Below are 57,671 nucleotides of genomic sequence, written 5' to 3' on the forward strand. Positions count from 1 at the left end.
GCATACTTAACAATTACATGGTCCTTCTCTAATTGCCCAATCGCCGTCTTTACGTCTTCTTCTTCCTCGCCAAGCAGCGTAGCTAAGAGTGCAGTAGATCTTCTCGCGTCCTCTTTAAGCAGTTCCAGCACTTTCCTCTTTAGTTCGTTCATTTCCTTCATGCCTTCCCTCCGGATAGTTCGCAAATGACGTTGCGCTATTCATGCGTCGCCCCGCGAAAAGAGTTTAATACTAATATGACATGAATTGAGCATCTCTGCAAACAAAATAACCCCATATGATGTGAGCATAGAAGACTGTGTTTACTCAGCTAATTGGATTTATATACAAAAAACACCCGTTTACACCGGAGCTTTCCGGAATAAACGGGCGTCAGCCTTAAGGTAATGAGGTAGGATGCTTCATCCCATAACCATCTTGGTTACATTAAATGAGACGGTTGATGTTGCCCATTCGAATGAAGATGAGCGTTCGCATTGTGAGCAAAGGATCCAGCTTGTCCGGTTTTTTGCTGAACAAATTGTCCGGCTTTTTGCTGCAATTGCTGTGCAGTTTGGAGCTGTTTGTCTACATCTTGGCGCAATGCTTTTGCAGGTGCAGGATACATATTCAGTTGGGACATCTGCGTATAAAGCTCGCCCTGAAGTCGAAGCGTGTTCATGGTCATGTCGTTAAACACCCGACGAACCGCTGGACATGCCGATTCCGTAGCAGCTGTCGCATACTCACGAACCGTCCGCTTCAAATCACACAAAATGGTGTTCATTAAATCCTCATCTGGCATAAATGCTGCTGGATTCTGTGCATTCATTTTATAACCTCCTTAAGATTAATAATGCAATTATTGTGGGCTTGTTGGTGCGTACTGTTGATGCTGCTGGAGTAACTGAGTGAGTGTATCCATGTGCTGCGTGTGATTTTGGATATGCTGCAAACAAACTTGTCGGACCTGCTCGTTCTGCGTTGTCGCGGCGGTAGCCGCACATTGCTTAAGAAGCAAGTCCTCATTAGAGATGGAGTCTGCGATATATTCCAATTCTTTTCCACTTAGTGCCTGCATTTGCATTGATTGCATGAGTTGTAGTCCCTCCTTGTAGTTGATCCAAACAGGCTTTAGTATACCGCCAAAGCACACCATTTATTTGCCCAACAGCACTAGAGAGTTATGACAGAAATAAGAACATGCTGCGAATGAGACGGTAAAATGCCGCCTATACTAAATAATGGAACAAATGAAGGAGCGATCATTTTCATGAGACTAAATAGCGGCACCCCACCTTGGAGAAGCACTTTACAAGACCCACCAACTTATCCTGCGCTAGAGGATACCATTCACTGTGATTGCTTGGTCGTAGGGGCTGGAATGGGTGGAGCAATGGCATCCTATCGCTTGTCTTTAAGCGGAGCTGAGGCTGTTCTGATCGAAAAAAGACGAGTCGGAAGCGGAAGCTCACATGCCAACACAGGTTTACTACAGATATCTAACGATAAATCGTTAACCTCATGTATGAACACTTTTGGAGAAAAGAACGGCTTGCTCTTTTATCAGTTATGCCAAGCAGGGGTTAGAAATATTTTGGATCTGCCAGCCAAGCTCGATATCGATCCCCAGATCATTCCTCGCAGCAGCCTTCTATATGCCAGTACACTAGAGGATGTACCTGCTCTGCGAGAAGAATATAAGAACCTCGTTGCTCACGGATTCGATTCTGATTTCTGGGAAGAGGATAAAATTGCTTCGGTGTATTCTTTTTCTAAACCTGCTGCACTTTATTCACGCAGTGATGCAGAAGCGAACCCTTTCCGGACAGTTCACAGCCTGATCGCCAAGGCAGCAATGAATGGTGTACACGTTTATGAGCAGACCGAGGCTAAACACTATGAGTTCACTGAAGATGGAGTAATTTGCCACACAGAGAACGGACTTATTATTGCGAAGAAGGTTATTTTTGCAATGGGTTATGAAACGCAGGAGTTTAAAAAAGACCGAGGCGCTGAGCTGATCAATACGTATGCAGTGATGACCAAACCTCTGAAGGAATTCCCCAAGTGGCATGAGCGGAGCCTCCTCTGGGAAACCGCCCGACCGTATTTGTATTTTCGGACAACACCGGAGGGACGTATTATTGCAGGAGGTAAAGATGAACCGTTGACGGATCCAGAGCGCCGTGATATCAGAGTGATTTCACAAAGTCAAAGGTTATTGGAAGAGCTGGAAGCTTTATTCCCTGAAATCAAAGGCATTGAGATAGAATACTCCTGGGGTGCTGTATTCGGATCTACGCGTGATGGGCTTCCTTATATCGGCCCTCATCCCAAGTACCCTCATTGCTACTTCATCGAGGGTTATGGGGGCAATGGGACGGTGTACAGCATGATTGCTGCGGAGTTATTAACCGATACGATTGCGGGTAAACATCGGCCGGAGCTTGATCTATTCTCATTGACACGATCAGCCAAACCTTCTCCTTCTTAGAAAATGGACGTGAATAAGCAATATTGGGGTTTTTAAAAAAAAGCTTAGTCCCCTTATGGTCAATAAGAGGACTAAGCTTTTTATGAGGATGCTTATGCTTTATCGGTACTCAGATTACGTACGAGCTGAATACGGTCTTCCTGCGCTAGACTGTGCTGTACATGGAAACAAGACGGGCACACATACACATTAAGGGAGAATGGAGATGTTAATACAGGTCCACCTAGTGTAGCCGGTGCAGATGGCTCGAAGCTGCTAACAAGCTGTTTACCAGCAAGGATAGTTAACTCATGGCATTGTGTACATTCCGGAGCTTCTTCCTGAATCGCTAAGATGCCCGATACACGCTCTTCATACTTATTCAAATCATAATCGTCACCGAATTGGTTGAGCGTGTTGTAAATAGGAACTACACTGTCTTTGTCGACGTCTCCCCAAAGATCATCATCATTAATAACCTCTTGTTTAGGTTCTTCTACAACTTCTTCTTCCTCTTCTTCAATGCCGTCTATCCCTACAGTAACTGTACGATATCCGTTAAGTTCATTGTTGCAGTGAGGACAATTTTCCTCGGGTCCGAATTCCTCGTCCCATACGATTTCGGTATGACACCAAGGGCACACAGTTGTTTCCATCTTAATAATCTCCTTCATACTTCACGTTTAAATTTAGTTCATCATTAAATAAATAATACCGGCTGCTATAAAAGCAATAGCTGACACAAACAGAACTCGGGTAAGAATCTTCATGATATCCTCCTAATACTCCACAAAGTGGAGCTGCTCATTTCAAAGCTTGTCCAGCTTCATCTGGAATCCTTTGTAGGGAGGTGCAATACTTTCTATTTTTTTAAAATATAGCTGCACCGATCACATAAGACAACGAAACCGAGATCAGCATCGCTATTAGCCCAACAGCACGGTTATCTGCAGCGATCTCCTCATCAATAGAGAACACTGGGGTTAGGAATTCAAATAAAAAATAGGCAAGCAGCAGCAGCAAAAAACCGACGACCGACCACTTCATCGTCTCATAAATCGAAACACCTGATTCAATGCTGAAACGCAGTACGTTGCAAATTCCGAAGATTTTGCCACCAGTAGCCATGGCTACTGCCAAGTTCCCCTTGCGAATTTCTTCCCAGCAATTATATTTCGTTACCATTTCAAAAATAGACAGAAATACAACAAGCCCAAGAATTGCTACTGCAAAGTAGCCAAGCAAGGCACCTAGCGGATGACCCAGCAAAAGATCAATATCTCCTTGCACACTTTTCCCTTCTTTCTGCCGGGCAATCCCGCTATTGCAGCTCAGCCACGGTTACGCCTGCGCCGCCTTCATTATAATTTCCAAGCCTATAGCTCTTAACATGTCTGTGCTTACGCAAATATTCTTGAATTCCTGTGCGGAGCACACCTGTGCCTTTACCATGAATAATAGAAATTTGGCCCAGATTTCCTAAGAAGGCTTCATCAATAAAACGATCCGTCTCCATAATCGCTTCTTCCAAATTCGTACCTCGCAAATCCAGTTCTCTACGAATGTTCTCATCACGGGAGCGTTTAACGGTTGTCGCCTGCCGAAGGGGCGTTGGTACAGAGGCTGCTTTCGAAGAGAGCAGTTCCAAATCATCCAGGCTTACCTTCATCTTCATGATCCCAAACTGTACTAAAGCCTCTTTAGAGCCGCTTAATTCCACTACAAAACCTTTTTGGTTTAAGCTATCTACTTTCACTTCGTCACCAGGACCAATCGTCCGCGGAGTCTTAGCAGGCTTACGAGTAGCGGCTTTCTTACGCGGTGAAGGTTCGGCTTCATCTAGACGTCTTCGTGCTTCAATCAGCTTATGCTCTTTGACTGAAGCGCCTTCTTCCATAGCTAAGCGTCGTAAATCACTGATAATTTCCTCAGCTTCTTTACGCGCTTTCTCCAAGATTGCGCTGGCATCTTTCTCCGCTTTCTCCAGTCGTTTATCTCGCTGACTTTCCAGCTTCTCCAGCTCTTGCTGCTGTCTGCCGCGTAATTCCTCTACTTCGCGGCGGATACTCTCTGCTCGCTCATGTTCCTGTTCCGCTCCAAGTCGATTCTCTTCGAGAGAGGCAATCATATGCTCTACACGTAGATCCTCTTCCTTCACTTCGCCGCGTGCATGCTCCAGAATCGCACCTGGCAGACCTAATCGCTCTGCAATTGCAAAGGCGTTGCTTCGTCCAGGAACACCAATCAGCAAACGATAGGTAGGGCTGAGACTCTGGACATCGAATTCCATGCTGGCATTGATGACCCCTTTACGCTCATAAGCGTAAGCTTTCAATTCGCTATAATGCGTGGTAGCGACCATACGGCATTCAGTCCGGTGAATATGTTCCAGAATGGCAATCGCCAGCGCGGACCCTTCTGCAGGATCCGTTCCTGCACCCACTTCATCAAGCAGAATAAGACTCTTGGGAGTCATTCTACGCAGAATGGAAATAATATTCGTCATATGACTGGAGAATGTACTCAGACTCTGCTCAATGCTTTGTTCATCCCCGATATCTGCATAAATGGCATCAAACACACACATTTGACTACCTTCTTCTGCAGGGATGAATAACCCAGACATCGACATGAGACTCAACAGTCCAATGGTCTTGAGTGTAACGGTTTTACCACCCGTATTCGGTCCGGTTACAATAATGGAGCTATATTGGTTGCCGAGCTCCACATCCAGAGGAACCACATGCTCCGCGGGAATAAGTGGATGGCGTCCTTTGCGCAGCTTCAAATACCCGCGATCGTTCATACGAGGCTGTGTAGCCTTCATATCTCGGGCAAGACGCGCCTTGGAGAAGATAAAGTCAAGCTCACCAAGAATATCGATATCATAAGTCATTTCTTCGGCTATATCAGCTACAAGCGCTGTCAACCTATGCAATATGATCTCGATCTCCCGTTCTTCACGCAGCCGTGTTTCACGCAGCTTATTATTCATCGCCACAATGGACTCAGGCTCGATAAATAAAGTGGCTCCTGATCCGGACTGATCATGTACAATCCCACCGAAATGCGCACGATACTCCGCTTTTACAGGAATAACAAACCGATCTCCACGAATGGTTACCAGCTGATCCTGCAGCATTTTAGCAACGGAAGAAGAACGAATCATGGAATCCAGCTTCTCACGAATTCGGGTCTCTCCTCCGCGCAATTCACGGCGAATCGTAGCTAATTCAGAGCTAGCTGTGTCAAGTACATCTGCGTTCTCGTCTATACATAAACGGATGGCATCTTCTACATGTTTTTGCTCCGATAAAACATCGCTGAGTGAAAATAGGAATTCAATCTTTTCCTCCTCATGCATAGCTGCCAGGAATCGTTTGACTCTTCGTGCGCCGCCAATGGTAGTTCCCACTGCCAACAGTTCAGTTGTTCCCAACATTCCACCTATAGAGGCACGTTTTAGTGCTGCTCGAATATCGCTTATCCCGCCGAATGAAGGAATACCCTTCAGACGATCTACATTAGCCGCTTCGTCCGTGGCTTGAAGTAGCTTCTTCACACCTTCAAAATCACCGGATGGTCTTAGTTGCTCTGCAGTCATTCGCCCCATTGAGGTTTGCGTATATTGCATTAATTTATTTAAAATCTTGCGATATTCAAGCGTATGCAAAATTTTGTCGTCCAATTACAGTCACAGCTCCCTTCATAGATGTTTCCATTATACAGAATTCAAGCCAATTTCGCTATTTGGTATCGGTTAAAGCATAAAAACAAGTATTAAGGTCACAATAAGAACTGCACATATCCTTAGCTTGGGCCAAAGGAGGTTAGTACAGTGAATTTCTTGAGTCATGTGGGTCGTTTTATTGTAGCAGCGCTTGTTCTGATGGTCGTTAGTTGGATTGTTCCACAGTTCTCGGTTGGTGGCTTCTGGAGCGCTCTAATCCTTGCACTGGTGATTGCGTTACTCGGCTGGGTTGTCGAAGGAATCTTCGGCAAAAAAGCAACGCCCTTCGGGCGCGGTATCGTCGGTTTCATCGTTAGTGCATTAGTCATCTGGGTCGCTCAATTCGTAGTGAGTGGAGTCAGCGTTTCCATTCTAGGAGCTATCCTGGCGGCGTTGGTCATCGGTATTGTCGATTTGTTTTTGCCGGTATCCACGCCGTTTGAGGCAGCAAAGTAACGAAAGCTATTTACAACACAGAACCCCTATTTCCGGTTTTTTTCCGGTAATAAGGGTTCTGTGTTGTTTTTATCCATATGACACAATCTCCGCTTCATGACTCTCAGCACAATTGACCACTCTGTTCTTACCTTGCTTTTTAGCGGTATAGAGCGCTTTGTCCGTTTTACGAAAAAGAAGCTCTTTCCCATCCCCAAGCTGATAATCACAAATTCCAATGCTGACAGTAATCGGCTTATTTCCAGCCTGTAAATGCTCGATTTGAGCAATATTGATCCGTAATTTCTCTACAGCCTCATAAGACTCTGAAAAACTTTTGTCTGTAAAAATCACAGCGAATTCTTCACCGCCATACCTAGCCGCAAAATCATTTAACTCAATCATACCGCCCACCTTGTCCGCAATTACCTTAAGAACAAGGTCCCCAACCCTATGTCCGTAGGTATCATTAACTTGCTTGAAGTTATCTATATCGAAGAGCGCCAGCTGTAGTTGAAGATTGTTGCTTTCACATTGCTCCAATAATGAATCCAAATATTCATGAAAGGTTTTATGATTATATAGTCCAGTGAGTGCATCTATCTTCAGCAGCTTATCCGAAATAGCCCTCTCCACCATTAGATCTTGGCCTTCCTTCGTTAATCTCTCCAGATTTACACGCGCTTCCCGCGCACGAATAATTACAGCAAGAGCCATCCCTACAAATATTATAAACACACACTCTACTATTAAGAATTCAAGCAGCGGTTTATGTAGGAATGGCCGTTCCAACCCGAAATATACTCCCGCATAAAACACAATACTAAATAGTCCCATTAGATACAGGAGCTTACGATCAAAATAAATTAGAGCGACCATAATCGGCATCATGAGCGTCATCTGAGCACCATCGACAAAAGGCTCTAATACAAAATACATAAGGTAGGACACTAAAAATCCACAACTAACCACCCCATATTTAGGGGATTGTTTACTATAACGAAGCCACAGCTCCGCAGTAATCATAAGGACCACAATTAGTAAATTACAAGCAATAAATAAGTGCCATAGATTCGTGTCCATGGTTGTTTTTATTTGAAGTCGGTCAATATTCGACAAAAACAGCAACTGTGAGATTAATAAAAGAATAACTACCATCCAATAACCTTTTAAGATTCTACGGTGCCAAACCTCCGTATTTAGCGTATCGTTAGTGCTTGAAATATGTATCCCCTACTTTTGCACGTTAATGTAATAGCTTTCATTATAATAAATTTTAGTTATATTTTCATCATTTATTTGCAATTTACGACAAAGTTTGAACAGTCTCCCTTGTTCACGGATTTTTCACATTTAATCAAAGCGCTTACTTAAATTTTAAGTTATGATGTCTACATAATTGTCACATTTTCACTATGCTTGGACTTCTTGGGAGGAGGTTTGGATCATTAAAAAATTTGCAATTCTACTTTCAATTGTGTTCGTTATAGCACTTACAGCCTGTGGAAACAGCAATGATAGTGCTGCTGGCAATGCTAACACATCGGAGCCGGAGATCGAGGCAGAAACAGAACTTACAATTACAGCTACGAATTACAGCTTTGATCAGGAAGAATATCATCTAAAAAAAGGTGTACCCGTCAAAATTATTTTTAAAAACGATAGCGGCAATCACGGCATCCTTATCCCTGAATTCGAACTCCAGCTTAATAGCAAAAAGTCCTCGAAAGTAATTGTTCCAGAGGAAGCTGGCACATTCGAAATGACCTGTTCGATTATGTGTGGATCCGGACATAGCGGCATGAACGCAAAAATCATTGTGGAATAGATGAATCATTAAAAAGCCGATCGTTAGGGAATTGCCCTGACGATCGGCTTTTTATTTAAGTGAGAAATATAAGACATGGTGTGAAACTTATTCTTTCGAATATATTAAACAAAGAGGGCTGACCTGAAATAGATCTCTCTACACATCAGGTACAGCCCTCTTTCTTGCATCCGACATTCAACTGTCCTGTTCGATCAGTTGAATCCATTCATTATATTCATTCTGAAGCTTGGCATATTCCTCTTGAAGATTACGATGCTCATCCGTCATCTTCTGTAGCTCATTCTGATGCATCTCAAACTGGACCTGTAGCAGACGAAGTTGTCCTTGGGCCAATTCATAATTCTCGCCGACTTCACCAAGCTGCTGAAGCACCTCACTGCGTTCACGTTCAATAGATTTCTGCTTAGCCTCAGCTTCACCGGCCTCCTGCTGCCAAATATCTATCTCTTCACGCAGCTTCGCTTCCAAATCACTCCACTGCTGCTGTCGCTCGAATAATTCCTCGTACTTTTGCTTCCATGAAGCGCCGTACGCCTCTGCTTCCCTCAGAACATCCTGCTGCTCTGCAACCGTAGCAGCGGCCTCAAGGCTAGCTTCAGACAATTCCTCTAAGCGTCGAGCTGTCTCTTCGCCTTCTTCTTGCAGCAGTTGATATCTTTCCTGTAGACGTTCTCCATCTTGCAGCACTTCATCATATTGAGAGATCAGTTCCTCATAGCGTTCACGAAGTGCAGACAGTTCCTTCTGAACCTGTCCACCTTGTTCACGGAGTGCTGCAGTTTCGTGTTCTGCATCTGTACGAAGCTGAGCTTCCCGATCTAACTGTTGTACTAATCCATCCGCTTGACCACGAAGGATCTCAATCTCCTTTTGAAGCGCCAAAGATTTCTCTTCGGTCTCCAGTAGGTTCATTTCAAGCTCACTAATATCTTCCATCCGTTTATCCGAGAGCTCCTGCCAATTTGCTGCCTCCGCCATAGATCCAGCGAGTTCTTCCTGAACACGGTGCAGATTGTCATTCGTTTCCTGTAGTGACTTCCGCAGCTCTGATGCTTCATTCTGAGACTGCTGATAACGCTGGCGCAATTCTTCCAGCTCTTCATTCAACAGCGTGCCTAGCTCAGTAGCAGTACGCAGCTCTTCACTGAGCTGTTCTTCACGTTTAACCACCGCTTCATATTGTCCGAGCAGCGTCTGACGAGCATCTCGTTCACTCTTAAGACTGGCTTCAGCCGAACGGAGTCTAGACTGAAGTTGTCCTGTTCCACCACGAAGCTCAGCCAGCTGTTTCTCGAGCTCTTGAATGTTTTGCTTATGTCTATGTTCCTGAGTACCTTGTGACTGACGAAGTTCCTTATTCTTAGCAAGCTCCCGTTGTAAAGCTTCCCGTTCTTCAGCCAATTCCTTGCTTAGCTTCGTTGTCGTGCTCTCAAGCTCCTTACCTAGTGTCAACTTCGTCTTCTCGAGTTCCTTACCTAATGTTGATTTGGTTTCCTCAAGCTGTTTCTCTAAGGTTGATCTGGTCTCGGTTAACTCAAGCTCCAGAGCAGACAAGGAGTCTGAATTCTCCTTAGTCAGCGTCTCACGGATGTTCTCCAGCTCTTGCAAATGCGCTGCCTTCTGCTCTTCCAACTGCTGTAGACGGATGGCTTCTGCATTCGCTAGTTCCTCTCGATGATTCTCACGCATAGCAGACTGTTCAGCCTCATAACTTGCCCGCAGTTCCTGCAACTCCAGCTCACGCGCAAGCAGCTCCTCTTCCAGCTTCTCTCGTGCGGCTTCAGCCGCTTGGGTTGCCTCTTGCAGCTGGTTAGCATGTACTTTACGCTCATTCTCCTGAATTTCCAGATGACGCTTGCGCTCTTCTTCAACCGCAGCAATCAGTCGTGTAGCTTCTTCTTTAGCCGCCGCTTCAAGGCGTTCATATTCTTCTTGTCGCTCCCGCTGAACCTCCAGCAGGCGAGATACTTCCAATCGCAGTTCACTGCGTTCACCTGTCATCATGTTGAGTTCATTTTTAAAATCCTGAACCTGAATAGCCTGCTCCGCCATATGTACTGCTGCAAGCACCGCTATGCGCGGCGTATCCAGTCTGTTGTGTGATTTAGAAATCGTGCGCATATGTTCGTCAACATAACGGGCCACTTGTTTCATATATTCAGTGCTGCTTCCGACGAGTTTATAGGAAGTTCCGTATATCTCCACGGCGACACGTGTCCGGTCCATAGCCACAGTTGTGCCCTCCTTTGTATGTGTGCGGATTCTAAGTTAGTCTTACTGTTTCTATTGTAGCTTTTTTCTTAAGCATTTGGCAAAATCCCTTGTAATCAATAGACTCTCGCTGATATCCTCCGCATTTCACTCTACCCAGAAAAAGCCGCAGCGAATCTCAGTTTCTAAATGGATTCGCTGCGGCTTTACACAATTCCTGCTATTTTCTTAATTCTGCACCAAAAGTTTGTTGAAGGACTGATAATAGCTTATCATGCACCTCTCCAACCTCTTCATCTGTCAATGTATGTTCACCGTGACGATACAGCAGTGAGATCGCAATACTCTTCTTTCCACTCTCTAACTTGCCGCCAGTGTACACGTCGAATACCTGTACGGATTGCAGCAAAGTTCCTCCGTTTGCACGGATGGAAGCTAGTAGATCGCCTGCTGGTACAGTTGAATCTACAACCACTGCAATATCCCGTTCCATACCTGGGAAACGTGGAAGCTCATTATATTGCAGACGGCTTTGCGTGTTATCATACAGCGGCTGCAATAGAATCTCAGCTACATAAGTATCCACTAGATCAAGCTCTCTTTGCAGTTCCGGATGAAGCTGGCCCATAGTTCCAATCTTCACACGACCCTCGTCTCCGACTAAATATACCGACGCGGAACGTCCAGGATGATACCCTTCTGGACTATCTCCCTCGTAGATAATTCTGTCTGTAAGACCCAAATAAGCAAATACAGATTCCAGCGCACCCTTCAAATCAAAGAAATCTACAGGCTGTGCAGAAACGTTCCATTGCTTCACGGTTAGGCTACCGCTAAGTAACAACCCCAGCACCGGCAGTTCACGCGGCTGACGAGTCAACTGTTCCTCATCTGTGAAGAAGACATTGCCGATTTCAAACAACGCTAGATCGCTTTGACGACGGTTGGTATTATAGCTAGCAATATCCAATAGTTGTGGCAGAAGGCTAGTACGCAGTACACTTCGTTCTTCACTCATTGGCATAGCCAATTTAACCGCTTGTGAGCCTTCTGATAACTCAGGGAACATTTTGCTTTGTTTCGGCTGGATGAAGGAGTAACCCATCACTTCCTGATAACCGCCATGCGACAACAGGCGACGCAGTTCACGGCGGAGTGATTGCTTATGCGTCAATGCGCCTGGCGTTGTAACACCTTCAATCAGAGTCGTTGGAATATTGTCATACCCGTACAGACGAGCAATTTCTTCGATAAGGTCAACATCATAGCTGATATCGCCACGTCTAGTTGGCACCTGAACTTCGATCAATCCTTGTGCGGTATCCCCGCATTTGAAATGTAGACGACCAAACAATGTCTTCACTTCTAGCAAGGACAGATCTGTTCCGAGATAACGGTTCAGCTTCTCCAAGGACAAAGTAAGTACCTTCTCTTCTCCTGCGACTGTTCCTGCTTGCACAATTCCTTCATGCACAGATCCGCCAGCATAACGCGCAATAAGTACTGCAGCGCGATTCAATGCAGGGATTACTGCATTTGGATCCACTTCTTTCTCGAAACGAAGCGATGCTTCCGAGCGAAGTCCCAGTTGACGCGAGGTTTTACGAACGGTTCCTCCGTCAAACTTAGCGGATTCCAGAACGAGATTTACCGTCTCAGCAGTAACTTCCGTATCCTGACCTCCCATTACTCCAGCCAGAGCTACTGCTTTAGCTCCATCAGCGATAACGAGCATATGTGGCTCAAGCTTCCGTTCTTGGCCATCAAGTGTAGTCAGGACTTCACCTTCATGAGCAAGACGAACGCCGAGTTCTCCACCTTCTATTTTATCTGCATCAAAAGCATGAAGCGGCTGTCCGTATTCGAGCATCACATAGTTAGTGATGTCTACGATGTTGTTAATTGGACGAATCCCTGCCGCCATCAGACGATTCTGAATCCACAGCGGGGATGCTGCTGATTTAACACCTGAGATATAACGAACTGCGTAATGACTGCAATGTTCTTCATTCTCAATCTTAACGGAAATAGATTGAGCAGCTGCTCCGCTGATCTCAATCATTTCACTCGCAGGATCAGGCAATTTAATGTCGCGTCCAAGAATCGCGCTCACTTCATAAGCAGCACCAATCATGCTTAGGCAGTCTGAACGGTTCGGAGTCAGATCGAATTCCAGAATTTCATCATCTAGACCCAGCAGCTTTGAAATATCTTGACCGATCTCTGTACCTTCAGGAAGTACAAGAATTCCTTCTTGCTGCTCTTTAGGAAGCAATTTATCATTGAGTCCCAATTCTTTAGCCGAGCAGATCATCCCTTGTGATAATACCCCGCGCAGCTTCGCTTTTTTGATATCCAGCCCTGGCAGCTTAGCGCCAACAAGAGCTACAGGAACGGTTTGTCCCGCAGCTACATTCTTTGCGCCACAGACGATTTGCAGATCTTCACCTTGACCTGCATCCACGATACATACGTTCAGCTTATCCGCATCAGGATGCTTTTCTTTCGATTTCACATAGCCGGTTACGATGCCGGAAATCCCTTTATTGCGGCGCTCTACTCCGTCAATTTCAATGCCGGCAGCGGTAATCTTCTCCGCTAGCTTTTCGGCGGTTACTCCTTCAATCGATGTATAATCAGCCAACCATCCGGTTGATACTTTCATGTCCGCTCACTTCCTTTATGTTTCAGATGTATTTATCTACTTGCCGTTCGATCTGCTTCCTGTGGGAGTAGTACAATTTAGGATTACTCGATGAAAGCTTCATACCCGTCCTATTTATAGCAGTCACTACGAAAAATATTGGACTTCCGATCGCTGTTATCCTCAGATTTCCTGATTAGAACCGCTTCTCGCGGTAGAAATCCGAGGATAAAGGCGAACGCTGGCGCTTCTACAGTTCCAAAATTCCTCTCCGTTCCTTCTATTAATAGTCTTTTATTAAGCAAGATCAGTAACCCAATTGCTACTTACTCCTAACCCACCAGCCAGCTCGCCCACCAAAAATCTAAACGCCCTTGAACTGCTTTACAAAACTCATATCGTTGTTATAGAAATGACGGATGTCATCGATGCCGTATTTAAGCATAGCAATCCGCTCAACACCCATACCAAATGCGAAGCCGCTATACTTAGCAGGATCATAGCCACCCATTTTCAGAACATTTGGATGCACCATGCCGGCGCCAAGGATTTCTAACCATCCGCTTTGCTTGCACAGTCTGCAGCCATCGCCGCCACATTTGAAGCAGCTTACATCCACTTCAACGCTTGGCTCGGTGAATGGGAAGAAGCTCGGACGAAGACGAATGTCTGTATTCGGGCCGAACATCTCTTGTACGAATTGCTGCAAGGTGCCTTTCAGATCACTCATCCGAATGTTGCTTCCGATAACCAAACCTTCAATTTGATGGAACTGGAAGGAATGCGTTGCATCGTCATCATCGCGGCGGAATACTTTACCCGGGCAAATGATTTTAACTGGAACTTCACCGTTCATAGCCTGCATAGTACGAATTTGTACCGGAGACGTTTGAGTACGCATAAGCAGGTCATCCGTTAAATAAAAGGAATCCTGCATATCGCGTGCCGGGTGATTTTTAGGCAGATTTAGGGCTTCAAAGTTATAATAATCGGTCTCCACTTCCGGACCTTCAGCCACACGGTAGCCCATACCAATGAAAATATCCTCAATTTCCTGAACCACTCTGCTAAGCGGGTGAACGCCCCCTTGCTGCATGCGGCGACCCGGCAGGGTTACGTCTACTTTTTCAGCCTGCAGACGTTGCTGAGTCTCTTGCTGTTGAAAAGCCTCTTGCTTCGCTCCAATAATCTCCTCAATGGCACTACGCACCTGATTCGCTACTTGCCCGATAACCGGACGCTCCTCAGCACTAAGTCCTCCCATACCACGTAGAACTTCTGTAAGCTCGCCTTTTTTACCGAGATATTTCACTCTTAGGTCATTCAAAACCTGTGGATCCATAACCTCCTGCAACTTAGCCAGCGCCTCAACCTTCAATGCTTCCAACTTCTCTTTCATGGCCGTGTACAGCCCCCTTCAATCATTGTCTAGTTCAACAAAAAAAGGCCTTTCCTCCCGGTAAGGGACGAAAAGACCGTGGTACCACCCTTGTTAGACAAGCTGATCTGTTCCCCTTAAGAGCTTCATCCCTCTTTTGGCTGGACAGATACCTATCTCACTTTATACAGAAATAACGGTCTGTGACCGGTTTCCCCTACGCTTCCTTACAAGGCAATCTTAAGGAATTCAAGGAACTGCTCCGGAGTGAACTTCGACAGCTCTGTATCCTAGAAACGCTCTCAATCACCGGCGTCTCCTCCCTGTAAGTCAGGCACTGTGTACTCTTCTCCATCACTGCATTTCACAATTCAATCTAATTGTCAGGTATCTCTTTTATGCAAGAGATATGTCTGTTTATTATATGCAAAATCTGTCGTTTTGACAAGTTCAAGCATAATTAGGGCAATTTTTATCTGGCTTTAAGCTGGCTTTAAGGTTCAGAGCCATTTTGGGGACTTTTTTTCAGCTAACGTTCAGCGGAGCTTGATAATTTCCATTATTAAGAAGGCATGGTTGTACTCAATCATAAATCACCTTCAAAATACAAGGACTTTCATACCGGGAGGGAATTACATGCATGCACGAAGAACAAAAGTAGCTGTGATCATACTTAGCGCAGCAGTTCTGAGTCAAGCTTCAGCGTATGGAGCATACGCGGCATCAACTACTACTTCATCCACCAAAACAGCAACTGCCACCACTGTATCCACTCTGGATAAACTCGGCTCGATAGCTTTAAAGAGTAACTTTAGTGTGAAGCTGACCGATGTTGGCTTTTTGACTCAGGATGGCGGCAATATTCTTACATACACCCTCAGCTATAACAATGGGAGCGGAAGCAGCATCAATCTTGTGGACTATTTCTCTAAAGTAACAACTGCCGGAGGAACCGTTATCCAAGGAAGCCCAGTAACCAGCAGTGCAACCATCAAATCTATCCCCTCCAAAAGCAGTCAATCCGTAACCTATTACGTAAACGTCGGTAAATCCACATCTTTAAATGGAGTGAAGATTTCAGTATTCGGTTGGGATTTCAGCAGTACCGATTATCAAAAAAAGCTGGGGACCTTCACCATGCCTGTTGCTTTTTCACAAGCGGTCGCTAGAGGCCAAAGTAAAAAGATAACCTTGAATAATCAGCCCGTAACAACCAAAACGGAAAGTCTGCAAATTTACAAATATAACGGTAAGGTATACGCCAAAGTAGGTGTGAGCTTAACCAATCAAGGAACCAAAGTGCTAAGTGATCCTGGACTTAAGGGATACCTCGCATCCGCAGGAGGATCTGTATTTGAATTAACGCTTGATGATGCGAGCAGTAACTACAAAGTACAGCCACAGGAAAAAAAGACGATCTACTACATGACGGAAATCCCCTCTTATATGAAGACAGACAATATGACTCTGCAGTTTGCTGCAGAAGATACCTCATTAAAATTAGCTTTGCCCATCGTCACCTATAACCTTCCCGCTGCTACCACACCAGATCTTGTCGTAGCCAGCAATGTCATCAAGAAGCTTACGATTAACAATAATACTGTCGAGACGCAGTTAAAAAGCGCCAATGTCTATGCCGACAACGGCACTGCGAAGTGGACGCTGCAATTTCGAGTAAAAAATAGCGGCAACAAGGCGATTACTTTGCCTGCTTATGAGTTTACCGTTAAAGCCGCTGAAGGATATAGCTTTCCGTTGGACACGAAGGCTTTCGCAAACCTTACACTCAAACCCCTTGAAGAAAAAATAATTGAGCTCAGTGCAGAAGTTCCGCTAACGATCGCTCAAGGAACGCTACAGCTGCAAATGACTGAACCCGCTGTAGAGGGTAAGATCATTTTTCCTACAGCCTATTATCAGATTCCTTACACACTCCAAACTAACAATTGGCAGGATACAGAATACGCGGTGGAGAACAGTTACGGCACATTTGCTGTCAAGCTTGAGAACATCCAGCGGCTACCTTGGGCAGACAAAGATCAGCTTGTAGCTAAAATCAATATTCGCAACACGAAATCGACCTCTGTGCAGCTTCCTGCATTTACAAGCGTCATTAAAGCTGGTGAGAGTGATATTAGCAGCACTTCCCAAGTTGTCACAGAAAGCACGCAAACCATACTCGGGCCAAATGAATCCGCAGACGTTTATGTCGTGGCCAATGTTCCTTACACCTACCAGTTCAATCAATTAAAAATAACGCTGCAAGAAACCTCCGGCGAAAGCAAAATTAATTTTCTTTCTTTAAGTACAAATCAGTTGGACAGCCGTGTTCAGGAAGTTGCAGCACTAAGTTCCTTCCAAATTGACCTTGAAAGTAAAAAAGCAGAAGTGTTAGAGCGCCGGACAACGGTTTATCAGGGTGCGAGCTCCAATATCATGTACACAGAACTGGAAATGAACAGTGAGGAAACACGTAAATCGGAGCAGGCTCAACTCGTAGCTTATTACAAAACGCCTGACAATCAATATTACGAAGCCGAGGTCAACCAGTCTACCACTTCCACGAGCCCTAACGGAAAAAATCTGGTTACCGTCTGGACTAAGCTTCCACTTGGAGTAGATCCTTCTCAGCTTGTTCTTTATGTCGGTGAAGGGGTATCCGAAGGAAAACTTACGGCTCCTGGCGGGAAATCAACGGGTTATATCAATACGGTGTCACTGGGTCTAAATAATGTTGCGGTGGAGTCAAAAAGTAATCTTTTGGATGTAGAATTGTTCCCTTATACCCTATCCGTTACAAATGCAGTCGCCACCGTCACTGGTGGAAAAGATACGCTAAGCACTGTCCTAACCTACAACCTGTCGAGCAGCACGCTTTACGAATCGGGTACCTATGAGCACAAGCTTGTACTAGAGCTAATCGACCCCTTCGGACAAACGATGGAGAAGACATTAACACTGGGCACAGATCTACCATTAGGGAACTTCAAGTCATACACCACAACATTCACAAGCAATCTTTACAAAACTCTAGGTGGCGGCGCGATCCGATTGAATGTATACGACGAATTCCAAGGCCATCGAAATTTGCTGGGAACTGGGACCTATGTTGTCACTTATCAGGCAGCGTCAACGACTTCAAACAACAATTCCACTTCAAACACCGATTCAAGTGCTAACAATCCATCCGACACTTAGTATGCGAGGGGTGGCCTAAGTTAAAAGAAATTTGATGATCTATGGAGGAAAGAAATGAAGAAGAAAAAAGTGTTGCTCTGGACCATCGGAGTAGTAGCTGTAGTAACAGCCGGATTGTTGGTGTATACATTTTTACCTGATAAGAGCAGTCAGGCTGCTGAAGTGCCCATTAATACAGCCACGGTTACGAAGGGCGATATCGTAGTAAATGTATCTGGAGCAGGCTCCGTCACGGCCACTGAAACAGGAAAAGTGAAAACGAAGGACGCTGGAACCGTAGCTGAGGTGCTTGTCAAAGAAGGCGACAATGTGAAAAAAGGTCAGACATTAATTACCTTCGAAGGCAATGATTTGAGCGACAATCTCAAGCAGGAACAAACCTCTCTTACCTCGCTTGAAGAGGATCTTCAGGACAAGCAGGAGCAGTATAAGAAGCTTGCCGTGGCAGGTGCCTCTGAGGATGAATTAGCCAGTGCCAAACGTTCGATTGAAAAAGCGAAAACGGATATCGCTTCTCAAATCGAAAAAATTGCATCTGTACAAGAGGATATGATCCCTCCAGATCCCCTAACCGCCCCTATTGACGGAACTGTTACAGCAGTTAACATAGCCAGCGGTGAAAAAGCGATGGATGGCTCTGAACTCATCGATATCACCGATTATGCTAATTTAAGCGTCATAGTGCAGGTGGATGAGCTTGATATTCCTACAGTGAAAATAGGGATGCCTGCTACCATTTCATTGGATGCCCTGCCCGACACTGAATTCAAGGGGAGTGTTACTAAGATTGCCAAGGAAGGCACCGTCTCGAACGGAGTCTCCCTCTTCGATGTTACCGTTGGCTTAACCACCTCCGAAGGCGCCCTTGTAGGGATGTCGGCAGAAGTTTCAGTTACAACAGCTGAGAAAAAAGATGTATTAACCGTACCTATTGAAGCTGTTCAAGAAAGAAATGGCAAGTACACAGTTTCTCTCCCTTTAACAGCGGGTTCACCGGGTTCAACCGATTCCTCAAAAGCCTCTAGCGAGGGCCAAGCACCGAGGCCTAGCGGGGCTCCCGATGCTAACGGTGGTGCTATGCCTAGCGGGGCTCCTGATGCTCGCGATGGCGCTATGCCTAGTGGAGCGCCTGATGCTCGCGGCGGTACTATGCCTAACGGAGCAGCTGGCACAAGAAACCGTGGAAATAGTAATCAGCGAACAGTTTCCGTCGAAGTGGGCATCCATGATGAGAGCAGTATTGAAATTGTCAGTGGGCTTAATGAAGGAGACAAAGTGATCATCCCTACTGTCATCTCTACCAAAACAGGTACAACTAGTACTGAGATGCAAATGCAAGGTGGCATGGGCGGTATGGGTGGCGCCGGTTTCGGCGGCGGCGGCTTTAGTGGTGGTGGTGGCTTCAGTGGAGGTGGTACTGGTGGCACGGGCGGAGCACCTGGTGGTGGCGGAGGTGGCAGTAGATGAGTGCTTTAACGCCACTGATCCAAGTCCAGAATATGACCCATGGCTATACTATGGCCGGAGAAACTATGACAGTTCTAAAAAATCTTTCCTTTACAATCGACTTCGGAGAGTTCGTAGCGATTATAGGTCCTTCCGGTTCTGGTAAATCAACACTAATGAACATGCTCGGATGCCTGGATGTATCGGATGAAGGAAGCTATCTCCTAGACGGACAAGAGGTTCGTAAGTTATCCGACAACAAGCTGGCAGTTATCCGGAATGAGAAGATCGGCTTTATCTTTCAAAACTTCAATCTCCTCCCCAAGTTGTCTGCTGTCGAGAATGTGGAGCTTCCGCTAATATACCGCGGCCTCTCACATCGAGAACGCAGAGAAACAGCGCAGCAAGCACTCCTTAAAGTTGGTTTGGAGGAGAGAATGCATCACCGACCTTCTGAGCTTTCAGGAGGTCAGCAGCAGCGTGTAGCGATTGCGCGAGCCATGGCTGGATCTCCCCCGATTCTACTTGCAGATGAACCTACCGGGGCGCTTGATACGCGAACTGGACAAGAGGTCATGCAGATGATACGAGAATTAAATGAGCAGGGTCATACAATCATCCTAATCACACATGACCTCGAAATTGCAAAGCAAGCAAAGCGGATCATTCGTATTCAGGATGGCAACCTCGTAGAAGATCGGAGGAATGCGAGGTGAAATTATTTCAAAGTATGCGGATGGCTCTAAAAAGTATTTACAGCAGTAAAGTAAGAGCTTTTTTAACGATGCTGGGTATTATTATTGGTGTATCATCCGTTATCATCCTCGTTTCTGTGGGGCAGGGAACTACTTCTCAGATTACGGAGCAGCTTAATGGACTCGGAACAAATCAACTGACGGTAAACATCACTGGCCGTGGGGCTACCACCTCCCTCACCTATGAAGAAGCCTTGGCACTAGGAGATATAGAGGGGATAGAAAATGTAGCTCCTGTGATCAGTGGCAACGTTACAGCCAAGCATAATACTGAGAATGTTAGCGTTACAGTTGAGGGCATTACACCTTCTTATGAGGACGTTAAGGATTTTCATGTACAGTCAGGACGTTTCCTGCTTGATATTGATACGGAGTACCGGCAGAAGGTAGCGCTAATCGGCACAGGTACGGCTGAGGATTTATTCGGTACAGATGATCCTGTCGGCCAAAAGGTACAGCTAAACGGGATCAGCTATAAAATCGTCGGTCTTTTGGAAGCAAAAGGCTCTAGTCTAAGTGGCTCCAACGATGATATCTTATTGATTCCTATAGCTACTGCAGAACGTCAGTTAAAAAGCAAAGGCGTACGTTCCATCACAATTGCGACGACTTCAGCAGACACTGTAGCTACCGTAAAAGATAAACTAGAGAGTACACTGGATGCTAAATTTAATTATGCGGATAATGCTTTTAGTGTCTTTGACTCTCAAGAGATGCTGGAAACTGTAAATTCTACGACAGCTACGCTTTCAATGGCACTTGCGGGAATTGCCGGCATTTCTCTGTTTGTCGGGGGGATCGGCATTATGAATATTATGATCGTATCCGTCAATGAAAGAACAAGAGAAATTGGTATCCGCAAAGCAATCGGCGCCAAAAAGTTCGATATTCTCGCTCAATTCATGATCGAATCCATTGTGCTTAGCGGATTGGGTGGGGTGATCGGTGTTGGCATTGGAGTCGCAGGTAGTTGGTTACTAGGAAAGTACACTTCACTTACAGTATCCATTGCTTGGGATATGGTACTGATATCTTTTGTTTTCTCCTTGCTTATCGGCGTGATTTTCGGAATGATGCCTGCGAACAAAGCCGCACGGCTTCGCCCCATTCATGCACTACGTAACGAATAGTAACTTCAAGTCAGCTGCCACAGTCATTATTATGACTAGGCAGCTTTTTTAACATAACAGAACGCATATTTTTGGGGCTGAGCTGGGTATCATTTACGAAGGCGTTGGGTAATAGGATTTATGGATTTGAATATAGATAAGGCAATAGGCCCATACCATAATCATTTAAATTTTTTATTATTGATATTTATTTGAGGAAGCGATTGCTCTATAAGTAGGACGTCCTATATACTTGTTGTACTACAAACAGCGATCCACACACAATTTATCTTTCCCATGCCTCATTTCCCACTATGTTACAACACCTCTTTTTTTTACATAATCACTCTCAACATCTCTGCCTGAAAATAAAACACGCCTGCCACAAATGGAAGTTCCGCAGGTTATAGGTTAGCAGCAATAAGATTTGTTAAACATCTTATGCGGGGAGAAGATGACCGTGGCTGGATTTTTCGATATCAAAGTAACACGCAAACTAATCTTTATTTTCGCTGCGATCTCCATTCTACTGGTTGGGATTAGTGTAGCTTCTTTACTCTATCTAAATCACACCATTAACAGAATGTCAGATTCTTTATATGAAGATGTATTTGAGAACTCTGAGCTCATACTGAGTGCTGATCGTGATCTGTATCAAGCCGCAATCGCTCTCCACTCCTCCATGAGCTCGAACCTCACTGACGCTGAACGTGATCAGTTCATTCAGGAATTTAAGGACAATAATCAACAAGCACAAGAACGGGTAGGCCTAGCAAGTTCAGACATCAAATCTATCAATAAACCCTACAGTGATTTGAAACAGGCAAATATTCTTACTGAATTAGAGAACGAGCTCCATGCCTTCGAAACATCCCTAGTCCTATGGAAGAGTACAGGGAGTAAATTGATAACTGAACGGATGCAGATCGGATGGGATCCTGCTTCATATCATGCTGTAAGTCTGAACATGCAGTTAAATGAAGTCAGAACTCATCTAGATCAATCAGAAGACCTGATAGACACCTACGCTTTACAAGTAACAGATGGATTCCAAGATAAAAAGAGTGCACTCTTTGCGCTATACTCATTGGTCTTCTTTATTCTGCTTCTAGTTATTATTTATCTGGGTCGCAAAATCATTTGGCTCAAAAATGAAATGCTGGAGGAACAAACACTCTATCAGCTAATCGGCGAAACCATGTCTGACTTTATTATTTTGACTGATCCTAACGGGTTGATACTGTATAGCTCCCCTTCACATTCAAGTATTCTCGGCTATGTTCCTAAAAAGGGTGACCCACTCTCCAACTACATTCGTGAACCGGAAATTGCTTGGGCTAAACTAAAGAGTGTCGTTCAAGGAACCCCTCGTATCTCAGAGCTACGAATGCGTGGAGCTGAAGGGCAATGGGTATGGCTGGAAACGAAGGTGTCGCCTGTTCGGGGAAGCAATAATTTCCCAGCACAATTTATGTTAGTGTCCCGTGAAATTACACAACGGAAGCAATACGAAGAACGATTACATAAGCTAGCCTTCTATGATCATTTAACCGCGATTCCCAACCGTGCTCATTTCAAAATGTACATGGAGAATCTCATCAACCAACCCGAGGAACGGAGAAAGAATATTGCACTCGCATTGCTGGATTGTGATAGATTCAAGCAGTTAAACGATACCTTAGGACATCTGGCTGGAGACGAATTTCTCCAGCTGCTCTCTCGAGAGCTTTTGCAAACGGTTAAAGGTGTAGGCCAGGCGTTCCGGATTGGCGGTGATGAATTCGCGGTGGTACTGCACCGATTTACTTCTCCAGAAATGTTAGATGAAATGCTACAACGGTTGCTTAAGTTATTCAACAAATCTTGGTCTATTGACAATGGATCTAGCTTCCACACCTCCGCAAGTATTGGTGTAGCCCTATTTCCTGAGCATGGAGGCAGTATTAATGAACTTCTGCGTGCCGCAGATCTAGCGATGTACCTTTCCAAAGACCATGGAGGGAATGAAGCTAATCTCTACTACGAGCTTTTAGATGTAGGTTTATCCAACCAGATCATCGGAAAACCATAAGATCAACAAAAAGAGCTGTTCCGGGGGACAACTAACCCTGAAGCAGCTCTTTTTTATTTTTTTAACTGGTTAACTGCAGATGATCATCTGAGATTCCATCATTCTCCTGATCACGATCTATAACCATGACCTTGATCAGCTCTTCATCCTTGGAACAATTAATGAAGCGATCGCCATCCCCATCTTTCTCTTCCCAGTCATTTAGTCGTAATATATATCCGATAGAATCGGTATCTGGCAACACCTCAATTCGTGCAACTGCACGCCCATCCTCCATATACCGAAAGTCGCATTGTCCGTCCTGAATTCCTGTATCCCAAACCCAAAGATTCCAGCCTTGATATTTCCCATCTGGCCGCTCATAGTGTACTTCGATAATTTTGGACCGCGGTGCTGGCTCACCACATTCATCATAGAGCACCATCATCGACAAGCCTTCAATTTCCACCTCGCTACCTGCGACCTTCCGGAATGCTTCTGTCCCCGCTCGGGTATGATCCACTACCACGTTCCAACCGTTATTAGCTTCAGGAAGAGATAGCTTTACTCGATCATTATTGGCATTAAAGATGACTGTTATATTGTTCCAGAGGTCGCCTCCTGCATGATTTCTAAGCAGGTACGACACGATCCCCCCATCACAGCGCAGAAATTCCAGCGAACGCTCAATTTCTTGCCGACCATGTAGACGAAACGCCGGATGTGTACGCCGCAGTTCGATCAACCCTTTATAATATTGAAATACAGGCTTAAACATACTCTTCATGTTCCAGCGGATCGCGTTAATCGTATCACCGCTACGATAGCTATTATGATCTCCAAATTTACTGCGCAGTAGCTCATCACCGGCATGCAGGAATGGAATCCCTTGCGAGGTCAGGATGATTCCATTTGCAAGTAGGGATCGGCGCACGGTCTCATTGCAGAGAATATTCTCCAGATCTACATTCACGTAAGGATTAGCCCGTGAAACGGCATCCTGAAATCCCCCTTGAACGGTAAGCACCTTATCCCATAAATTCAAATTGTCATGGGCCGTTACATAGTTCACCGATTCCACTGGGGAGTCTGTAAATTCGTGGATGGCTCCTTTGATTCCGGCTGCAATAGCTCCTTCTTTACCGTATTCCCCTGTAATGAAGCCCCGTCCCCATCCATCACTATCACCTTTGATCGCGGAACGAAAGTTATCATTGAAGACAGCATATCCTTTCCCCCGCTGCACACCTTTTAGCGTCTTTGTTGCCAGTGGAGAATCTCCACCTGTCCAAGGTTCGCCATATAACAGCAGATTAGGATTCACCTCAAGTCGAAGCTCTTCCGTTATTTCACGCATGGTAACACTATCCATCAGACCCATAAGATCAAATCTGAAGCCATCAATATGATACTCCGTAGCCCAGTAGGACAACGAATCCTTAATATATTTGCGTACCATCGGACGCTCTGTAGCCAGCTCGTTACCAACTCCCGAGCCATTAGATAAACGTCCCAAGTAGTCACGGCGATAGAAGTAATCTGGTACAAGCGGCTCGAAGGGACCCTTCTCCACAGCATACGTGTGGTTGTAAACCACATCCATAATTACTGAAATCCCACGACTATGCAAAGCCTGAACCATTTCTTTAAATTCCCGGATTCGTAGACCTGGATCGGTAGGATCAGTGCTATATGATCCTTCCGGTACATTATAATGCTGAGGATCATATCCCCAATTGTAGTCGGTATGTTCAATGGACGAACCACGCTTTATTACACTTAACTCATCTACGGTCTGGAAATCAAACACGGGCATCAGATGTACATGAGTGATACCCAATTCAACCAGATGATCAATACCTATTGCATTTCCTTCCGAATCTCTTAAGCCAAATTCAGTAAATGCTTTGAATTTGCCCTTATAGTACATGCCAGAGCTCTCATGTGAGGAGAAGTCACGCACATGCAGCTCGTAAATAACCGCGTCTGCAGGATGCTGCAATGGAGGAGCAACGTCCTTCTCCCAATGCTCAGGATGGGTCCTGCGCAAATCAACGATTGCTGTTCTTAAACCATTTGCCGATACGGCTGTTGCATAAGGATCTACCGCTTCCGTCACATTTCCATCAGCAAATACAGCACGGTACATATAATATTTCCCTTTTAAATCACCTGATAACTTAGTCTGCCAGACTCCGCCGTTCTGACGCTGCATATATATAATACGCCCACTATCTGTAGAGCTCGGATCAAATCCAATGTTACGTTGATTTCCATCTGTTTCGTACAAAACTAGAGATACAGCAAAAGCAGTAGGTGCCCAAACTTTAAATATACTGTACTCCACCGAGTACGACAAGCCCAGGTCTTTACCTTCATAGACCTCTAACATTAATTCTGTATTTATAACATTTTTACTCATGAGTTAACACCATCCTATGGCTCCCTAGCTAACTTATAGGGATGCTTATAAGTCCAAATATTTCCAATTTAGATCATATTAATACTTGCACAGCTCTGCAAGTCGGTAAAGGAGTATAAACTTTCTATGGATTCATACTATTATATGTAAGACATATTTACAGGTTTGGGTTCCTTACCGACTTTATACTCATCACTATTACTATCGGCATAGACATCTGTGCAATAAAGCAAATAAAAAGTGAATTTAATTATTCTAAATTGAGTATAACGCTCACGTATGAACTTAAGCCAACGTAAGAAATAAAATTATCGATATAAACACAAAAAAACCGACCTCCATACATCGGAAGTCGGTAATAGTAGTTGGAACGTTATAAAACGTTTAACGGAGTAATGCATATGGAAATAGTTAGTTAGTGATGCTTTGAACAAGTGCAGCTACTTCTTCAGCAGTGCCAAGTTGCAATGCTTTTGCAGCCAGTTCCTTCATGTCGGCAGCCGACAATTTAGAAATTTGACTACGTGCTGGCAGAATTGACGTTGCACTCATACTGAATTCATCAAGACCAAGACCTAGTAAGAGTGGAATCGCTGTTGCGTCCCCAGCCATCTCACCGCACATTCCTGTCCATTTACCTTCTGCATGCGCTGCATCAATTACATTCTTGACCAGACGCAGGATGGCCGGATTGTATGGCTGATACAGGTAAGACACCCGTTCATTCATACGGTCAGCAGCCATTGTATATTGAATAAGGTCATTCGTACCAATACTGAAGAAATCAACTTCCTTTGCAAACTGGTCAGCCAGTACAGCAGTGGAAGGAATCTCAACCATAATGCCGAGCTGAATGTTGTCAGATACTTCCTTGCCTTCTTCACGAAGCTTCGCTTTCTCTTCAAGCAGAAGATCACGAGCTGCACGGAATTCACCAAGTGTTGCGATCATAGGGAACATAATGCGAAGATCCCCATGAACACTTGCTCTCAGTAAAGCACGCAGTTGCGTACGGAAAATATCCTGACGATCCAGACAAAGACGAATCGCACGGAATCCTAAGAAAGGATTCATTTCCTTTGGAAGATCCAGATACGGCAGTTCTTTGTCGCCACCGATATCAAGTGTACGTACGACTACCGGTTTGCCTTTCATATTCTCAAGCACAGTACGATAGGCGTTATATTGAATTTCCTCAGAAGGCAGCTTATCGCGGCCCATGTATAGAAACTCAGTACGATACAAGCCTACACCTTCGCCACCATTCTCAATTACACCATTGACATCGTTTGGTGTACCGATATTAGCCGCCAGCTCCACGTGCTTACCGTCTGCAGAAATCGTTGGTTTATCACGAAGTTTCTTCCACTCTGCAATTTGCAAGTCGTAAGCTTCCTGCTTGCGAACGTACTCCGCCACTTCTGCTTCACTAGGATTAATAAGAACGTCACCGTTCAGACCATCGACAATCACTAGATCCCCAGAATTCACTTCTGTCATGACATTCTTAGTTCCAACTACCGCTGGAATTTCCAAAGAACGTGCCATAATCGCGGAGTGGGACGTACGTCCACCAATGTTTGTTGTGAAGCCTTTAACATACTTGCGATTGAGCTGTGCTGTGTCAGAAGGTGTTAAATCCTCAGCGATAACAATAACCTCTTCATTGATTTCTGCAGGACTAACATAATGAATACCCAGCAAGTGGTTCAGCAGGCGTTTGGTCACATCACGCATGTCAGCTGCACGTTCTTGTAAGTAAGCACTCTTCATGTTTTCGAACATTTCAATGAATTGTGTAGCTACTTCGTTTAGTGCATAGTCCGCATTAACCGATTCCTGACGAATTTTATCAATTACGGGATTAATCAGCTCAGGGTCCTCAAGAATCAGCAGATGGGATGCAAAAATCTCTGCTTTCTTCTCTCCTAGTTCTGCTAAAGTACGCTCTTTAATGGTCTGCAGTTCAGCACTTGATTTAGCAAGTGCGTCATTCAACTTGGCGACTTCTGCTTCAGGATCACTGATACTAGTTTTTGTAATTGTATAATCCGGATGTTTCAGGATAAAAGCACGGGCTACTGCAATCCCTGCTGAAGCCGCGATTCCTGAAATTTTATTCATGGATTTCCCCTAGCCCTTCTTTAATCATTACATCAGAAAGTGCGCTCAGAGCTTCAGCTTCTTCGCTACCTTCCGTAATCAGAGACAAAGTGTCTCCAGCTTCTAGACCCAATGACAATACGCCAAGGATAGATTTCAATGTAACTTTTTTGCCTTTTGCTTCTGCATAAGCTTCTGTACCTTTGAATTTCGTAGCTGTATTTACCAAGGCAGTTGCCGGACGTGCGTGAATTCCATCTTCATCGATAATTCTGAATGTTGTTTGCATAATATTATCCAACTCGCTTTCTTTTAATAGAATATTTTTAAATTTATAGTGAAGGCTTCGCTCCCTTTAATCTTTAAAGGAAGCGTCCACCCTTGCACTTTTACTGAATGGTAATAATATCCTTATCGCCAATGGATACCTTACCTGGCTTCTTCAAGGTTACGGAAGAGCCTTCTGGTAAATTGGAGAAAATAACAGGAGACATTACTGATGGTGCATGTGCTTTTACATATTCTAAATCCACTTCCATGATCGGCTGTCCAGCAGCTACAAGGTCGCCCTCTTCGACTAGAACCGTAAAGCCTTGACCTTTAAGCTTAACTGTATTAACCCCTATATGAACGAGCACTTCCTTACCTCCATCGGACATAATGCCGATCGCATGCTTGCTCGGGAACACATTAAACACTTTACCGTAGACCGGTGAAGCAATCTTTCCATCATCGGATAAGAAAGCAAAACCATCACCCGTCATTTTTTGGGAGAATACTGCATCGGGAACCTCAGTGATATCCACTAGTTCACCATTTACCGGTGAGACGATATCTTCTTTGATAATCGCTTCACCAGCTTCACCTGCCTGCTGTTCTTCTTCAGGCTGTGGCGTAGCCGCAACCGGCGTTGGCGCAGGTGTCTTCCCGCTAATTACATCTTGAATCTGAGATTTAATGGTATCGGAACGTGTGCCGAAGATCGCTTGAATGTTATTACCCACCTCAAGCACACCTGATGCACCTAACTTCTTCAGACGAGTCTTATCCACACCTGATTTATCTTTAACCTCCACACGAAGGCGGGTAATACAAGCATCCAGATGAGCGATGTTCTCTTTACCACCCAACGCAGACAAGATGTTTCGTGGTAAATCATCACCCGTTTTAGAAACGGATTCTGTGTTAGTATCTTCAACCTCACCCGTATCCTCTTCACGACCCGGTGTCATCAGATTGAACTTCCGAATAACAAAGCGGAATCCGAAGTAGTAAATTACGGCAAGAGCAAGACCTACTGGAATTACGAGCCACCAAGCCGTACGGTTCGGGATAATACCAAAGAGCACGTAATCAATAAAACCTCCAGAGAAGGTCATACCAATCTTGACATTAAGAATATGCATGGTCATAAAGGACAAACCTGCAAAAACAGCATGTACTGCGAACAGCAATGGAGCTACGAACAAGAATGAGAATTCAAGCGGCTCTGTAATCCCTGTCAGGAATGAAGTCAATGCTGCGGAAAGCATCAAACCTCCGACAATTTTTTTATTATGAGGTTTAGCTTCATGATAAATGGCCAAAGCAGCTGCTGGAAGACCGAACATCATGAAAGGATACTTACCTGTCGTAAATGTTCCTGCTGTGAATTCTACGCCATCACGAAGCTGCTGCATGAAGATCCGTTGGTCACCTCGAACCAATTCCCCAGCTTTATCTACGTAGGTACCAAATTCATACCAGAACGGAGAATAGAAGATGTGATGCAGACCAAAAGGAATAAGCGAGCGTTCGATTGTTCCGAAGATAAACGCTGCGAGCGTTTTATTCGTATCAATCATACTTTGTGATACATAGTTCAGACCGTGTTGAATTGGCGGCCAAACTAAGGTCAATGCCAGACCAAGAATCAAAGACGTTACCGCAGTCATGATCGGTACGAAACGTTTACCTGCGAAGAAACCCAGGTAGGATGGAAGTTCGATTTTGAAGAATCGTTTGTACATGGACGATGCCAATATACCGACGAGTATACCTCCAAATACCCCCGTTTGCAGTGTTGGAATTCCTAAGACGCTAGCATAGGAAAAGTCGCCTTGGCTCAGGACATAATCATTGACGCCAATTACAGTACCCATCGTAACATTCATTACGAGGAAACCAATAATAGCGGCTAGACCAGCAACACCCTCACCACCGGATAAACCGATGGCAACACCCACGGCAAATAGTAAGGATAGATTATCAAATACAATTTGCCCTGAGTTCATCAATACGTTCGCAATTGCCTGAACTACATCGTTCTCAAGTGCCGGAACGTATTGTAGAAAATCGGGGTTTACCAGCATGTTTCCTATTCCAAGGAGCAGACCGGCTGCTGGCAGTATGGCTACTGGGAGCATCAGCGCTTTACCGACTCTTTGTAAAACGCCGAAAAGCTTTTTGAACATAATGGTCACTTCCTTTCATTATTCACATTTTCAGTAAAACAGATGCCAAAAAAGGCATGAGCAACACAGTATAAAGGTTGTTATCTAACGGTAAGGTTAGATTACCCCAAGATGGGGACTAGCAACCAAAATACTGTAAATCACTCATGCCTGATCGAATCAGTTACACGCTTGGTATTCTGTTTTAATTAGGACACCGATATTGTAGCACCGTTTTTTTGTAGTGACAAGCTTTTTTTAAAATATAAGAAAGTTTAAGTTTCACTTTATACATTATCCTTATATCTCTCGCTTCGTCTCCATACCCACTTCATCCTCTTTCTTCTGGGCAAGACGTTGCAAATGAACTGTCAAATAACTGACCTCTGCTGGATACACAGGAATTCGCACTCGGTTCTCAATCACCTTAGTTAATTGCCAAGCCAAGGTATACATTTCGGGATACTCTCGTTTCATAAGACCATCCAGTGTAGAAGTCTCCCGCACTGATTCTCCACGGCGCAGTCTTTCTAGAACAAATCGTAGATGAGTCACCAACCGCGAATAATCAAGTGAATCACGTGGAATTCGATATTCGAGATTATTCTCTACAATTCCGATCAAATCACCAATCAAAAGAGAATGCTGTCTGACCTCGGAAATTTGTCTATTACTCAGCGCGCTAACGATATGAAGTGCAACAAAACCCACCTCATCTACAGGCAGTTCCACGCCCATGCCTTCATTAATCCGCTCAATCGCATACTCTGCCATCTTATACTCTTCAGGATAAATTTCCTTAGTCTCATACAGAAACGGATTGTGAATTGGGATATCTTGTTCATAACGCCGTATAGCAAATGAGATATGATCAGTGAGTGCAATATGAACATGCTCATTAAGTGGTTGACTACTGCTATGCATAATATATAACAAAATTTCATGTACAATCTCAATCAGCTTTTCATCCACTTGGGGAAGAAGCTGTTTATATTGTTCCTGTTCTTCCTGGCTGCGGAGAATAAACATCTTCTCCACAGAGGATAGGTTAATCCGATCATGCAATTTTCGATTAAACCCTATCCCTTTGCCAATTACTACAACCTCGGAATATTGGGGATGGTCCGCAATGATAACGTTGTTATTTAACACCTTTGCTACAGTTATGCTACTCATTTTTGCCACCTCTTTTATCTCTAAACACCTGACTTCCAAGCAGCAAACGCAACATGAAACGGTACGATTAAAAAACTCTCGTTACCATCATATCATCAACATTCCGATATTAGAAGAACACTCGCGTTCTATTTTACCCGGAAGGTTCGGCTGGAGAACTTGTATACCAACGTCACGGCAATAACCATATAAGCAATCGTTCCCGCAAGAACAACTAGCGTAAATAGTGATGATGCTTTTGGAAATCCGATACAAGCGACGCTTAGTCCCAATACAATGCTGTTGACGATAAAAAAGAACGGATTTTTCATATTTAGCTCCGTGCTGTACGGTTGAAAGATATAATACATGAACAAATGGTGCACTGAGAAGAACAAGGAAAGACAAAGAATCGTTACCCAAAAGATCACTGCATCCATCAAACCCCAATCTGCACCAGAAAGCAGAAACAGCAGAGTACATGCTAAACATATGGCGACAGCAGGAATAAGATTAAGGCCACTCAATTTAATAAGACGAATCTTAAAATTGTCCAGAATCGCAGTTTGTTCACGATAGAATCCATAGCGCAACAAGCTTAAATCACAATTGTAAAACATCGCTTTGCATACGCGCTCACCTATAGAGGTATAGTTCATTATAAATACAAAAAAGGGAAGTCCACCGAGCAGAAATGCTGTAAATTCGGACGAAGTCTCCGGCGAAATAAGCATCATTAGGACAGCCACTATAAAGAGCACACCAATGATCGTTAAACGCCTCTGGATGGGTTGAATCAACAAGCGTTTATGCCTGGAGAAAAAAATAGCATTCAGGTAGGCGTAACCTGTCTTTCCTTGAAAAGCTTTCCCCTTAAGTTCTTCCGACGAAAAGTCCTTCTCCTTGGTCTGAATATCTGCCACCCTTGCTTCTTTCATCATCCGGTTCATATCCAGCAATGGATCATCTATCTTGGTAACGACATCTACAGCACTGCGATAGTTAGGATATTTCCCAATATACACAGCCGCAATTCCTCCAAGTACAACGATCACAAGACTCACGGGGACACTAAATCCTGTCGCATCATTTACAAAAGCGTACCCTAGATAAAGGGGCACATAGGCAAGTAAGCCACCTAGTCCAATCACCGACCATACCCAGCTCATCTTTTTAACTAACACAATTCCTTTTTTGTCAAAAAACCAAAGATTCAGCGCCTCGGTGACTATCCTCCAGGCCGTTAACAGAAGTGTAAGCCATACGCCATGCCACAGCGGTGCCCCAAAAATCCCCGCAAACACGGTTAATGCCGGAATAAAATATATAAAGAACGTTAGCCCTTTAAGCAAAAGCGTAGCATGCATATACTGTTTCGCCGGAATTCTCATCAGCTTCACACATATATATTTATCCCGTTTGGGCTCTAATATAAATACATTCGAAACCGCAGCCACTATAAAGCTCAGAACTATAAAAATATGTAAGAACAATGCATACTGTTCGGCGAGCGGCAATTCTTTGTGTGTAAGGACGATTGGCAAATAGATCACAATTCCCAAATAGGCGAACTTGCCTAAAAACCCCCACACTACCTTCAATGCAAGTACTATCCCAGCGAAGACTTGTTTTAGTGCAATGTTAGAGTAAATATCCCCTTTTAAAAGTTTGCCAAGAACAGGCAGCTTTTTGAAATAGTAAATCAGCCGATTGGCTCCGGACGAACCTCTAATCCTCTGAATGCTGCGAAGTGTACTAATCATTGTTGCCATCCTGAAGTAAAGCTATGATTTGCTCCTCAAATTCTGGACTTTGCAGAGTTTCACGCGGAATTTCTTGAAGGGTTCCATGATTTAGAATAACCAACTCGTCACATAAATCGGCGGCTAATTGCAAAATATGCGTAGAAAAAATAATGATGTGATCCTGCTTCATCTCACGCAGCAATTTCTTGATCTCAAGAGCCACAACCACGTCAAAAGAAGTTAAAGGCTCATCTAATAAAATCAAAGGCGGGCGAGTAATGATAAAGCAGAGCATTTGAATTTTATTCTTCATCCCGTGGGAATAACCCTTAATCAGCCGGTGCCGATCTTCTTCCTCAAACTTAATAATTGAAAAATAATCTTCAATGCTTTTATTCGGATCGATCTTTTCACGGTTGATGTCCATATAAAACTTTACGAACTCATAACCTGTCAGAAACTCAGGCAAAATGGGTAGGGAAAATACATATCCGATGTCCTCGTCACGAAGCGGACGGGCACTATCCTTCTCACCAATAAAGGCAGCTCCGCTATCCATTTGGATCTCACCACTCAAACAATTGAAAAGTGTGGTTTTACCTGCTCCATTCCGTCCAAGCAGCCCGTAGATCTTCCCTCTTTCAAAGGTGAAGTCTGCATCTTTAATCACCTGTTTACCATCGAAGCTCTTATGGATATGATCTAAAGTTAGTTGCACGCTCGCGCACCTCTCCTATTCTATAGCTAAGACCCAAAACATAGAGTAAGCCCGGTAGCAATCACCGAGCTTACCTTAAGTTAAATCATTCTATAGTAGTTATTGCTTTAACTAGTCTTCAGGTTGCTCAGCCACAGAAGTTGAAGCTTTGCTCGCTCCCCCCGATGCTGCTGGAGGTTGTATGGAGGTCACTGGTGTGACCGGAACAGCCTTGCTTCCAGTTGACCCTGAGGATCTAGTCGTCAGCCCTTTAATCAGGGCCTCTACGTCAATGCCAGAGACGCTCTTCAGCATCTCAGGAGCCGTAGACATCAACTGGGTTACATAGTTGCTGACACGTGCCGCACCTTCACCATTACCGGTATCTACAACCGTAAGCTTATCAATGGATGCCAGCGGCTTCGCGATTTGGCCAGCCAAATCAGGCAGCATTTTGACGATAATATCGAGCACGGCTGCTTCGCCGAATTTCTGGAAAGCTTCCGCCAGCTTTTCTTTGGCTTCTGCTTCCGCTAGACCGCGCAACCGGATAACCTCAGCATCCGCTGTACCTTTAGCCAGCTCTGCATCCGCCATCGCTTGACCTTCAAGACGCTTCTGCTCAGCTGTCGCTTTAGCTTGCGTTTCAATACTATATTGCAAGGCATCTGCCTCACGCATTCTCTTCGCCTTATCAGCTTCCGCCGCTTGCTCTACTGCGTAACGATCCGCTTCCGCTTTTTTCTTCACTTCTGCGTCGTACTGCTTCTCGCGAACTTGAATTTCTTTGGCTTGCAAATCGATTTCACGTTCCTTACGTACTAGCTCAACCTTCATCTGTTCTTCAACAACGGTCTGCTTTGCACGTGCCTCTTGAATATGATAAGCCTGGTCGGCTTCCGCTTTCGCTGTATCCTGATCCCGTTTAAACGCAGCCACCTTAAGCTGGTTTTCCTTGGAGGCTTCGGCGATATTCGTATCCCGCAGCAGTTCTGCTTTTTGCCCTTGCTCTTCAGCGTTTGCCTTTTGAATTCTCGCATCCCGCACTGCTTCTGCTTCAGCGATCTCTGCATCCCGCTTCACTGCAGCTATCCGCGGTTTACCTAATGCGTCAAGATATCCATGTTTGTCTCGGACATCCTTGATAGTAAAGGAAACAATTTGCAGACCCATTTTCTTAAGATCACGTGCCGCCACGCCTTGAACCTCTTGCGCAAAACGGTCACGGTTACGATATACTTCCTCAACGGTCATCGAACCGAGAATGGCCCGCAGATGACCCTCAAGAACTTCTTGTGCTTCGCTCTTCAGCGCTTCAATCGGTTTGCCCATAAATTGCTCAGCGGCTGTCGCCACATCTTCAGTCGAGCTACCCACTTTAATAATCGCTACACCGTCAGCAATAACCGGAACCCCTTGTTCGGTGTATACTTCCGGGGTCGTCACATCGAGTTTATGAGAAAGAAGCGACATAAATTCAGCCTTCTGAAAGATAGGGAGGATAAATGCCCCGCCCCCACGTACTATCTTTATTTTACGACCAGATCCATCGTCTGAAATATGATTTTTCCCCAAGAACGACCCCGTTACGATCATCCCTTCATCTGGTCCAACAGTTTTGTAACGTGCCCAGAATGCGATACCTAGCACAAACAAAACAGCAACGACAACAGCAGGGACTAACAAATACTCAGGAATACCGAACATTAAAGATCCACTCCTCTTCTCTTTTCGAATTCTGACACCAATGCAACGCCTTCTCTAACCTCCACTACAACAACTTTAATCCCTGCCGGAAGCAGTTCATGATCAAAGCTTGCTGCCGTATGTAGGCTATTGCCGGCGCCAAACTTTACCATAATCTCACCATAACCCGTGGCGGGAACAGGAATTGTGATTTCCCCGATCTTGCCAGGCAGATCACTCATAGAGAAACCATTGGACATTTCGCTTTTTTCCATGGGCTTAACCACCCCTAGATACATAAGCACTCCCAAAAAAGCGGCGGCTAACAAAGATAAAGCAATGATCGCCCCAGCTTCCAGAGCGCTGTACCGGGTTAGAAGAATGCCCGCTCCGCCGAACACGGTTATTCCTCCTGCCAGTACGGTGGGATTCAGAAAATCTACGGATACGAAATCAAAGACTCCATGCAAAGCATCTCCGATCACATCACCCACCAGGACGCTGACTATGGCAAATATGACGCCTAGCGCCAAGCAGCCTAAATACAGCGTTTGCATATTTACTTCCTCCTGTCTTCATTCAGGACTGTCATATTACTTTAAACGAATAAAGTAGGTCATTGGTTTCACAAACTTTGGATATTTACCCATAAAAGTTCCATTCTGAGGATAAACGCACGAAAAATGCGGTCAGCAGCAGCGGAGATCAGGGACGATGTTGAGGAGAAATCCACAGTAGAGCATAAACGCAAAGAAGCGATTCATCCATTATGGAAGAATCACTTCTTTGACGTTCTATAACATCTTCTAGACTAAAGACGAAGGGTCTCTTTCGTAGAAGAATTTACTTACAAAGCCATTTTATAAATTTCAACTACATCCTCACGGTCAAGCTTGCGGAAATTACCAAACGGTCCGAAACGAACCGCCTTATCAGCCATGCTGCCGATCTCGCTGTCATCAATATCATAATCAGCGAGTGTCTTCGGTGCACCAATGGAATCCCAGAAGCTACGCAGCGCTTCAATTCCTTCCAGCCCTATTTCCTTATCGTTCTTGCCCGCAGGATCAACTCCAAACACGTTTACAGCAAGCTTGCGGAAACGGGCAGGATCAGTATCGATATTATATTTCATCCATTGTGGGAACAGAATGGCCAGGCCTCCACCGTGTGGAATATCGTATACAGCTGATACTGCGTGCTCGATGTTGTGAGTCGCCCAATCTCCTGCAAAACCCATGCTAACCATACCGTTAAGCGCCATTGTGCCGCAATACATGATCGTCTCACGCAGTTCGTAATTATTCAAATCTTCAATAAGCTTCGGTGCGGTTTCGATCACCGTACGTAGCAAAGTCTCACAGAAGCCGTCTTGTACCGGTGTGTTGCCATCAGTATGGAAATAGTGCTCCAGAACATGAGACATGATATCTACCATGCCGTAGACCGTCTGATCACGTGGCAGAGTGAAGGTATTCTCTGGGTCAAGAATCGAAAATGCAGGGAATGCATGAATACTGCCCCAGCCCATTTTTTCCTTGGTCACTTCGTTGGTGATTACAGAGCCGCTATTCATTTCTGATCCTGTAGCTGCCATCGTCAGCACTGTACCGAGTGGGAGAGCATCTTGAGCAGCTGCCTTACGTTCAACAAAGTCCCACATGTCACCTTCATATTTCGCCCCAACAGCAACTGCTTTAGCGCAGTCCAACACACTACCGCCGCCTACAGCGAGGATGAGGTCGATATTATGCTCGTGACACAGCTCTACACCTTTATGTACGGTGGAAAGGCGTGGATTCGGCTCTACGCCTGAGAGTTCAGTAACCACAGCATCTATTGCGCTAAGCTCAGCCATGACCTTATCGAACAGACCGCTACGCTTGATACTACCGCCACCGTACATCAACAATACATTCTTGCCGTACTTAGGAACCTCAGTCTTCAACGCTTCCAGCGTACCCTGTCCAAAAATCAGCTTGGTAGGATTATAAAAATCAAAATTACGCATATGTGTAAACCTCCATTAGTTATTTCAGAATGTTTTGCTCACTCGTATTATAAACCTCTGAATTGCCGCATTCAAATGGATTAGCTTCAAGCCACATAAATATCCCCACAAAGTGGTGCTTTACTTCGATGCAAACTCAGATACTTTTCAGGGACCCCAAATATATAACCTAAAAAAAAGATGTCCTTAAGCCTACAGGCTTAAGGACATTCCCTTTCCAAACTTTAGATCGCGCCGAAGCTCTTCACGAAACGACGGAAAGCAGCTTGCCCTTCCGGAGTCCGTTTATAGACACCTGCGTGTTCAAGAATATGTGTAAACTTGATGCCGACTTCGTTCTGCACAATCTTGACGGCTTCTTCATGCTGTAATGCCGTTCCGAAACGCTCTACAAGCTCCTGAACCCAAGCAGTGTGCTGCGCAAGTGGATGACTAGGATCATTCTTCACCGCTTCTAGTAGTGCTTGATCTCCTGTAAGGATGCTCGCAATAGAATCGAGCTCTTCCTTCAGACGACCTGGCAGAATTGCGAGTCCCATGACCTCAATCAAGCCGATATTTTCTTTCTTGATATGGTGCATCTCCCGATGGGGATGGAAAATCCCTTCAGGATATTGCTCGTTAGTCCGGTTGTTACGCAGCACGAGATCCATCTCGAAGCTGCCATCTTCTGCCCGACGAACGATTGGAGTAACGGTATTATGAGGCTGCACTTCACCATCAACTTCGCTGAACGCCAACACTTCTGCATCAGGATCACTATACGCCTTCCAAGCTTCATAAAGTGCATTGCCACACTCCAGTAATACCGCTGGATCTTCACCATTCAAACGTAATACGGACATAGGCCATTTTACGATATTAATGCTGACACCCGGATAAGATGCATGCGTGAACGTATCTTCCTTAGGTGCTTTCTGAATAGGAAAGGTGTGACGTCCACCTTGAAAGTGGTCATGCGTCAGAATCGATCCGCCAACAATCGGCAAGTCTGCATTCGAGCCAATAAAATAGTGCGGGAAAGATTCCACGAAGCTAAGTAGCCTCTTCAAGGTATCCTTGGTAAGCTTCATTGGCACATGATCATGATGGAATACAATACAGTGCTCGTTGTAGTAAACATATGGCGAATACTGAAAGAGCCATTTCTCATTATTCAGCTGAAGTGGAATGACACGCAGGTTCTGGCGCGGCGGATGATTAACCCGGCCAGCATACCCAACATTCTCGCGGCACAGCAGACATTTTGGATAGACCGGCGGCGGGAGCAAGCGGGCCATAGCAATTTCCTTCGGACTCTTCTCAGGCTTGGACAAATTGATGGTCATCTCGATGTCACCGTAAGGCGAATCTTGCAGCCAGTAGACATTCTTGGAAATCCGGTCCATCCGGATATAGTTGGAATCTATGCTTAATTTATAAAAGCGATCTGTAGCCGCAGAGATACCTTTTTCAGCAGCTAAACGGTTGAACTCCGCATTTACGTCTGATGGACGGGCCATTAGGAGTCCCATAATCTTGGCATCCAGCAAGTCACGGTAAGTGTCGCTATTCTCTGGAATCAATCCGATTTCAAAACCATAATCAATCAGTGCATCCAGTGGAACCTGTGGACCTGTAAGTGGACTTTGATCGACCTCGCCAACGAACGGCTCACTAAATCCGAACTGATCTAGCAGCACATTACGGCTATAGTCTTCATCTGATGGAGCAATGAGCTGCTCACGTAGTGCGAACAAAACTAGCTGCTCAATCGCATGTAAGGCTTTCTGGCCAGCAGGCGTAACCTTATTCTCGTTGTGCATTTTCAATTCTCCTTAAGTAGGGTCTCATGCTCTAGTTAAGCTATGCTAAAGCCCCTTATTCTCCGTACCCCTGCGGATTGGCAGAATGCCAGTTCCAGGCGCTTTGAATGATATTCTCTAAGTCAGCATGCTGAGGGTTCCATCCAAGGATAGAGCGCGCTTTATCGGAGGAAGCTACCAATACTGCCGGATCTCCAGCACGGCGTTCTTGAATAACTACAGGGATTTCTAGTCCTGTAACTTTCTTCGCAGTTTCAATAACCTGTTTTACCGAGAAGCCAAGTCCATTTCCCAAGTTAAAAATATTACTGCTGCTTCCGCTACGCAGATAAGTTACTGCGCGAACATGGGCGTCAGCCAGATCGCTAACATGAATGTAGTCGCGCACACAAGTACCGTCTTCTGTAGGATAGTCGTCTCCGAATACGGCGATGCTCTCCCGTTGCTTCAAAGCGGTTTGCAATACCAGCGGAACCAAATGACTTTCCGGACGATGGTCTTCACCGATTTTGCCACTAGCATGTGCACCTGCAGCATTAAAATAACGAAGCGCTACATATTTGATACCCAGCACTTTATCAAACCAAGCCATCATGCGTTCCATAGTCAGCTTAGTTTCGCCATATACGTTTGCTGGCTCGGTACGGTCTGTTTCTTCAATCGGCACCTTTTCCGGTTCGCCGTAGGTTGCAGCTGTAGACGAGAATACGATTTTGTTCACGCCAGCTTTTTGCATAGCTTCCAAAAGGCATTGTGTACCGTATACGTTGTTGTCATAATATTTCACTGGGTCCTTCATGCTTTCACCAACCAAAGAGCTTGCTGCAAAATGGATAACCGCATCAATCTCATTCTCGGCGAACAGCTTGCCAAGCAGCTCCTTATCACGCAGATCGCCTTCGTACAGCTTGCCACCCAGTAGCGCCTCACGATGCCCTGTTAGCAGATTGTCGATGACAACCACTTCTTCGCCGCGATCCAACAGCTCTGCTACAGTATGAGATCCAATATACCCCGCTCCACCTGTTACTAAAATTGCCATTTGATTACACTCCCTTCAATTCTTGGACACCATTACCGATGCCGCAAACGTAGAACTCACCAACCAAACCAGATCTTGTGGTATATGCCTCGCCTACTTCACGAATGAAACGTTCTACATCATCTTCATGTACCAAGGATACAGTACAGCCACCGAAACCTGCACCAGTCATACGGGAACCCAGTGTACCGGGAATACGCTGTGCTTCTTCAACCATAATATCTAGCTCTTCACAGCTAACTTCATACAAATCACGCAAGGAAGTATGTGAGTCATTCATAAACTGTCCAAACTGCTTCAGATCATTGTTCTTTAAGACCTCAACGGATTCTAGTACACGTTGATTCTCTTCCACAACATGGCGAGCGCGGCGTCTAACAATTTCATCTGTGATTTTATCTTGATGTGCTTCGAATTGTTCATGATTGAGCTGTGCCAGATAAGCTAGTGAAGGAACTTCTTTTTGCAAAATAGACAAGGCCTCATCACACTGCTGACGACGCTCATTGTACTTGGAATCTACAAGTCCTCTGCGTTTGTTCGTGTTGCCGATAACCAGTTTGTAAGCACCTGTGATGAAAGGTACCAGATTATATTCAAGCGTATCACACATTAACAGGATTGCATGATCTCGTTTGCCATTAGCAACTGCGAACTGATCCATAATTCCGGAGTTTACACCTACGTACTGGTTCTCAGCACGCTGAGACAAGAGTGCAATCTCAACGGTATCCGTGTCGCCGCCTTCGAGAGTTAGGAAAGCATAAGCAGTCACGACTTCAAGAGAAGCCGATGAGGACAAGCCTGCGCCATTCGGAATATCACCATGGAACAGCAGATCGTAACCTTTAGATACTGGAGTGTTTTTCTTCTCCAATTCAACCATTACTCCAACCGGATAGTCGATCCATTCTCCAGTTTTGGCCTTGCCAATTTCACTATAATCAATAGATGCTTCATAAGGAAAATTAGTAGATGCAAAATTCACTTTGCTGTCACTACGTGGACGGACAATCAATGTTGTTCCGAATTCCAAAGCTGCCGGCAGCACGTATCCACCGTTATAATCCAAGTGCTCTCCAATGAGATTAACACGGCCTGGTGCATAAAATACTTGAGCTTCTTGCTCGCTTACCCCGTACTTTTCGATGAATTTCTTTTTAAGTTCCTGTGTGCTCATTAATGCCACTCCATCCTTTCGCTGCTTCAGCCAGTGGGAATAAGTAAAGCGTTCTTTATGTATTCATTATAATAGAATCAGTCATCCTCTGATAATGCAATCATGTGTGTAATGTATGGATAAATGTGACTTCCCATAATATAATAATTACACAAATAATTGATACACCCTAAACTATAAGCCATAAAATGACAATAACACAAGAAAGGCTGTCTCAAATGGAGCATACTTATTCCGTAGGATCTAATCCCGTATATTACGATAAACAAAATCTCCATGTACTGTTTGCTGGTCAAAGTCAGACGATTCCTATGCATCAAGCTGGCCCTAAGATTTACGATTATTATTTACTTCACTTTATAGAGTCTGGCTCAGGTGTTTTCCGTACTGAACATCATCAATATGCACTGGGAAAAGGTGACTGCTTCCTTATTCATCCAGGACAGCTGGTCAGTTATGTTTCGGATAAAGATCAGCCCTGGTGCTATCGCTGGGCAGCTTTTACTGGGAGTGAGGCTGATAGCCTCGTGCTGCAGACAGGCTTTACACCTCAAAAACCTGTGGTGACTACAACGGGTGATAGCGTCATCCCAGGTGCCCTTTCCAGTATCATGCAAGCCTTCAAAGCAAACAAAGAAAGTGCACACCTAACTTCTCTAGGGTATCTTTATCTCATTGTAGGTGAAGCCGCAGATTTACTCTCTTCCTTCTCCCGTCTTCCTGGAGCTGAATCGCAGGTTAAGCGTACTGTGAAGCAAATGATCCACTACATGGCCTCCCAATATGCTCATCCAGTATCCATTGAACAAATGTGTGATACTCTTGGCTATAACCGGGCCTATCTATCCCGTGTATTTAAGCAAGAGACCGGATTATCTCCGGTGACCTACTTGCTGAAGCTGCGCATTGAAAAGTCCAGACAGCTGCTGCGTGAACGGCCCGAGCTGTCCGTGGAACAGGTAGCAGCATCCGTGGGGCTCACCGATGCTTTATACTTCTCACGCCAATTCAAACGGTTTTGTGCTCAGTCACCCACCGCTTACCGTCTCACAACGACTAGACATGTAAAAAAGACAAATCAGTAAGGGAAGCCTTTGAAAAAGGGATTCACATATTAGGCAAGTCCAATATGTGAATCCCTTTATTAAGCTGATCATTCAGTTAGCTTCGGTTATGTTGCATATAGACTCAGATATTCAGGGTAAGCACGAAGATGTATCTCTTTTGCCCTTTTCTGAGCCATTTCCTTCAGTTCTGGCACTTGCTCCGCTTCAACATAGTCAGCAAGAACATCAATCACATCATCAAGGAGCTTCGCTCTAAAATAAAACTCAATCCGTTCCAATATTGCAAGGCCTGCTAAATCACTAACTAGATCCCTACAGTAAGTCCAATCTTTTGATTTATAGAGCGGCCAAAGTAGTACGGAATAATCCATTGCAGCGTCTCCAAAAACCGTAAGGTCATCCCAATCAATAATCCAAAATTCATTATTATCATTGACTAAGATATTCTGCCAATTCACATCATTGTGTACGATGTCGGACGCCTTTCTCTGAAAAGAAGGGTGCTGACTAACCATAATTCTCAAAGCTTCCACTTCAGTATCGAACCAATCTAAAGTGTCCGCCGTTACGAAGTCCAGCAAATGCTTTTCCGCTCTAATAATTTGCAGATCTTCTTCAAATCGGTTGATGTATTCGTCAGTAAATGCGGCGGCATAATTGTAGTCCTCATCCTCACATACAACTGCCATCCTAATTCCTTTATCTGCATGTAATTGATGAAGGGACCTCAGAACCTTTTCAACCACTGGCAGTGGATCGGAAATGGAGCTTAATGGTTTACCTTCGATAAAATCAAACACTAAACCATAAGAATAACCAGATGTTATTTCTTGTGTAATCTCCCTAATCAACCGTGGTGCCTTGTAATTATAAGTCAAATGTTCACTGATCTTAACCCACTGTTTAAGTCCCACTGCTTTTTGTTCTTGCGAGAGTTTTAAATGACGAAAGGTTTGACCATCCGTTATGCGATAAGATTGGTTTACAAACCCTCCAGGATTCCAAATATACTTAGCCTCAATCTTCGACCTATTTAAGCCTATAGATTCCGAGTTGGCTTCGGCCCACTCTTTCACCTTGTTCTCATCTTGAAGCAACTCCATCGATGCAGCTCATCCCTTCACCTACGTCTTCATCCAGTTCCATTCTCCGTTTGAAGAATAGTCTCAATGCGATCCAATTCTGCCTGCGAGAACTCCAAATGCTGAAGTGCAGCTATATTCTCTTCAATCTGACTAATTCTGCTAGCCCCTATCAATGCAGAAGTAATCTTCCCATCACGTAGTGTCCAAGCTAGTGCAAGCTGCGCCAAACTCTGGCCTCTTGAAACAGCAAGCTGATTTAACGCGTGGATCTTGCGCTTCACATCCGGTGTAATTCGGCTTTCATTTAACGCAGCAGAGGGTTTGGCAGCTCTTGATCCTTCTGGGATTCCATTTAAATACTTATTGGTTAACAATCCTTGAGCCAGAGGTGTAAAAGCGATACTGCCAACTCCGCTCTGTTCCAGCACACCCTGTAAACTACCCTCAATCCAGCGATCGAGCATAGAATAACTCGGCTGATGAATTAAGAGCGGCGTTCCTAAGCTGTTCAAGATTCTAATCGCTTCGAGCGTCTGCTCCGCGGTATAGTTAGATAATCCTATATACAGAGCTTTGCCGGAACGCACAGCATGGTCGAGCGCCTGCATGGTTTCTTCAAGAGGTGTTTCCGGGTCCGGCCGATGCGAATAATAGATATCAACATAATCTATGCCCAGCCGCTTCAGACTCTGATCCAGACTAGCCAGCATATATTTACGCGAACCCCATTCGCCATAAGGACCGGGCCACATGTTGTACCCTGCTTTTGTAGAAATCACCACTTCATCTCGATATGGAGCCATATCACTTGCAAGCACTTTACCAAAGAGCTCTTCTGCTGAACCCGCTGGTGGTCCATAGTTGTTGGCTAGATCAAAATGAGTAATTCCAAGATCAAAAGCACGAGTGATCATTTCTCTGCCATTCTCGTAAGTATCAATTCCACCAAAATTCTGCCATAGTCCTAATGAGATTGCCGGAAGCTTAAGACCTGAGTTCCCGCAACGGTTATAACGCATGTCTTCATATCGTGCTTCATTTGCTACATATACCATTGCTTATCCCTGCCTCTCATTACGCGCTGTTTCTGTACTACCTATCTTTAAACTACTAAGCGCAATAATAATCTGACAACCGGCAAGCGATGAGATTATCCCTTCTAACCAAGCAGATCCTTTACACTGCCGAGTACTTTCCCAATCCGATCTGTAATCAGAAGATCAGCTTGATCATCAAAAGGTGTCGGGTCGCCATTCAGCAGCACCGTACGTTTGCCCCGGAAATAAGTAACTAGACTAGCTGCAGGCTGGACCGTAAGAGAGGTTCCACCAATCATAAGCATATCTGCAGCTGCTATCGCTTCGACAGAACTCACCAGCACCGAATGGTCCAATTCTTCTTCATATAGCACAACATCCGGCTTAATAATACCACCACATTCGGGGCAGCGAGGGACGATCTCAGTGGTACTTAGGAGCTGCTCCAGCCCGTAATAACGTGAGCAGTCCATGCAATAGTTACGATGAATGGAACCATGCAGCTCAAATACCTTTTGGCTACCCGCCAGCTGATGTAGGCCATCAATATTTTGCGTAATAACTGCTTTAAGCTTGCCCTGCCGTTCTAACTCTGCAAGCAGCAGATGTGCGCCATTCGGACGAGCATCGGGATGAATCATTTTACTGCGGTAAAAATCAAAAAAAATGTCCGGTGAGGACATAAAAAAAGTTCGGCTCAGCATCACTTCAGGCGGATAAGGTGAATTGTGCTGAGTCTGGTATAATCCTGCTGCCGAGCGGAAATCCGGGATCCCACTCTCTGTTGACGTACCTGCCCCTCCGAAAAAAACGATGTTGTCACAGTCTTTAATCCAAGAAGCAAGTGTCTGCAATTGATCCATATGTTGTAGCACATCCTTTCCATTAATATGCTGATCAATAGGTGATCCTTAGCTCATTATAGCTAGAAATAATCACATCTGCGTCAATCAAGTGATTTCCATCACCCATGCTGGAGATTCCAACGGCGAGGCGTAAGCCTGCACCTTTACCCAATTGCATATCTGCATTGCTGTCACCAATAATAATCGTCACTTCAGGAGACAGCCCCAGCTCCCGGCAGGCTAATTCAGCCATTTCAGGTGCGGGTTTTCCGTTTAATACTCTGTCTCTTGTAACTACCGAATGAAAATAATGAGCAATACCAAGCCAATCCAGATGCTCCTGAGTGGTCTTTGCGCCATCTGAGGTAACCACCCCTAGCTTGAGTGATGCAGCCGCGCACTGTTCCAGAAAAGGAAGAAGCCCTTCTAGAGGTTGTGCTGTGCGGCGTTTGCGTAATTCATACATAGCGTCCTTAGCTATACTCTTTACACGGGTCAACGCTTCATTCCAAGGAACACCAGCAGTATACAGCTGCCATGCAAGCACACCATAACTTTCTTCTTCTGTAGCCATGGTGAGCGGCCCTGCTGGATCATAACCAATCAATTTTCCTGCAGCATCATGCTGGGTACCTAGCACTTTACTCCGATCCACGATAAAATCAGTTCCCATAATCGCAAGCTGATTTTCCATTCCACATAGTACAAGCTCGGCCCAATTCCCCCAAGTGGCTAATAGATCCAATAACGTGCCATCTTTGTCGAACAATATTCCTGAACAGGGTATGCATTCATCGTTAATCTGTAATTCTGGCATAAGTATCCTCCCTTTGTTGGAAAGACCGAAGACTACCTGATATTCCCAAGCCAATCCAGCATGGCGCGCACAGTGTCATTTTGCTGTTCTTCTTCGGAAATGGTTGCTTTCCCGTCTCCTTTTTGTGGTCCATAGCTTCCAAACTGAGCGTGATTTCCACCGACGATTGAACTATAAACCGTATTATCTGGCAAATAGGAACGTCCTTTGTTGTAGCTGTCTCTGTCAATAACCTGATCCTCTGTACCCACTACCGACAATACTGACAAAGTAGTCTCACGCAGACTACCTTTTTCATCTGGATAAGAAGCCAGGAAAAACACACCTTCCAGCTGGTCCGCATGCTCAATCGCATAACGTGACGCCATGACACCCCCAAGCGAATGCCCACCTAGAACAAAAGATTGCTTTGGATGCACACGAATAATCTCTTCAGCAGCATCGCCCTTTGTTACTGCTAAATTAAGCGGCATTTTAGCGATGTAGAACGGATGCCCCGCAGCAGCAATGCCCTTCGCAAGTGGGGAGTAAGCTTCTGGTTTCACCAGAGCTCCAGGGTAAAATATGATCGAGGCCCCCTTAGTAATTGAGGGTTCGAACGAAATCCAGTTTTCATTCTGTTCAACTGTAACTCCACCGCTTGAAATCAGTGCAGTTTCGGCTTCTTCAGCCGGTGCATACGGAGTTAAATATTTCCAAAGCAGCAATCCGGCTACAACAAGAATGATTAGTACAATTAAACCAATACGACGCTTAGTTATTCTTTTCTTCAACATGCTCCACTCCCGGATGTTACTGCATATAAGAAAATTATAGTAGAAACCCACTGTTCTAACAACCTTCAACACATCGCCACATTTGGCACTTATGATAACGCTTTCAATAGTGAGTTAATTCACAATTCAATTGAAGAAAATCTTGTATTTTAAAATTAAAGCATCAAGCATCTTTGGGGGGAAGTCATGGTAGGGGAAAACTCGCTAGACACGCCTGGAAAGACCTTTTTTCTAAATTTACGTTTTGTTCTCATTCTTACTGTAATTGTTGGAAACGCCATAGAACCATTGATAGGCTCAATGAGCAGCTTGCATAGCTTATATATGTGGATCTTCAGCTTTCATATGCCGCTCTTCGTACTTGTTACGGGCTTTTTTGCCAATAAACACCTTACGGGTACACAAGGCCGTCGGATTATCATGCAAATCGGATTGCAGTACATTATTTTTCAAAGCCTCTACTCTGTGCTGGACGCCACCATATATCAGGTGCAGGGTATCCATCATTCCTTTTTCGCCCCCTATTTGCTCTTATGGTTCCTGGCAAGTCATGCCTTCTGGCGTATACTGATGATCGGGATGCGTAAATGGGCGCCTGCCACTCAATTCATTTTTGCTGTCGCCGCTGGAATTGCCGTTGGGTACCTACAGCTTGATGGCGTATGGTTCAGCATTAGCCGCACTTTTGTATACCTGCCATTCTTCGTATTAGGTTATCATTTTTCGTTCCAGTCCTTTTCTCGCTTTTTTCAAAAATGGATTAAAATTACCGCTGCCGCAGTCTCCATCCTTCTATTCCTTCTGTTTGCATCTTGGGGATTAGACTTGCCGATAGGCTGGCTTTATGGAAGTATGACCTACATGCAGCTTGGGCTTCATGAATGGTACGCAGGAATTTATCGTCTGGGCGTTTACGGGCTACAAATCACTGCTGCACTAGCGTTTATGGGGTGGATTCCTTACTCGCTTAGCCGACTGACTGACTGGGGCTCCCGTACGTTATATGTTTTTCTACTTCACGGATTTATCGTTCGTTTTGCCGCTGTTTCTGGCCTGTACGCTTATATCAACCATTCTTTAGGTGCCATGTTATTGGTGCTTTCTGCAATCTTACTGACCATTCTCTTAGCCCAACCAAGTGTAAAAAGGCTGATGCATCCTATTGTTGAGCCCCCCGTCGGTTGGATGATCACCCTGCAGCGTGTTGCCTTAAGGCGCTCATTATAAGTGGCCTATCCCCTTGCGGATAGGTTTTTTTATACTATTTAAGGTCGGTCTCCTCATGAGAAACTTCACATTGTCCGGTAGAAAAAACGTGCTCTTTGTGATAGACTCACTAATAACAATGACTTCTCCGTTCATTAAAGGCGGGAACCGTTTATACCAAAACAGCGGCATTTTTTATAGAATCGGCTTCGCCCTTCTTCTCTAGGAAGCTCGTCCCCGTTCATTCTATAAACCGTATATACGCAGGTCTTTGGAGTTCATTGCGTTAATGCGACACTATATTTCATTGCAATTTATTTAGGGGGGAAATGTCAATATGGCAGCTAAGAAAATGCGTTCAGACATGATTAAAAAAGGCTTTGACCGTGCTCCACACCGTAGTCTCCTGCGTGCAGCCGGAGTAAAAGAAGAAGATTTCGGAAAGCCGTTTATTGCGGTCTGCAATTCCTATATTGATATTGTTCCAGGTCATGTGCATCTTCAAGAGTTCGGTAAGATCGTTAAGGAAGCGATTCGTGAAGCTGGCGGCGTTCCTTTCGAATTCAATACGATCGGCGTTGATGACGGTATCGCAATGGGACATATCGGTATGCGTTATTCACTACCAAGCCGTGAGATCATCGCTGACGCCTTGGAAACTGTCGTTTCCGCGCATTGGTTCGATGGCATGGTCTGCATCCCTAACTGCGATAAAATCACACCGGGAATGATGATGGGCGCATTGCGTGTCAACATTCCAACCATGTTCGTAAGTGGTGGTCCAATGAAAGCCGGCGTAGACAGTAAAGGTAAAAAGCTCTCCCTTACCTCCGTATTCGAGGGCGTAGGTGCTCACCAAGTCGGAAAAATCAATGACGCTGAGTTGCTTGAATTAGAACAATTCGGTTGTCCTACCTGTGGATCTTGTTCAGGAATGTTCACTGCCAACTCCATGAACTGTTTGGCAGAGGCACTTGGACTGGCATTGCCAGGTAATGGTACCATCCTAGCTGTAGCTGATGAACGCAGAGAATTTGTACGCAGATCTGCTACTCAACTGATGGAACTGATTAAGTTAGACCTTAAACCAAGAGATATCGTAACTAAAGAATCACTCGATAACGCTTTTGCACTGGATATGGCAATGGGTGGCTCCACCAATACGGTGCTACACACCCTTGCACTGGCTCAAGAAGCTGGTATCGATTATCCGCTTGAACGCATTAACGAAGTGGCTAACCGTGTTCCTTATTTGGCGAAGCTGGCTCCAGCATCCGATATTTTCATCGAAGATGTGGACCGCGCAGGCGGCGTTAGTGCCGTCTTGAATGAATTGCTGAAGAAACCAGGTGCTCTGTACGGAGACTGTATGACGGTTACCGGCAAAACATTAGCCGAGAACGTAATCGGACATGAGATCCAAGATACTTCCGTTATTCATAAGATCGATAACCCTTACTCCGAAAGAGGCGGTCTCGCCGTCCTATACGGCAACCTGGCTCCTGAAGGTTCCATCATTAAAGTAGGTGCAGTAGATGCTTCTGTTGGTGGATATCACAAAGGTCCTGCGATCTGCTTTGATTCCCAAGAATCCGCACTCGAAGGCATCGCTAACGGTAAGGTTAAAGAAGGCCATGTAGTCGTTATCCGTTATGAGGGTCCAAAGGGTGGACCGGGAATGCCGGAAATGCTAGCTCCTACATCGCAAATCGTGGGGATGGGTCTTGGTGCTAAGGTTGGTCTGATTACAGACGGACGTTTCTCGGGGGCTTCCCGCGGAATTAGCATCGGGCACATTTCTCCGGAGGCAGCTGAAGGCGGCCCGATCGCTTTTGTTGAAGATGGAGACATCATTGAACTCGACCTCAACAATCGCAAGATTGAACTCCTGGTTGACGAAGAAGTATTGGCGGTTCGCCGTACGGGCTGGAAAGAGTTTGAGCCTAAAGTTAAGACTGGTTACCTGGCTCGCTATTCCAAAATGGTTACCAACGCCAGTAACGGTGCAGTACTGAAGATTTAATTAGCAAACCCGAGTTCTATTTGTTCCTAGCATACAAGAGCAGTCCACCTTAGATAATCTATGGTCGGACTGCTCTTTTTTATTGGGCACAAGAAAAAACGCCCCACAATCCATTTCTGGTTTGTGAGGCATCTATATTACGGTTCATTATATAAGACTAAATAATATCATGAATCAATTCGTTACTGTTGCTCCTGGCAATTCCACTTCTGTGAGTGAATCATTAAGTGACAACGCTTCTTCTTGGTGCGGTTTACGTTTTCTTACTGACCTTTCATCATGAGGCAGTTGCTTATTCATCTTCTTGAGTAATTCTGAGACAGGCATCAGAATTAGCTTCGGTACAAGGACCTCACTACGCTCCTTGAGCCTAGCACCACCATCTGGATGAATCACACTTAACAGGATCTTTAAGTAAAACTTGGTGGAGCGTGCGAATATGCCATCGGGCAAATCATGTACACTAAAGCCGAATTTCTCTGGCCCACGGTTAATCATACTAACCCCATAAAGTGCTTTGGCTTGCGCGAGGTTTACATCTTCGGCAATAACTTCTGCCAGCATTGGCAACCCCTTCTCCATTCTGCGGATCATGCGAATCGCAAGTTGAGCAGAAGAACGAGAATGAATACCTAACTCGAATAATTGCCTGTTATCAATATGCAGCTCAATGACTTTATCACCTTTACTCAGCAAGGTTCCATCACCAAGTTCAACAGGCTCTCCCTGATATTTACGCATTCGATAATGCATGAATGGATCGGCCGGGTTAATCGTCTTGAGCTGGAATAATACTTGGAATACCTGCTCCCAAGCCAACCAGAGTCCGACCAGTACTCGTTTACCAAAGGATAAACGCCGAATCGGTGATTTCTCCGCCATCTTGATCATGTCATCCACTCGAATACTGCGCAGTCCTCTTCTTTGGGCCTCCTGCAGCGTCAGTTCAAGGGCTACAAGCATATTCTCGGGTGCGTCCGGATCGGCACCTAACGTTGTGCCACTATCATGCAGCAGCATCACTTCACCGGGATTCAATCGGGCCAGCATCTTCTCAGTGAGGCGCTGCGCACCAAGCTTCTCACGCCAATCTCCAAACATTACCGACCATAGAACAATTTCAACTTGGCGACGCTTGGAAATATCGAACAAATTGACAATCCCCCAAGGTGGACGGTAATAAGTACTACGCTCGCCTATTATGTTGTAGATAATATCATTCGTGCGCTGAATCTGCCGACGAACGGTTGCGGGCCGCATGAGCCAGTTCGTCTTGTGAACATAATTATGAATTCCAATAAGATGTCCCTCTTCATGTATCCGCCTAATAAGATCCGGATAACGTTCAGCGTTAGATCCTACTACAAAAAAGGTTGCTTTTGCATCATACTTCTTCAATAAATCCAGAAGTAACGGTGTAAATCGAGGGTCAGGTCCATCATCAAAGGTCAACGCGAACTCATTTCGCCCAGTTCCTTTACGAAAGACACGGTAACCAAAAATGCGGCTAATCATACCCGGGATAAAAGCATAAAAAGATGAGATATAAAATAACCAGAGCAGCAAAGTCTGCATATGAATTCCTCGCTTTTCCAGAGTTGACTTTGGCTCGCCTTACGTCTGCAAGCAGAACCTGTGATACGGCCAAGTGAAGTTAGATAAAAAATACGTTACCCCCTATTTTAACACATGTATCAAAGAAATAGACGGTTTTTAGGTAAAATCATGTACAATGTATTCAAGCTGACCTATCAACTTATTAAAAAAGGGAGTTGTTTATATCTATGCTGCCGTTATACAAAAAATATTGGCGCACGTTCTTCGACATTGGATTAATTGTCCTCACGGTCTATCTGGTTATGTTCGCCTTCAGTAAATTGTATCAGTTAGCTGCACCTGTATTCCTATCTTTTTTTGTATTTTTGCTTATTGAACCGCTTGCCCGTTTCTTGAACCGACGGGGGCTTGCCAAACCATTCGCTTCAGCGATCTCAGTGCTTCTGTTCTTAATCGTTCTTCTGGGTACGTTATTTGGCGCTGGGCTATTGGTCACCATCCAAGCGCTTCACTTTCAAGATAATCTTCCTAAGTATACATATGTGGTGCAACAACATTTCGTGGAATCCACAACCTACCTTCAGCAAAAAATCGAAAGCTTGCCGCCGGATATTACCGATAAAGTGAATGGCTACTTTAAAGATGCCACGAATGTTCTTACTGGATGGCTTGTTACTTTTCTAAAATATATGGTCGGTGTGCTCGGATCCTTCTCCTCCTTCATGGCCAATTTTGGGATCGCCATTATTTTAGCATTTTTCCTTAGTATGGAGATTAAAGATTGGCGCAAGATTGCCCATGACAAAATGCCAAAAACATTTAAAACTGCTTACGCTTTTTTGCAGGGCAACGTCTTTAAAGCCATCGGCTCTTATTTAAAAGCCCAGCTTATTCTGATCAGCATTACCTTTGTTATCGTACTGGTTGGCTTATTCATACTAAGGACCGGTAACGAAATCACTATGGCGCTTATCTGTGCTGTATTTGATGTCTTGCCGCTCCTTGGTGTAACGACGATTTTAGTCCCTTGGATCATCTATCTGTTCATTGTTGGCAATACCTCATTAGCAATCGGTTTAATCGTACTCCTGGCGATTGTATTGATTGTAAGACAGCTGCTTGAACCGAAGATTACCGGGAATTCGATTGGCGTATCGTCTGCTTTTCTGATGCTGTCCTTCGTCATTCTGTCCACATCCGCTTTCGGTATGGCCGGTCTGATCCTGTCGCCGATTCTGCTTATTCTGATCAAAGAACTAATTCAACAAGGATATCTTCAGAGCTGGATCTATTTGCCTCAAGAAGAGTTTATCGTTTCGCCCTTTGCTGCAAAAGGCCCTTCATCTAAGAGCAAGGCCACTGCTACTCCTCCGGAGCCTCAAGCTTCTGTAGAAGACGATAATAAATCAAATATCTGACCGAATAGCTTAATGGCGAGATGCGGACTATCCGGAGCGACATTCTCTACTGCAACTGATACAGCATATTTTGGGTGATCCACCGGACCGTAGCCGATAAACCATTGATTGTTGCGTGCTACGCCCTTAACCAGCGTCTGTGCCGTCCCAGATTTACCTGCAACAGGCCAGTGTGTGCTTTGTAGACGGGTTCCCGTTCCTTCCGTTACAACTTTGCGCATCATGGACAGTAACTGGCGGGCTGTAGACTCAGAAATCCTCCCTGCTGAGGAAGGGGACAGATGTCCCGGCAGCTCCTCCAGCTTCTGCCCGTTCGCAAATGTGATTCGCTGCAGAATCCTTGGTGCCCTTACTTCACCTCCATGCAGTAGCGTTACAATAAGATTAGCTGCTTGTAAGGGTGTGACTTGTACATCCCGCTGTCCAATTGCAGTCTGTACCCTGGCTCCCTTGTCATCCGGCAGTAAGGTAGTAAAGATGGTTCCCTTTTGCTCTCCGGAAAGTGGTTTTAGAAGTGGAAACCCAAGCGTCTTCTCGGCTTGCCAGCTGATATCTCTACCGAGTCCTAGCGCCAGTGCAGTTGATTGAAGCTGGATACCGCTTAAGCGCTCTGCCAGAGCAGCAAATACAGTATTACAGGACACGGCGAATCCTTGCGCCAGCGTAAGGGGTCCGTGTCCTTTTCCTGTCAGACAAGACAATCCATATTTCTCAAATTGCCCGGAACAATAAAAAAGCTCATCAGCGGAGGTTACACCCGCTTCTAAGGCCGCGGCGGCTGTAACGATTTTGAAGATCGATCCAGGAACGGCAGCCTGGAGTGCCCGATTGTTCCACTCCCCGCCTTGCGGAGATATCTTCTCTGGATTATAGAAGGGTAAAGATACCATGGCTTCAATATCTCCCGACCCGGTATCTAACACCACTATGGCTCCTTCCTTCATTCCGGATTTGAGCGCAAGCTCCTCAATTCCCTCCTGAAGCTTCTTATCAATCGTTGTATATAAAGACAGAGGGAAATAAGGATTGCCCGGAGCTTTAACTTGAATGGGACTGCCTGGAAGGCGATTCCCACGCGCATCCACTTGAACATATGCTTCCGTGTGTCCTACCCCTTGAAGCAAAGGCTCTAACGTCTTCTCTAAACCGTCCGTTCCCGTCATAGGAACTCTAAGACCCGTAGGAGAAGCTTTAGCTCCAGCATGCATAGTAGCTTCCGATAAATAGCCTAGCCATTGCCGACCTGAAGAGATCCCATCATATCTGCGTGCGAAAGGGAGTACGCCTACTCCGTCGATCCCCAGTGCACTCACTTCTTCTGCCTGTGCCTGAGACAACGCGAGTGGTCCTTTTCCCACTGAAGATGGCCATAGCAAAGGTTCTTTAAGTGACGACCGCTTATTCAGCAGTTGTTCATAGCTGACACCCAGAATCTCCGCCAGTCGGTGCATGGGTTTAGCTTCTTCGTAAACAACCTTCGTCACAGATTTCTTAGCCATCTCCTCTTGTGGAAAAAAAGCCGCCGTCCAAATGGTTTCCCCCGCAAGAGGCTCATTCTTGCGGTCATACAGACGTCCCCGACCGCTGTCCAGTACAGTCTCCCGTTCACTTTGAATTTCCGCCATCTTCGCAAGTGTATATTTTGTTCCAGGAACCGTCTGTTCCTTCATAATTAGCTGAACCCATGCCAGCCTAAGGATCAACACGGCTACAGCCGCAGATAAAAAAAGAAGACCGCTGAATACACGCCGATGTTTGTTATTACGCAATGTCTTCCCTCCTGAGCAGACTCCACACCTATTATGTCCTACCTACATCCATTAGAATCGCCATAAAATGTTCATTGCAACATCACAATCCATAATTTATTTTCCAAACACAAACACTTACCATCCTTATAAGGACGGTAAGTATTTGTGGGAGAAATATTCGGATTAAGTATGTGTGAAACGTTTCTCGGGAAATATACGGATTGTTTATGGATTAGACTGTAGTTCCTTTGCTTTCTTAAAAGCTTCAGCTTCTAAAGAAGCAGGCAGCCTACTATCAGATACTAGCTCCTTGTTCTTTGCACTGTTTCGGAATGCCTCCATGGCCTGTCGGCTATAGCTGTCATAATTCGAAATCGAAACGTCCTGCCTAGCTGGAATCGAACCTTTAAGCGGATTAAAGGCATTCTGACCTTCGGCAGATCCGAGTACCCTTAACCAATCACGAACTGACTCTCGATCCTCAGCACCGCGTGACAATCCAAAAGCATCCAATTGGAATCTAAATATCCCTTCTGTACCTGGTGAAGCGTTCCAGCCAAACTGCACACCGTCCTTCAGCTTCAGATCATGTGTGAAAAAACCATTCACCCAATCACCCATAATGTTCATTGCTGCTTTTCCCTCAGCAACGAGCTTAGCCGCTTCCTGCCAGTTTCGTTCAGCATGATCAGCATTCACATAGGTCAACATCTTTGCGAACCGCTCCATCCCTTCTTTTACATGAGGATCATCAGTATTGATTTCTCCTTTACTTAGCTTTTTATAATCCTCGGCCCCCAGTGTTCCGAGCATGACATTCGTGTAAAGAGCGCTAACCATCCACGGTTCCTTGTTTCCAAAAGCCAGCGGTGTGATGCCTTTTCTTTGTAATTGATCAGCCACCTTAAAAAACTCATCGAATGTCGATGGAACCTGAAGGTTGTTATCAGCGAAGATGGATTTATTGTACCAGAGCACATTTTGACGGTGAATGTTAAGTGGAACATAATAAATGTCATCCCCAAGACTAAGCATATCGATGATCTCTGGAGGAAATACTGTATACCAGCCTTCTTCTTCGTACAGATCATTTAACGGCTCCACCCGCCCTTCAGCTGCCCAGAGCATATTCCTTCCCTGAAAGGTATCCGGCGGTTCCCCCTCCTTCATTCGCCGTTCAAGTACTTCCTTGGCATTTCCCCCTGCACCACCTTCAACGGCAGCATTAAAGACATAAATGCCGGGATACTTTTCTTTGAATACCTTGATCAAAGCTTTTAACCCTGCTTCTTCCCCGGCCCCTGTCCACCAGCTAAAGATTTCCAACTGCGGATGATCCGACTCCGCCTCGCTTCTCGTTATTGCCTCCTGAATGTTGTTAACCGGTTCACTAGATCGCATGGCCTCCTCATCAGGAAAAAATGCAGACAAATTTTTTTCTCTTAAGTTCATACATGAGGATAAAAGCAAGCTGACAATGAGCGTGTTGGATACCAGACTAATCAGCGACCTTTTCATTGAGATTCTTCCTTCCTATAGTTCCCGCTGTATTCGTTTATTTTCTGCTTACAGTCTGCCAATGGATTGCCGAAATTCCGTCGGTGACATTCCTGTTGTCTTTTTGAATACTCTGCTGAAATAGTTAGGATCACGGTATCCAATTCTTATACTGATCTCTTTCAGCACTTGCGCAGGATCGGCTAGAAGCTCCTTGGCTTTATTGATTCGCAGGCCAGTTAAATAATCAATAAAGGTTATGCCGCAGCGATCACTAAATATTTTGCTAAAATAGTTTGGGTTCAGCCCTACATGTTCAGCCGTCTCCTCAAGCGATAGCTCCCGCCTGTAATGGTCGGAAATAAACGTCTGAGCCCGACGAATCGCGCTAGCCGAATTGTTATCGTACCAATGCTTCAACATTCGGGCCTGAAGAAAAAGTCTTGAATGGGCTTGCTCTACCAGCAGCTCTACCTGTTCCACCTCTCCGAAGCTAAGCTGCGGCAAAGGCTCAAGCCCGCTCTCCCTAAGCGTCTCATCAGCCAAAGTAAATAATCGGTGTAGTCCGCTCTTTATATCCTGGATCTCGTCACTACAGAAGAGACGAAGTTCCGCTACCCAAAACTCGAAATCTTCCTCCATCTCTCGGAACTGTCCACTACCTAAAGAACGAAGCAATCTTCGTTCCGCCTCTCTCATACCAGAATTTGAGAGCCATTCCTCTTGTGTTTGTGAGCTTTCCCCCTCATTAAGAGCACTGGCTGATAACAGCGCTTCGTGATAAGAGCCTATCAACTGATCAGTAGAAGCTGCTAAACCTCCGATTCCAACAGACAGCTGCAATGAACGGAAACGCCGGGAAGCAAATTTAGCCAGATTGGACGCAAAATCCTTAGCATTATGAATATGCTGTATTGGCAAACGGGATTTCGCATCCGGAAACATGAAGACCGGGATACGAGCTCCTGTCATCGGACCTACAAGAGAGAAGCAACTAATCTTACACTGATGCCTAAGCCAAGAATATATCTCCCTTCGTTCCTGAACACTCCATGCCTTCTCCTTCGTTGAC

At 45.0% G+C, this 57,671-nt stretch carries 44 protein-coding genes and 1 other annotated feature (2 of these 45 only partly in view); of the genes, 12 read left to right on the plus strand and 32 right to left on the minus strand.

What is annotated here, in order from left to right; genetic code table 11:
- From ACQKMP_RS06450 to ACQKMP_RS06460, 3 genes are all read right to left on the minus strand, one after another.
- Positions 1-161, minus strand: partial view of an Lrp/AsnC family transcriptional regulator gene (locus ACQKMP_RS06450; RefSeq protein ID WP_042125589.1) — the beginning only. It extends 340 nt beyond the left edge of the window; only the first 161 of its 501 coding nucleotides appear in the window; its start codon is at positions 159-161; its stop codon lies beyond the left edge, outside the window.
- A gap of 260 nt (positions 162-421) precedes the next feature.
- Positions 422-811 carry a spore coat protein gene (locus ACQKMP_RS06455; RefSeq protein ID WP_042186183.1) on the minus strand — a complete coding sequence of 130 codons (390 nt, stop codon included), beginning with the start codon at positions 809-811 and terminating at the stop codon, positions 422-424.
- A 30-nt stretch (positions 812-841) separates the two neighbouring features.
- The gene (locus ACQKMP_RS06460) at positions 842-1,075 is read right to left on the minus strand and encodes a spore coat protein (protein ID WP_042186181.1); all 234 of its coding nucleotides are present in this window, start codon (positions 1,073-1,075) and stop codon (positions 842-844) included.
- Between the two features lie 177 nt (positions 1,076-1,252).
- Here ACQKMP_RS06460 and ACQKMP_RS06465 point away from each other — a divergent pair, with 177 nt between their 5' ends.
- Positions 1,253-2,476 (plus strand): NAD(P)/FAD-dependent oxidoreductase, encoded by a 1,224-nt coding sequence (locus ACQKMP_RS06465; protein ID WP_427469029.1) that lies wholly within the window; start codon positions 1,253-1,255, stop codon positions 2,474-2,476.
- A gap of 92 nt (positions 2,477-2,568) precedes the next feature.
- Here ACQKMP_RS06465 and ACQKMP_RS06470 read toward each other — a convergent pair whose 3' ends face one another.
- The 3 genes from ACQKMP_RS06470 to ACQKMP_RS06480 form a co-directional block, all read right to left on the minus strand.
- The gene (locus tag ACQKMP_RS06470; protein WP_052404205.1) at positions 2,569-3,111 is read right to left on the minus strand and encodes a hypothetical protein; all 543 of its coding nucleotides are present in this window, start codon (positions 3,109-3,111) and stop codon (positions 2,569-2,571) included.
- Between the two features lie 214 nt (positions 3,112-3,325).
- Positions 3,326-3,745 (minus strand): DUF350 domain-containing protein, encoded by a 420-nt coding sequence (locus tag ACQKMP_RS06475; RefSeq protein WP_042125581.1) that lies wholly within the window; start codon positions 3,743-3,745, stop codon positions 3,326-3,328.
- A gap of 31 nt (positions 3,746-3,776) precedes the next feature.
- Positions 3,777-6,143, minus strand: a complete 2,367-nt coding sequence (locus ACQKMP_RS06480; RefSeq protein ID WP_339246238.1) for an endonuclease MutS2 — start codon at positions 6,141-6,143, stop codon at positions 3,777-3,779.
- A 150-nt stretch (positions 6,144-6,293) separates the two neighbouring features.
- Here ACQKMP_RS06480 and ACQKMP_RS06485 point away from each other — a divergent pair, with 150 nt between their 5' ends.
- Positions 6,294-6,641 carry a phage holin family protein gene (locus ACQKMP_RS06485; RefSeq protein ID WP_042186173.1) on the plus strand — a complete coding sequence of 116 codons (348 nt, stop codon included), beginning with the start codon at positions 6,294-6,296 and terminating at the stop codon, positions 6,639-6,641.
- Between the two features lie 69 nt (positions 6,642-6,710).
- On the opposite strand, the gene ACQKMP_RS06490 is transcribed toward ACQKMP_RS06485, so the two are convergent.
- Positions 6,711-7,778, minus strand: coding sequence for a GGDEF domain-containing protein (locus ACQKMP_RS06490; RefSeq protein WP_052404204.1), 1,068 nt, complete (start codon positions 7,776-7,778; stop codon positions 6,711-6,713).
- A gap of 241 nt (positions 7,779-8,019) precedes the next feature.
- On the opposite strand from ACQKMP_RS06490, the gene ACQKMP_RS06495 reads away from it, so the two are divergent.
- Positions 8,020-8,448 (plus strand): cupredoxin domain-containing protein, encoded by a 429-nt coding sequence (locus ACQKMP_RS06495; RefSeq protein WP_256716343.1) that lies wholly within the window; start codon positions 8,020-8,022, stop codon positions 8,446-8,448.
- A gap of 177 nt (positions 8,449-8,625) precedes the next feature.
- Here ACQKMP_RS06495 and ACQKMP_RS06500 read toward each other — a convergent pair whose 3' ends face one another.
- From ACQKMP_RS06500 to pheS, 3 genes are all read right to left on the minus strand, one after another.
- Positions 8,626-10,677, minus strand: a complete 2,052-nt coding sequence (locus ACQKMP_RS06500; RefSeq protein ID WP_427469217.1) for a hypothetical protein — start codon at positions 10,675-10,677, stop codon at positions 8,626-8,628.
- Between the two features lie 205 nt (positions 10,678-10,882).
- On the minus strand, positions 10,883-13,327 hold the full coding sequence (gene pheT, locus ACQKMP_RS06505; protein ID WP_339801923.1) for a phenylalanine--tRNA ligase subunit beta: 2,445 nt from the start codon (positions 13,325-13,327) through the stop codon (positions 10,883-10,885).
- A gap of 343 nt (positions 13,328-13,670) precedes the next feature.
- On the minus strand, positions 13,671-14,705 hold the full coding sequence (gene pheS, locus ACQKMP_RS06510) for a phenylalanine--tRNA ligase subunit alpha (protein WP_042186167.1): 1,035 nt from the start codon (positions 14,703-14,705) through the stop codon (positions 13,671-13,673).
- A gap of 60 nt (positions 14,706-14,765) precedes the next feature.
- Positions 14,766-15,051: a binding site (T-box leader), on the minus strand.
- Between the two features lie 269 nt (positions 15,052-15,320).
- Here pheS and ACQKMP_RS06515 point away from each other — a divergent pair.
- The 5 genes from ACQKMP_RS06515 (at position 15,321) to ACQKMP_RS06535 (ending at position 23,263) form a co-directional block, all read left to right on the plus strand.
- Positions 15,321-17,882 carry a hypothetical protein gene (locus ACQKMP_RS06515; RefSeq protein ID WP_379422643.1) on the plus strand — a complete coding sequence of 854 codons (2,562 nt, stop codon included), beginning with the start codon at positions 15,321-15,323 and terminating at the stop codon, positions 17,880-17,882.
- Between the two features lie 54 nt (positions 17,883-17,936).
- Entirely contained in the window at positions 17,937-19,349 is a 1,413-nt protein-coding gene (locus ACQKMP_RS06520; RefSeq protein WP_379422645.1) for an efflux RND transporter periplasmic adaptor subunit, read from the plus strand.
- On the plus strand, positions 19,346-20,044 hold the full coding sequence (locus ACQKMP_RS06525) for an ABC transporter ATP-binding protein (RefSeq protein ID WP_042186162.1): 699 nt from the start codon (positions 19,346-19,348) through the stop codon (positions 20,042-20,044). Before ACQKMP_RS06520 ends, ACQKMP_RS06525 begins: the two co-directional genes overlap by 4 nt.
- On the plus strand, positions 20,041-21,213 hold the full coding sequence (locus ACQKMP_RS06530; protein WP_156113076.1) for an ABC transporter permease: 1,173 nt from the start codon (positions 20,041-20,043) through the stop codon (positions 21,211-21,213). The genes ACQKMP_RS06525 and ACQKMP_RS06530 overlap by 4 nt, the downstream gene beginning before the upstream one ends.
- A gap of 439 nt (positions 21,214-21,652) precedes the next feature.
- Positions 21,653-23,263, plus strand: a complete 1,611-nt coding sequence (locus ACQKMP_RS06535) for a diguanylate cyclase domain-containing protein (RefSeq protein WP_427469030.1) — start codon at positions 21,653-21,655, stop codon at positions 23,261-23,263.
- Positions 23,264-23,324: 61 nt separating this feature from the next.
- On the opposite strand, the gene pulA is transcribed toward ACQKMP_RS06535, so the two are convergent.
- From pulA to ACQKMP_RS06600, 13 genes are all read right to left on the minus strand, one after another.
- On the minus strand, positions 23,325-25,664 hold the full coding sequence (pulA, locus tag ACQKMP_RS06540) for a type I pullulanase (RefSeq protein WP_427469031.1): 2,340 nt from the start codon (positions 25,662-25,664) through the stop codon (positions 23,325-23,327).
- A 411-nt stretch (positions 25,665-26,075) separates the two neighbouring features.
- Positions 26,076-27,788, minus strand: a complete 1,713-nt coding sequence (ptsP, locus tag ACQKMP_RS06545; RefSeq protein WP_149645821.1) for a phosphoenolpyruvate--protein phosphotransferase — start codon at positions 27,786-27,788, stop codon at positions 26,076-26,078.
- Complete coding sequence (locus ACQKMP_RS06550; protein WP_042131974.1) at positions 27,781-28,056, minus strand: HPr family phosphocarrier protein; 276 nt, start codon at positions 28,054-28,056, stop codon at positions 27,781-27,783. Before ACQKMP_RS06550 ends, ptsP begins: the two co-directional genes overlap by 8 nt.
- A gap of 100 nt (positions 28,057-28,156) precedes the next feature.
- Complete coding sequence (gene ptsG / locus ACQKMP_RS06555) at positions 28,157-30,220, minus strand: glucose-specific PTS transporter subunit IIBC (protein ID WP_339248473.1); 2,064 nt, start codon at positions 30,218-30,220, stop codon at positions 28,157-28,159.
- 279 nt (positions 30,221-30,499) lie between these two features.
- Positions 30,500-31,375, minus strand: a complete 876-nt coding sequence (gene glcT, locus ACQKMP_RS06560; protein ID WP_341049354.1) for a glucose PTS transporter transcription antiterminator GlcT — start codon at positions 31,373-31,375, stop codon at positions 30,500-30,502.
- A gap of 128 nt (positions 31,376-31,503) precedes the next feature.
- A complete protein-coding gene (locus tag ACQKMP_RS06565) occupies positions 31,504-33,117 on the minus strand; it encodes a hypothetical protein (protein ID WP_427469032.1) in 1,614 nt (537 codons plus the stop codon).
- Positions 33,110-33,817 carry an ABC transporter ATP-binding protein gene (locus ACQKMP_RS06570; RefSeq protein ID WP_341049357.1) on the minus strand — a complete coding sequence of 236 codons (708 nt, stop codon included), beginning with the start codon at positions 33,815-33,817 and terminating at the stop codon, positions 33,110-33,112. The genes ACQKMP_RS06565 and ACQKMP_RS06570 overlap by 8 nt, the downstream gene beginning before the upstream one ends.
- Positions 33,818-33,928: 111 nt before the next feature.
- Positions 33,929-35,503 carry a flotillin family protein gene (locus ACQKMP_RS06575; protein ID WP_052404202.1) on the minus strand — a complete coding sequence of 525 codons (1,575 nt, stop codon included), beginning with the start codon at positions 35,501-35,503 and terminating at the stop codon, positions 33,929-33,931.
- The gene (locus ACQKMP_RS06580) at positions 35,503-36,039 is read right to left on the minus strand and encodes a hypothetical protein (protein ID WP_042186148.1); all 537 of its coding nucleotides are present in this window, start codon (positions 36,037-36,039) and stop codon (positions 35,503-35,505) included. The genes ACQKMP_RS06575 and ACQKMP_RS06580 overlap by 1 nt, the downstream gene beginning before the upstream one ends.
- Positions 36,040-36,329: 290 nt before the next feature.
- A complete protein-coding gene (locus ACQKMP_RS06585) occupies positions 36,330-37,493 on the minus strand; it encodes an iron-containing alcohol dehydrogenase (protein WP_379422657.1) in 1,164 nt (387 codons plus the stop codon).
- A gap of 224 nt (positions 37,494-37,717) precedes the next feature.
- Positions 37,718-39,298, minus strand: coding sequence for a UDP-glucose--hexose-1-phosphate uridylyltransferase (locus ACQKMP_RS06590; protein ID WP_427469033.1), 1,581 nt, complete (start codon positions 39,296-39,298; stop codon positions 37,718-37,720).
- 55 nt (positions 39,299-39,353) lie between these two features.
- Positions 39,354-40,340 carry a UDP-glucose 4-epimerase GalE gene (gene galE / locus ACQKMP_RS06595; protein ID WP_042186143.1) on the minus strand — a complete coding sequence of 329 codons (987 nt, stop codon included), beginning with the start codon at positions 40,338-40,340 and terminating at the stop codon, positions 39,354-39,356.
- Between the two features lie 4 nt (positions 40,341-40,344).
- Complete coding sequence (locus ACQKMP_RS06600) at positions 40,345-41,520, minus strand: galactokinase (RefSeq protein WP_042186141.1); 1,176 nt, start codon at positions 41,518-41,520, stop codon at positions 40,345-40,347.
- 218 nt (positions 41,521-41,738) lie between these two features.
- Between ACQKMP_RS06600 and ACQKMP_RS06605 the strand changes: the two genes are divergently transcribed.
- Entirely contained in the window at positions 41,739-42,605 is an 867-nt protein-coding gene (locus tag ACQKMP_RS06605; protein ID WP_042186139.1) for an AraC family transcriptional regulator, read from the plus strand.
- 86 nt (positions 42,606-42,691) lie between these two features.
- Here ACQKMP_RS06605 and ACQKMP_RS06610 read toward each other — a convergent pair whose 3' ends face one another.
- From ACQKMP_RS06610 to ACQKMP_RS06630, 5 genes are all read right to left on the minus strand, one after another.
- Entirely contained in the window at positions 42,692-43,690 is a 999-nt protein-coding gene (locus tag ACQKMP_RS06610) for an aminoglycoside phosphotransferase family protein (RefSeq protein ID WP_427469034.1), read from the minus strand.
- A gap of 29 nt (positions 43,691-43,719) precedes the next feature.
- Entirely contained in the window at positions 43,720-44,727 is a 1,008-nt protein-coding gene (gene mgrA / locus ACQKMP_RS06615; RefSeq protein WP_427469035.1) for an L-glyceraldehyde 3-phosphate reductase, read from the minus strand.
- Between the two features lie 104 nt (positions 44,728-44,831).
- On the minus strand, positions 44,832-45,572 hold the full coding sequence (locus tag ACQKMP_RS06620; RefSeq protein WP_339246188.1) for an NAD-dependent protein deacylase: 741 nt from the start codon (positions 45,570-45,572) through the stop codon (positions 44,832-44,834).
- 34 nt (positions 45,573-45,606) lie between these two features.
- Entirely contained in the window at positions 45,607-46,371 is a 765-nt protein-coding gene (locus ACQKMP_RS06625; protein WP_339246186.1) for an HAD-IA family hydrolase, read from the minus strand.
- 32 nt (positions 46,372-46,403) lie between these two features.
- Entirely contained in the window at positions 46,404-47,147 is a 744-nt protein-coding gene (locus ACQKMP_RS06630) for an alpha/beta hydrolase (protein WP_076284247.1), read from the minus strand.
- Positions 47,148-47,333: 186 nt separating this feature from the next.
- Here ACQKMP_RS06630 and ACQKMP_RS06635 point away from each other — a divergent pair, with 186 nt between their 5' ends.
- Together ACQKMP_RS06635 and ilvD are read left to right on the plus strand one after the other, a co-directional pair.
- Positions 47,334-48,374 (plus strand): fucose 4-O-acetylase, encoded by a 1,041-nt coding sequence (locus tag ACQKMP_RS06635; protein ID WP_339246184.1) that lies wholly within the window; start codon positions 47,334-47,336, stop codon positions 48,372-48,374.
- A 316-nt stretch (positions 48,375-48,690) separates the two neighbouring features.
- Positions 48,691-50,376 carry a dihydroxy-acid dehydratase gene (gene ilvD / locus ACQKMP_RS06640; RefSeq protein ID WP_042125516.1) on the plus strand — a complete coding sequence of 562 codons (1,686 nt, stop codon included), beginning with the start codon at positions 48,691-48,693 and terminating at the stop codon, positions 50,374-50,376.
- 174 nt (positions 50,377-50,550) lie between these two features.
- Here the strand turns inward: ilvD and ACQKMP_RS06645 are convergent, their stop codons facing one another.
- A complete protein-coding gene (locus ACQKMP_RS06645; RefSeq protein WP_042186124.1) occupies positions 50,551-51,951 on the minus strand; it encodes a polysaccharide deacetylase family protein in 1,401 nt (466 codons plus the stop codon).
- 209 nt (positions 51,952-52,160) lie between these two features.
- Here ACQKMP_RS06645 and ACQKMP_RS06650 point away from each other — a divergent pair, with 209 nt between their 5' ends.
- Complete coding sequence (locus ACQKMP_RS06650; RefSeq protein WP_427469036.1) at positions 52,161-53,351, plus strand: AI-2E family transporter; 1,191 nt, start codon at positions 52,161-52,163, stop codon at positions 53,349-53,351.
- On the opposite strand, the gene ACQKMP_RS06655 is transcribed toward ACQKMP_RS06650, so the two are convergent.
- The 3 genes from ACQKMP_RS06655 to ACQKMP_RS06665 form a co-directional block, all read right to left on the minus strand.
- Positions 53,312-55,120, minus strand: coding sequence for a peptidoglycan D,D-transpeptidase FtsI family protein (locus ACQKMP_RS06655; protein ID WP_427469037.1), 1,809 nt, complete (start codon positions 55,118-55,120; stop codon positions 53,312-53,314). The two genes, ACQKMP_RS06650 and ACQKMP_RS06655, sit on opposite strands and share 40 nt — an antisense overlap.
- Before the next feature lie 207 nt (positions 55,121-55,327).
- Entirely contained in the window at positions 55,328-56,503 is a 1,176-nt protein-coding gene (locus ACQKMP_RS06660; protein WP_427469038.1) for an ABC transporter substrate-binding protein, read from the minus strand.
- A gap of 165 nt (positions 56,504-56,668) precedes the next feature.
- Positions 56,669-57,671, minus strand: partial view of a response regulator gene (locus ACQKMP_RS06665; RefSeq protein ID WP_341125854.1) — the 3' portion only. The gene runs 557 nt beyond the window's last position; 1,003 of the gene's 1,560 nt are visible here — the last part of the coding sequence; its start codon lies off the right edge, out of view; the stop codon is at positions 56,669-56,671.

The organism is Paenibacillus sp. NPDC101420 (genome assembly GCF_050277435.1).
In the GTDB taxonomy this organism is placed as follows: Bacteria; Bacillota; Bacilli; order Paenibacillales; family Paenibacillaceae; genus Paenibacillus_AQ.

Bases quoted from the DNA above. Each gene is read 5' to 3' on its own strand.
- ACQKMP_RS06585 (WP_379422657.1), bottom strand. From the start codon at position 37,493: ATGCGTAATTTTGATTTTTATAATCCTACCAAGCTGATTTTTGGACAG.
- ACQKMP_RS06465 (WP_427469029.1), top strand. From the start codon at position 1,253: ATGAGACTAAATAGCGGCACCCCACCTTGGAGAAGCACTTTACAAGAC.
- ACQKMP_RS06590 (WP_427469033.1), bottom strand. From the start codon at position 39,298: ATGCACAACGAGAATAAGGTTACGCCTGCTGGCCAGAAAGCCTTACAT.
- mgrA (WP_427469035.1), bottom strand. From the start codon at position 44,727: ATGGTATATGTAGCAAATGAAGCACGATATGAAGACATGCGTTATAAC.
- ACQKMP_RS06455 (WP_042186183.1), bottom strand. From the start codon at position 811: ATGAATGCACAGAATCCAGCAGCATTTATGCCAGATGAGGATTTAATG.
- ACQKMP_RS06520 (WP_379422645.1), top strand. From the start codon at position 17,937: ATGAAGAAGAAAAAAGTGTTGCTCTGGACCATCGGAGTAGTAGCTGTA.
- ACQKMP_RS06550 (WP_042131974.1), bottom strand. From the start codon at position 28,056: ATGCAAACAACATTCAGAATTATCGATGAAGATGGAATTCACGCACGT.
- ACQKMP_RS06470 (WP_052404205.1), bottom strand. From the start codon at position 3,111: ATGGAAACAACTGTGTGCCCTTGGTGTCATACCGAAATCGTATGGGAC.
- galE (WP_042186143.1), bottom strand. From the start codon at position 40,340: ATGGCAATTTTAGTAACAGGTGGAGCGGGGTATATTGGATCTCATACT.
- ilvD (WP_042125516.1), top strand. From the start codon at position 48,691: ATGGCAGCTAAGAAAATGCGTTCAGACATGATTAAAAAAGGCTTTGAC.
- ACQKMP_RS06645 (WP_042186124.1), bottom strand. From the start codon at position 51,951: ATGCAGACTTTGCTGCTCTGGTTATTTTATATCTCATCTTTTTATGCT.
- ACQKMP_RS06490 (WP_052404204.1), bottom strand. From the start codon at position 7,778: ATGGTAGTTATTCTTTTATTAATCTCACAGTTGCTGTTTTTGTCGAAT.
- ACQKMP_RS06650 (WP_427469036.1), top strand. From the start codon at position 52,161: ATGCTGCCGTTATACAAAAAATATTGGCGCACGTTCTTCGACATTGGA.
- ACQKMP_RS06525 (WP_042186162.1), top strand. From the start codon at position 19,346: ATGAGTGCTTTAACGCCACTGATCCAAGTCCAGAATATGACCCATGGC.
- ACQKMP_RS06515 (WP_379422643.1), top strand. From the start codon at position 15,321: ATGCATGCACGAAGAACAAAAGTAGCTGTGATCATACTTAGCGCAGCA.
- ACQKMP_RS06605 (WP_042186139.1), top strand. From the start codon at position 41,739: ATGGAGCATACTTATTCCGTAGGATCTAATCCCGTATATTACGATAAA.
- ACQKMP_RS06630 (WP_076284247.1), bottom strand. From the start codon at position 47,147: ATGTTGAAGAAAAGAATAACTAAGCGTCGTATTGGTTTAATTGTACTA.
- pheS (WP_042186167.1), bottom strand. From the start codon at position 14,705: ATGAAAGAGAAGTTGGAAGCATTGAAGGTTGAGGCGCTGGCTAAGTTG.
- ACQKMP_RS06620 (WP_339246188.1), bottom strand. From the start codon at position 45,572: ATGGATCAATTGCAGACACTTGCTTCTTGGATTAAAGACTGTGACAAC.
- ACQKMP_RS06580 (WP_042186148.1), bottom strand. From the start codon at position 36,039: ATGCAAACGCTGTATTTAGGCTGCTTGGCGCTAGGCGTCATATTTGCC.
- ACQKMP_RS06635 (WP_339246184.1), top strand. From the start codon at position 47,334: ATGGTAGGGGAAAACTCGCTAGACACGCCTGGAAAGACCTTTTTTCTA.
- glcT (WP_341049354.1), bottom strand. From the start codon at position 31,375: ATGAGTAGCATAACTGTAGCAAAGGTGTTAAATAACAACGTTATCATT.
- ACQKMP_RS06610 (WP_427469034.1), bottom strand. From the start codon at position 43,690: ATGGAGTTGCTTCAAGATGAGAACAAGGTGAAAGAGTGGGCCGAAGCC.
- ACQKMP_RS06660 (WP_427469038.1), bottom strand. From the start codon at position 56,503: ATGCGATCTAGTGAACCGGTTAACAACATTCAGGAGGCAATAACGAGA.
- ACQKMP_RS06600 (WP_042186141.1), bottom strand. From the start codon at position 41,520: ATGAGCACACAGGAACTTAAAAAGAAATTCATCGAAAAGTACGGGGTA.
- ACQKMP_RS06460 (WP_042186181.1), bottom strand. From the start codon at position 1,075: ATGCAATCAATGCAAATGCAGGCACTAAGTGGAAAAGAATTGGAATAT.
- pulA (WP_427469031.1), bottom strand. From the start codon at position 25,664: ATGAGTAAAAATGTTATAAATACAGAATTAATGTTAGAGGTCTATGAA.
- ACQKMP_RS06625 (WP_339246186.1), bottom strand. From the start codon at position 46,371: ATGCCAGAATTACAGATTAACGATGAATGCATACCCTGTTCAGGAATA.
- pheT (WP_339801923.1), bottom strand. From the start codon at position 13,327: ATGAAAGTATCAACCGGATGGTTGGCTGATTATACATCGATTGAAGGA.
- ptsG (WP_339248473.1), bottom strand. From the start codon at position 30,220: ATGTTCAAAAAGCTTTTCGGCGTTTTACAAAGAGTCGGTAAAGCGCTG.
- ACQKMP_RS06575 (WP_052404202.1), bottom strand. From the start codon at position 35,503: ATGTTCGGTATTCCTGAGTATTTGTTAGTCCCTGCTGTTGTCGTTGCT.
- ptsP (WP_149645821.1), bottom strand. From the start codon at position 27,788: ATGAATAAAATTTCAGGAATCGCGGCTTCAGCAGGGATTGCAGTAGCC.
- ACQKMP_RS06565 (WP_427469032.1), bottom strand. From the start codon at position 33,117: ATGATTAGTACACTTCGCAGCATTCAGAGGATTAGAGGTTCGTCCGGA.
- ACQKMP_RS06500 (WP_427469217.1), bottom strand. From the start codon at position 10,677: ATGGACCGGACACGTGTCGCCGTGGAGATATACGGAACTTCCTATAAA.